Raw genomic sequence first — 57,671 nt, forward strand, 5'->3', positions numbered from 1 at the left:
GATTTAATATATCATCTATACCGTCAAATGGTTTATATCCCCTTGGAATATAATCTGTATTTAAAGCCTGAAACATTTTACATAAACATAAAGAGTATTGTCCGGAACCCATTATACCCATCGGGGGACCTTCCACCACAATATCCGCACCGACATTTACAGCCATCTCCGCTCTTGAACGTCGATGCAATATATAAGGTAAACCTCTACCACTTCTCTCAAACAATCCAGGTACAACTGCAACAAAGATTCCGTCAGGAACATGTTTTTTTGCAATTTTTAAACAATGGAAATGTCCATTATGTAATGGATTATATTCAGTAAAATCGGATATTAAAGGTTTTAAAGACTTTTTATTATAATCATCACCATTATCATCAGATAAACTAGTTTTTTTTGATTGTGATAATTTATAATCATTAAAAAAGGTCTTTCTATCCTTCCTAATAATTTTCTTTACAAAGTCATTTGAAGGCATAATAATATATTAATATACTATATTTATAAAATATTCTATTAAAAGATTACTATGAGTTTTTAAATAAATTCACAATATTCCGGAAAATGAATAATTTAAAAAAGATTAAGAATATGAAGACAATAATAAAAAATAAGAAAAATCAAAAAAGATAGGGGAATAATTTTTATGAATGATTTAGTCTTAGAAAATTGTAAACTCATTGGAAAAAAAGGAGAATACACAATTGGAATTGATAATGGAAAGATATCTAAGATTTCAAAACTTCCGCAAGATTCAGACAATACAATAGACATTAAGGGACAGATTGTATTGCCTGGACTTATAGACCCCCATGTACATTTTAGAGATCCCGGATTAACATATAAGGAAGATATGAAAAGCGGATCAATGGCTGCGGCAAATGGCGGTTTTACAACCGTAATAGATATGCCGAATACAAAACCTAAAACAAATACATTAAAAGCATATAAGGAAAAGGAAAAAATTATCAAGAATAAATCTATTATCAATACACTTATACATGCAGGGATAGGTGATTTTGATGAGATGAGGAAAATTGAAAAATTAGACCCGGTATCCTTTAAGATATTCATGGATTTAGAGGAGGACAGCGAACTTGAGGAAGATTTCCTAAATATATCAAAATTAGATACAGATCCCATTATAACATTACATTGTGAAAATAGAAAATCTGTAATTGAAAATACTGAAAAAGTCAAAGATAGGAAAACTAATTTACCGATAGACCATATTTATGCAAGGCCAAGTGAGGCAGAGGATATAGCAGTGAAACAAGCAATCAATCTAGCTAGAAAATACGATGTTAAAATTCATATCTGCCATTTAAGTAGTAGAAGATCTTTAAAGATGGTTAGAGATAATCTATCAAATATAGATATTAGCTATGAATTTACTCCACATCACCTACTACTTGAAGGAAATTCATTTAACAAATTTGGAAACATAGTTAAAACAAATCCCCCACTAAGATTATATGGGGAGAACATAACAATTAATGATTTAAGTAAAGATTCCATTATCGGAACCGATCATGCGCCACACAGCATTAAGGAAAAGGAGAATATGGTATGGGATTGTCCGTCAGGTATGCCGAATCTTGAAACCGTTTTAGGTTTAATGTTGACCGAGGTTAACCGTGGAAATATACCTCTAGATTATATTCCAAGGATTTTATCTGAGAATGCAGCTGAAAGATTTAATTTAAAAGGCAAAGGAAAAATTGAAGAGGGTTATGATGGAGATTTTACTATAATTGACTTAAATAAAGAGGGAAAATTTGATCTTGATAAGTTTTATACAAAAGCCAAATTTACACCATTTAACCAAATGCCATATAAAGGACAGGCAACTATGACAATATTAAATGGTGAGGTTGTAATGGAGGATAATATAATATTTGAATAAACTTTAAATATTATTTCTACTTTTTAAATTTATTTATACATATATAAAAAAAATCAATAGAATCTGTTTTAAAACATTGATTGACTCTTAAATCTAATTTTATCTGAAAAAATAACATATTGGATTACACCTATTAAAAATTAATAATATGATTTAAATTAATTCTTATAGTTTAACCTCATATTAGAAATAAAAAGAGCCAACATAATTTAAAAAGTAAATCCAAAGATCAATTGTTTTGAAAATAAACATACAAAAAATCAATCAAAATCAACTTCCAGTTGATTACTACTTTTATTTAAATAAGATTTAAAGAAATCCCATATTAAAATTCCTTATTCTAAAAAAATATGGGATTTATTTTATGACATATAGATTAACAAAGTTAAAAACTATATCCGAAAAATTTCCATTGATTAAATTTATTTGGCGTTAAATAAAATAAGAAAGAATAAATTCACTTTAAAATAAAGATAGGAAATTTCAAAAATATTAATAAAAAACTTTGATGAAAAAAAGGATACAATTATAAAACAAACCTAATTGTTAATAAAAATTATAAAAAAAGTATTATCTAACCAGTAAAAAAAATGAATAGATGGAAAGAATCCACCTAATTCAAATCTATTTCATGCATAAAGCGTCTTCAGGACATGCTTCCATACATTTACCACAAAGGGTACAGAATCCAGCAATAGGTAAATTACCTTCATCTTTAACATGTAACATATCATAAGGACAAGCTTCTACACAATCTCCACATTTATCACATTTAGATGGGTTAGCTTGGATCCTGTTTCTTAAAACTGTTTCTCCATCAATTTCAACTTCAAACTCATCAAAGATTAAAGCGTCATTAGGACAAGCAGCTGCACAAGCACCACATCTAGCACATACAGCAAATGAAGGTTCCTCATCACTTGCAACTTGTTCTGGTAATTTCATACCAGTTTTGGTAACTACACGAATTGCTTCGGTAGGACAAGCTATTGCACATGCACCAACGAAAGTACATTTTTCAACATCTCTTGAAACACCTAAAGCTTCTGCAGGTGTAGCTTCTCCATATTCAACATCTAAGGATATTGCATCAACAGGACATAATTGTTCACATAAAGTACATGCTGCACAAACTTCAGGAAGTTTGACAGATAAAGTTGCACCTTTAGCTTCAATAAAGTCCCCAGGACAAGCTTCTACACAAGTATTACATCCAATACATTTACTTACATCAAGAGTGAATTCTTTAATTTCTTTGGAACGTTTAACTGGATTTGCATTTTCTGAAATAAAGACTGCATTCCAAGGACAGGTTTGGGAACAAACTCCACATTTGAGACATTTAGTCTCATCAATAGTAATAGATTCACCAACAGCAGGTAAAGTAATTGCTTCTGCAGGACATTCATCGACACATGTTCCACATCCAACACAATCTTGGATATAGATAGGTCCATCAATGCTAATTTCTCTACTAGCTGGTTCAATAACTCCAGGGATTCCAATAATACCCATAGGACAGATATCTACACATTGTTTACACATTACACAGAAACCATCAATAGGCATTTTAGCAGAATCATTTAATTCAAGTGTTTTTGGAGGGCAAACATCTACACATTTTGGACTTCCACCACATTGATCACAACGTGCTGGATTATATGAAATTCTTACTTGAGTATGACCTTCTTTATCAACTTCTACTTCATCAATAGTAAGTGCACCATTTGGACAAACTTCAGCACATTTAGGTTCGCCACCACAGGTATCACAAAATATGATTTGTTTATCACCTACTTGAATTGCAGATGAAGGACAAGTACCTTCACAAGCCCCACATTTAATACAGTCCTCTTGGTTAACTATTATCATTTATAATTACCCCTTAGAGTTTTTTAACTGTATTTCCATCACTATCAATAATTTCTAAAGAGGAAAGTCTCATTTGACTGTCCATAGTATGGGTAGCACAAGATAAACAAGGATCGTATGCTCTGATAACCATTTCCATTAAGTTGAAGATAGAATCATCTACTTCTACACCAGGTTTGATGTATTTTTTAGCAACTTGGTCAATACCCATTTCCATAGCAGGGTTGTTTTGAATAGTTGCAACAACAATGTTTGCTTTGGTTACTAATCCATTATCATCGGTTTTGTAATGGTGGATTAAAGTACCACGAGGTGCTTCTACAATACCAGCACCTTCACCAGCAGTTCTTTCGAGTTCATCTGGGAATTTTTTACCGGATAAATCTTCACCTAAAGCTACTTCAGCACATTCAGCACAAGCTAAAATTTCTATTAATCTAGCCCAGTGGAATAATAAAGGTTGTTGAGCATATCCGAATTTTTCACGGAACTCGTTTAATCTTTCTTGAGCAAGAGGTGCTTCTTTAGGCATTGAATCACAAACATTAATCCTTGATAAAGGAGCAACTCTGTAAATACCTTCAGGATATCCTAATTCTTTAATGTAAGGGAATTTTAACCAGGAGTAAGGTTTTACATGTTCTGCAACAATGTCTTGGTATTCTAAATTGTTGTATTCATATTCAACTTTACGACTGTCTTTAGCAGTAATTCTTACATTACCATCGTATACATCCCATTTACCATCTTTAACTAAACCGCAGTGACGGGTAGCACCGAAATTACCTAAATCATTAACTAAGTCCATTTTTTCTTCAAAAATAGGGATAGCTAAATCTAAAGTTTTTTGAGCTAAGTCAACATTTTCTTTTGCTCTTTCGAGTAATTCTTTTTGTTTGTCTTCAGATAATTCAGTAGAAATACCACCAGGGGTAGATGAGGTAGGGTGAATTGGACGACCACCAATAGCTCTTACCATTTCAAGACCGTTTCTTCTCATATTAATAGCTTGTAAAGCTACTTCAGGTTGATCCTTAATAATTTGGAAAACATTTCTAGTTTTTCTATTTCCATTAGGGATTATTAAATCTGGAGCGGATAAGAAGTAGAAAGATAATGCGTGGGAGTGCATAAATGAACCCCAGTTCATGATTTCTCTCATTCTGTAAGCGGTTGGTAAGATATCGTCTCCAAATCCGTAAATTTGATCAACAGCTTTTGCAGCTGCAAAGTGGTGTTGTACATCACAAATACCACAGATTCTAGGAACTAAACGAGGTAATTCTTCTGCAGGTCTACCTTGTAAGAACTTTTCAAATCCTCTGAATTCCATAACATGTAATCTTGTTTCTTCAACATTTCCTGCGTCATCTAAAAGAACAGTAATTTTAGCGTGACCTTCAATACGAGTAACAGGTTCCATAGTTAGTTTTGCCATTCTATTCTCCTCCTTTTTGCATTTTCATTGGGATTAATGCAGCTGGTAAAGTGTATGTGTAAAAAGTACCAACTAAATCATCTAATTGATTAGCAACTTCTTCAGGATCAACAGTCTTATCCTCTTCAACACGGTAATCAGAAGCGATTGCACTAATCATTTTAGCACCAGCATCAATGATTTTAGCAGTAGGTCCATAACATCCTCTACATGGAATTGCAATAGAAGGACATTCAGCACCACATAAGGATACTGTAGCAGGTCCTAAACATACTAAACCTTGAGCAATTAAACATAAATCATCTTCAGGTTTACCAATTTCCATTTGTCTTTTAACAAAGTCCATAGCTAAACCTTCAGGTGGTTTTTCTCTAGGACAAACTTCACATAAGTTTGTGGTAGGTAATTCAATTGTTTCACCTTTAAGTAAAGCAAGAACAGCTTCAGCAACAACATCGGATCTTGGTGGGCAACCAGGAATAATTAAGTCTACATCAATTACTTCAGGTAATGGTCTTACTCTGTTTTCTAAATGAGGAACATCTTCAGAAGGAATAATTCCATCAGGGTTTGGAGTAGTGATAGAGTTAATATAAGCTTCTTCTTCTAACTCTTCAGTAGTCCATAAGTTACCAAGTCCAGGAATACCTCCGTATACTGCACAGGTTCCGTAAGCCATGACTGCTTTAGATTTTTCTCTTAAAAGTTCAGCCATTTCTCTGTTTTCATCGTTTCTAATTCCACCTTCAATAATACAGATATCTAATTCAGGAATTTCATCATATTTAGTATCCATTAAAACAGGACAGAATTCGAAATCAGCTAATTCTAAAACATCAATTAAAGATTCGTGGAAATCAGCAATGGATAAGTGACATCCAGAACATCCGCCTAACCACATGGTTCCAATTTTTACTTTTTCATCAGCCATAATTTATCCTCCATTATTAAGCATTAATTTGTTCTTTTAAAGGTGAAGGTCCTAAATCTTTAATTCTAGCAACCATCATTCTTACTGTATTTGCGAATTTTTCACCTTCAGAAGCGGAAATCCAATCGTGGTATAATCTTTCTCTTTCAATACCTAATTCTTCGATTAAATTATAAACGATTCTCATTCTTCTGTCTAATTTATAGTTACCTGCATCATAGTGGCAATCTCCCATGTGACAACCAGTTACAAGTACACCATCAGCACCTTCTCTGAATGCTTTTAATACGAATTGTGGATCAATTCTACCAGAACACATTACACGAATAACTCTTATATTAGGTGGGTATTGCATCCTAGCTGTACCAGCAGTATCTGCTCCACCATAGGAACACCAGTTACAACAAAACATTACAATTTTTATATCATCTGCCATAGAGTTTAACCTCCTCTATTAAAAAATTTACCAATCTTTTCAAAAACTTAAGTTTTTAAAAATATTGATTTCTCTCTTATAAAATCAACCTATTCAATTAAATATAGAAAACCTGAAAATGCAGAAACTAATTTTCAAGAAATATATTTTCATGAATAAATCTCCGTACCTCAATGAGCTAGCTCAGCATTACATTAATGTACTATTACAATATTACTTCTAACTTTAATATAAATGTTACACGGAAATTAAAATCGAAACATTTAAATAATATAAAAAGATTTTATGAATTTTTAAATTAGAATATGTTTAATAAAAAATGAGAAAAAATTGATAAAAATATAAAAAAAATTATAAGTAACTAAACAGAATTACATAAATTTATAAAAATGAATTTAATTCAACAAATATAGTTTGTCATACTACGAATAAATTAAAAATTATTTATTTTAATTGTTTTAATATATAAGATTTAATAAAAAAAATTATTTTAACATTGAAATAATAAATGGAACAATAAAAAAATTAAAAAATACTAAACAAAATTAAAATAAAACAAGTAATAACTATATAAAATATTGTATTACATAAAACAAGTATGAAAAATTAATTTTACACATAAAAAATATAAAAAAAATAAAAGAAGTGAAAGAAAATTACATTCCCTTTACACTCATGTCTATCATTTTTTTAGTATATTCTGCAAGAGCAGGAGGCAATCCTGTAATATCCATATTTAAAAATCCTCTTACAATCATAGATGCAGCCTCTTCCTCGGTAAATCCACGGGAAGTAAGATAGTAAATTTCATCCTCATCAATTTTACCTACTGCAGCCTCGTGAGACAATTCAAGACCTGATGAATTAGCCTCAAGAATAGGTACTGCATATATAGATGCATCATCTGACAATACAAGACCATTACATTCAAGGTGACCTTTTACTTCAGGTTTTTCACCTATTAAATGACCTCTTGCATAGATTTTAGACTGATCATTTGCAACAGTACGTGAAATTACTTCGGCAGAACTGTTTTGACCATATAGATATGCCCTTGAACCAACATCAATATATGAATTTTTTTGACCAGATAAAACACTTTGGAAAAGTGCCCTTGAATTATTACCCTCACAATAGGTTGTAGGGTAAGACTGTACAGAGTGAACCGGACTGGTCAAAATATAATTATTTATAAATGTTGTATTATCCGCCTGTTTAATTCCAGTTCTCGGACGAACTTCTACCTGTTCAGCCCAGTTATGAACCATGGTAAATGTTAGTTTTGCACCAGGTTTAAGGTAAATCTCACTTACACCTACATGAAGTGCTGATGATACATCATCACCAGTTGCACAACCAGTAATTAGATGCAATTCTGAATTCTCCTCAGCAATAATAACATTATGTGCTGTTTGCATAATATCCTTATCTGCAATAAACATACAAGCCTGTACAGGGAAGAATTCTTTGGTTCCTGGAAGTGACCTTACAAAATATCCATTGTATTCTCCTTCTTCTTTTTCCCTTAAAGCTGCCTCGGCAGTGTATTTATCCTGATCTGATTTAACAGCATTCCAAAGATAATCTTTAACCCAAGGATATTTATCAAGTGCAACACCTGTATTCATTACCTCCACATCACTAGATAATTGTGCTGTGAAGATGTTACTTTGATCCATCTGTACAAATGAACCTGCCCTATCTTCTTGGCTTGTATCAACACCTACAGACAATAAAGTATCCTGGTCTTTTTTAGCCAAATCATCCAAATCATCTATAACATCAAAAGCTGAAATATTATCATTTGTATAATTTTCAATAGTAATATCAGTACCTAGTGGTGCCTTTTTATTTTTAGCCTTTTCAGCATCTTCATAAACATTGCGCACAATTAACACATCCTGTAAATCCATTTTCTCTAACATCAGCTAAAATCTCTTCAGGGTTACCTGAGCAAGCTATCTCACCATTCATTAAAATATGAGCCTTATCTGCTTTTACAAAGTTTAAAATATAACCTAAGTGGGTAATAAGTAAACCTGATCTCTTACGTTCACTCAATTTCTTTTGTTTATCCAAGATTACATTTAATTCCTCTGCAATTAATTCGACATTCTCAATATCCACACCTGAATCAGGTTCATCAAACATTGTAAAGTCAGGCTGTTGAGCTAAAAGTTGTAAAATTTCAGATCTCTTAACTTCCCCACCAGAAAATCCTAGATTAACATCCCTGTTTAAGAAATTTTCATTGAACTTTAATTTATCTGCAAGTTCTTTCATTCTAGGATTTAACTCTTCATCCTCTTCTTGACCTGATTCATATTTCAATAAATCTTTTACAGTAATTCCTCGAATTGCAGGAGGATTTTGGAAACTTACTCCCATTCCTAAAGCAACTCTTTCAGAGGTAGGCATATTAGTTATGTCCTTACCTTTAAATTTTATAGTACCATTAGTAACTTTATATTTAGGAAATCCTAATATTGTCATGAATAAAGTACTTTTACCGGCTCCATTAGGGCCTAAAAGTACATGGGTTTCTCCTTCCCCAATTGAAAGGTTAACATTTTTTAAAACTTGTTTACCTTCAACTTCAACTGCCAAGTTGCTTATTTCAAGTAACATAATCTATCACCTTAAACTTTATAAGATTAATATTAGTATAAACAGAATTTATAAAAAAAATATAAATAGTGTTATATTACTAAAATATTTTATTTTCAATAATATAAAACTATGTATAACAATTGATATAAATTAAGGAGAATAGTTTAAACTAAAAAATAATGGATATATCAAAAATATGAATAAAAACAAGCAAAAAAATACCATTAAAAATAATTATTGGATAAAAATCCCTATTAAAAATATGTAAAATATCTAAAAATAATAGAATAAAAAAATTATAATCAAATATTAATTAAAAGATATTTAAAAAATTAGAGATATGAAAAAAAGCCATAAAAAAATAGATAATGAAAGTTGAAAATTTATTCAGTTACAATGATAAATTCTCCAACCTTTTCAACCTTTGAGAAAGGAACAAGTAATAAATCTCCTTTTCTTTTTGCTCCTTTGACATGAACATTACGTCCGTCTTCAACTTTGATTGCAATATCTACAATTTTACCGGTTTTATCATTAATAATAAGTTCATCAAGAACACCTAAAATACGAGCATTGTTTGTTGCTACCTGGTAATTCTTAACTTCACTCCATAATTTTTCTTCTCTTTTTTGAACACTTTTCTTACTTTCCATGATTCCACCATGATAAAATATTCTTAATCATTAAGATATATGTTATTTTATATTATTTAAAATGATTGTTATTTACAATAAAATTCCATCTTAACAAATTAAAATAAAAAAAAGAACAATAAAAACAAAAATAGTTAAGTATTATTTTTCAATAGAATCTAAGATATTATAAGCTATGGAAATATCATCGATAGAATTCAAATTAAAAGCAAGTTCGATATTTTCCATGACAATATTAGTCTCATCTTGAATAGAATTATTAGATTTTAGAATATTTAAACCAGAGGGAACCAAACCATTAAATTCATATTCATAGGATACATTGTATTTATCATAAACCTCAGTTGGTATCAATACAGATAATGCAGATTTGTCCTGATTTAAATATATCTTCAAAACCTCATCAATAACATCAGAGCTAACAAATGGTAAATCAGAATTTAACATCAATAAAGTATTATCTTTTGATATTTCCTGAAGAATATTTAAAACATATGATAAATCACTAAGATAGTCCTTACCAGGACTATCTAGAAAATATTTGTCATAAGTATCAAAAGAATCCCTAAGTTCAATAAAATCAGATTCTATTAAATAATCTTTAGTATTCTGTGTATGTGGACTAACAATGACCAAAACCTTGGCAATTAACTTTGATTGATACATATTATCCAATACATAGTCAATTAAAAATTTATTATTAAATTTATATAGAGGCTTTTCAGATTTAGATTTCAATCTGGTACCCTTTCCTCCAGCCATAATTAGTCCAATGATCATAAAAATCCAAAAATAAAAAATTATTTAGGTATTCTACCTTGAAGTTTCATTCTTTTACCTAAAATACATTTACCACCTTGATGACCACCAATAGGATTTTTCTGTGTACCCATTGAATTCATACAACGAGCCATAATCGCAGAACCTAATGCAAGACCATCTTCAACAAATACAGTATCAACAAACTTATCTTTGGAATATTCTAAAATTAGTTCAGGTTTACGTCCTGTAATACCTGCCCTACCAGTAATTCCTAAAACAGATCCCCCAGTTATAACATTTTCTTTAAATGCAATATCCAAAGTTCTATGAACAATCATAGCAGATACATAATCCATTGTTGAGATAAGTGTTGGAAGACCGTCATTTTCATAAATTTCATGACCAAAATCAGTTAAATCAGGTAGTTTATCACCGTTTTCTCCAACATCACAACCTATCAAACAAGTACCTGATTCCTCAGCAGCCTCAGGATTAATTGGAACGGTACCGAACCTGGTTATTCCGGTAGGAACCTTTCTAATATCAATAAACTTGCTGTGAACCTTTTCAGCATTAACCTTAGCTTTTTTCTTATCTCCCTTCATATCTAATTTAGGAGTATAAATATCTAATGCAGCACCATATTTTGGATCCACCTGACCTGAACCCTTTGCAAGTGAATCTGAAACTACACCTGCAAGACCTAAAAAGTTACCAACAGTATTAGCATAAGGCACATTATCATTTACAATACGGCCCGCCAAGGTTGAACCGAAGTCAAGTGAAACACAAGGATTTCTATAATCAACATCAGTCCATTTTGCACCTAACTTAATACCCGCAGTTACAAGCTCACCTTCCATCTCATTTGCAGTGGATTGAGGTCCTTTAGGAGGAACCACACTTACAACAGCACCATCAAACTGAATATTATCAAGTAAAGTATATTTTCTAAGTCTTTCAGGAAGTTGTTTAGAGCTCATTGCTGGAGCCATTTTTCTTGGAGGTATACCTGCATCAAGACAACCATCTGCCAATGCTTTAATTAATTCACCAGCCTCTTCAGCAGTTGAAAACCCTGCGGTAACACCTGTAGATCTTACAACAAAATCCAAATCATCTTCTTTATCAACCCCTGCTTTTTTAAGAGATTCCAAAACAGTGTCCCTAATCATCTCAGCTACTGCCTCTTTAGATAATTCTATTCCCCAAACAGTTTTACCAAAAACTTTTTCATTAGGTTTAGGTGGACGAATATCCCTAGTCATTTTAACTGTTTTATCCAGTAAATAAGATTTACTGTTATTTAAATTTGTGGCTGCTAAAATACATTTTGTTGTAGTATTACCAAGTTCCACTGATGCTGTAACATAATAAACATCTTGTTTAGTTTGGTACATGGCACCACTTTGAGGTCTGTTATTACTAGCTTTTAGTGAAGCTAAACTTACTGGTTGGCTGTGTGCAATTATTGGTTTTGGCCCCTTATTAAATAAATTCCCAAATAATGACATTTAACTATCCCCTACTTTAATATATCTAATTTATTTTTTTAAAAAATAATTAATAATATTTCTTAAATTTTAATAATATAAATTTTTTTAAATGATTTTACTAAAACATGGAAAAAATAATAAAGCAATGACTTGTCTTTCATAAAATATACAAAAATTCAATAAACTAACAAGAATATTAAAATATATTGAAATAAAAAAAGCTAGAAAATAGTATTCTAAAAAATATCAAAAAAATCTTAAAAATGAGTATAAGTATAAAGTATCGAAAATCAATTTTTAAAACAGAATATATAGAAAAAAGAAGATTAGATGAATGATCATCTAATCAGCAAAGTATCTATACTAATTTAGTATATGGGTGACCTTCAACAGGTTCAGTTCCAATTTCAGCAACTGCTTCAGCAATGAAACAATCTGCCATAGCAACAGCAGGGAATACTTTTTGACTGTTTTCAATAGGACCATATAAACAGAAGTCTCCACCAACCATTACTTGAATAATATCTGAACCAATATCACATACAGGCCATGCTTCTTTGTGTTCTTTTTTCCATCCTTTTAACCAATCCCAAGCGGAAGGTACATTGTGAATACCGGAACCTACAGGATAACCCCATTTGGATTTTTCTGCAAAGGTAGTTCTAGTAGCAGGACCTCCACCTTGACCTAAAGGAGTAACAGCTACATCCATGAAATATTTAGTAATTCCACAGTCTTCAGCCATTTCTAAAATACCTTGATCAATTACAGATCCACCATTTTCCCATATGTTTAATTTACCTTGAACACCAGGTTCCATAGGGTTGAATCCTAAAATAATAGAAGCTTCAATGTCTGAATCTTTTACAGCTTGAATTTCATCAGCTTCACAAGACATGTTTAAAGAGTTGTAAATTGCTCTGTCAGCAAGACCAGCTTCATCACAGTATTTAATACCTGCGATTTTAGCATCTGCACCGGTAGAATCTATAAGGAAAGGTTTATCGGAAATATCTCCTATAAACTCTAAGTAATTTACCATAGCTTCTGGTGTAGCACCGAAGTTTTGTATAATACAAGGGTTTCCGGTTACATCAGACATTTCTTCCATTTCTTTAACTAATCCTTCAGCAGCATCTTTATCAAAAATACCTGCTTTTTCATCTGAAATAATTTTGTGACCACCGTAGAAAATAGTACCACAAAGAACTGTTGGATATTCTCCAGGTTGTCCTCCACATTTGACTCCTGCAACATCTACGACGGTTTGTTCTTTATCAAATTTAAACATTAATAAAACCTCCAATCTCTAAATTAAACCTGATATTAATGAGGTCATTAAAGATGCAAGATTGAATTTAATAAATACAACCATAACTGCAAGACCTATCATCATACCATATAATATACCTAAATCTCTTCCTGTTTGTTGGCCTAAACGTTGAGAATATTCTCCTAAAGCAAATTCAACTTTTTCTTGAGCATCGTCTAATTTTACCATTGCTTTATTAAATTCTTCTGAATCGACCATTACAGAAGGTGTTGTTTCTTTATCAGCCATATTTTACACCTCTATAATCCACATAATTTTGCTATATAAGGAAGGAGAATTAATAATACAAAAGCAATAGTAACTCCTATACCAATACCTTTAGTTCTAGTAAAAGATAAAGCAGCATAAACTCTTCCTTCCCTTCCGATAAGTTTTGATGAATATTCAATATCATCAGCTGTATTTTTAAGTCCACGGACATTTGGTTTGTTTGAAATTTGTACCATAATAACTTACCTCCAGTTTAGAAGAATAAGAATAGACCCATAATTACAATCATAAATACAAGACCAATCATAATACCTTGTACTTTACCAGCATAATTACCAGTCATATTCTTTTGTATAGCACCAATCATTTTGATTTCGGTGTCTATATCTCTAATTCGTGCTTCGAGTAATGCAGTCTCTCCAGAAACTACTCTTACTGCCTCTCCTTCATCTTCTTCTGCTTCTCCACCTTCGGAAACATCGATAACCATAGCTTCTTCTTCAATAGCACCAGGATCTTTTTCGATACATTCTTTGACCTTAGCAGTTATAGCACCAACATCCTCGTTATCAATCATAGAGATAAGTTCAACTTGATTTTGGAATCTTTCTACAGCTTCTAAAGGAAGGTTATCTACAAAAGGAATTGCTCCAATTGCACCATTAACTTTTTTCTTCTCAGGATCACATCCATTTGCATGTAATGCTTCAAAACATTGACCAGTAATATGTCCTTGTACCTCAGCACCACAAACAATTAAGAATCTAATGTTAGGATTAGAAATTGTATTAGCAACTACTTTTTCTACACCAAGATTTTCTGTGTGACAGGTACCAGCAATAGCTGCACCAGCACCAACAATATCTCCAGCAAGTTCTGAAGCTAAGGTAGTAGCAGCAACAGGGCTTTCCGGATCTCCTACTTCATATTCACCACTAATTAATGGCCATCCGTCTGCAGGTGATTTTTTATCTGCCATCTATAAAACCCCCAATTTAGTTAATACAGGAATCATAGCAATAATAATAAATACTGCTATTAAAAATCCATAAACCATATTTGTTAAAGTACCTGCAATAACATAGTTTCCTTCCCTATTAGGATAGGAACCTTCAGGAGCAGTGGTAGGATCTAAAGAGTTAGATAATTCATCAGCAGCAGCGCAAACTTTGTCTATTTCTGCGTTAATATCGTCCATTGATAAAATAACTAAGTCTCCACCACCAGCACCTAAGACACCAGATATAGGATCTAAGTTAACATTCATTTCAGGTACTACTTGTATTAAAGGTAACATATCTGCCATATTTGTACCTCCTAATCTTCTGTTTTAGGCCATAATCCTGACCATTTGACAGATGCAGCTGCTTCGTATGAAGCTTGAACAAAGCTTCTGAAAGCAATAATCCATCCGATTAATCCGACAACAACAACAAGTAACCAAGCAGAGTGACCTAAAGGAATAGTACAGATACCAACAATAATCATTGATAAGAATGCTGTAGAAGCAGCACATTTAAGAGTTCTTACTTGATCTTCGTTAGGTCCTAAACAAGCGTTGTAAGGGTGTTGGATTGCCATAGTGTTTAAGATAAATAATAAAGCAATGAAACCAGTTGCAACTACATTATTTAAGATTGGGGTAAAATCAATAGAACCAGCAATAGCTGCAGAGAAAGCTACAACAGATAATGCAGCAGCACCAGCAAGTTCAGTAGTACATCTTTCTAATACAGGGATTTTCATACCGACAATTTTTTTAGCAACAACAGCAATGATTAAACCAATAATACAACCAAATACTAAAGCTAAAACAGGTCCAGCAATAACAAGGTTGAATTGAGCACCAACAGCAAGTCCTGTTAAAGCAGCAACACAACCTGCACCTAAAGACATATATCCAATGGAAGGTACACCGGTACCTAAACCATAACTTGCAACTCTACGAATAGCATCTGATCCCCATAAAATAGCACAAACTCCACCTAAGCATGCGAATAAAGGTCCAATGGTAGCATTAACAGTTGATAAATAAACTAAAATTAATCCACCAATAACACCTAATATTAATAAATTTGTTGAACTAACAGCTTGTCCTTCGTCAGCCATTTAAATACCTCCAACAATAAGTGCAATAAAAATAGCAATTACTAAAGATGCGATAATACTAGCTAAAGCTCCGTTACCAATTCTTTTAAATTTAGGATCGTGGAAACCTTCAATAGTACCTCCAATATTGTATGAAGCAACTACAGAGTTTACAAAGAATAAACCAATTGAACAAATAGCAGCAACACCAATAATAACTGGCATATTACCAGCGAATAAGATAGAATTTTTAGCCATTTCTTGAACAGCATAGAAAGCCATTCCTCCACCAATACCACCTAAAGCAGAACCGATGATACCACTAACAAAGGATACAGTAGGAACACCGTGACCTTCGGTACCAGGAGTTTTATAAGCAGCTTGTGGTAATCCAGTAATTGGATCTTTTTCAACTTTACCTGAACTTGGTACTACACCTACACCAAATACATAAATAAAGTTACCAAAGAGCATAGTAATACCCATCATCATCATAGAACCAATAGCACCTGCAAGAAGAATTAATCCAAGACCAGCACCTTCTAATGAAGCTGCAGTGATTAATCCAGTCATTCCTGCACCAGCTGCTAACATAGCAGTACCAGTACCTACACCAGTAGCGGTAGACATAGCTGCAGGAGCTCCACCTACAGGAATAAAGTGTACACCAGCACCCATACAGACACCAGCAATGATAATTAATAACATCATAATTAAATCCATTGTAAAACCTCCTTATTCCTCTTCATATGGACCAAATTTATTTCTAGCATAGGTTTCAACTTTGTAATTTAAGTAAATTAAAAGTAAAACAATAATAATACCAGCAATTTGTCCACCAATAGTTCCGAAAACAATAGTAATCCAGAAGCTTAAAAATACGATTAAACCGAAACATAATCCAGTAATAGGTCCACCAAATCTAGAACAGAAACCTACTACATCAATAGAGTTTTTAGCTCCGATAGCTTCTTTAGTTACAATATCCCCTTGAATAGCTACAGGAGTACCAGCACCGTAAGCGAATTTTTGGTATTCACTTTCGGATCCATAGTATACATCACCAGTAGATGATCCGATAGCACCAATAGTTATACCCCAAAGTACAGCTAAGATTGGTAATGGGAATATGTGTAAAGCACTTCCATTAATAGGAATAATCATTAAATAAGACATACCAACAATACAAAAAGTAGCAATAAATCCATGACCAGCAATTGGTCCTAAACATTCAGTCAATACATCCATAAACAATGGTTGTCCAAATTGAGATTGACCTACAATACGTCCCATATGAGAAGTTACTGTATAAATAGAATGAACGAAAGCACCAACAACTGCACCTAATGCAATTGCTACAATAGGCATTACGTTTAAGTATGACATAAATACAAATGCAACAGCACCAGCAACACCACACCATACACCGTATGCTACAGGTTCACCGGAAGTTGCCTTATTTATAATTCTATGTAAATGTCCCATTTGAGGAGCTAACTGAACTTGTGAGTTAGGGTTACTTTGTGAACCTACATCAGATTCTAAATCTTCTGCAGCTCCACCGATAGTTGCAGCAGCACCCATCAATGCGACAACACCTAAAGTTATAGGGTCCATAAATTTTTTCCTCCTTAGTTTTTATTAAATTAATAATTTAATAAACGTGAAATGTAGATTTTTTATTTAAATTGTCAAATCAAACAATTAAAATTTATTTCTGATAATAAATTTTACTTATAATATTAATCCAAATATTAATCTCTTCATTTATTTGATACATCAGTAAAACTAAAAAACCAATGTATTAATAATAATATTTTAACTTTTATATAAAAACTTTTCTAAATTCCTTCACAGAATAAAAAAAATTAAAAAGAAAAAAATAGGTGTTAATACACCTATTTAGCTGGAATGATTAAAGATCTTTCACCAGCAGGTGAGAATTCTCTTAAAGCACCTTTAGCAATTTCAGCACGTGGTTGAGTGAAGTCGAAGCATAAGTTCTTATCAGCAAATGCAATTTTAATTAATGGGTTAAATGAAAATGCATCTTTACGTGCAGCGTGAGGAGCTTGTGCAATACCTGCGTATTCACCTTGGTGACCTACGTTCATTGCATAGTTAGGATAGTTAGGACCTCTCATTTCAAGTGGTAAACCTTCATCGTTTCTTATAGAGAATACGTTAGCAGCACCACATTGATCTTGTAAATCGTAACCATAGAATCCTAATCTGGAGTGTTGTTCTTTGTGTAAGTATTGTGATAAGTACCATGCACTTAAACCAGTTTGAGAGTTACCAGTTGCAAATGCAGTACAACAACCGGAAGCAGCTGCAGTAACAGCAGCTCTTTGAGATCCACCGAATTGGGTTTCAAGTAAAGCTGGGTATTCATCATATTGTTCTAATGCATAGAAGGTTACTTCAGAACCTACATCAAGAACAGTATCCATGTTGTTAGGAGCTTCGGTTAATCCGCCATATTTATCCTCTACGTAATCTTTACCATAGTAAGTAAAGTCATCAAGAATGTTATCAGTATATGCTGCAGTAGCATATTGAGTGAATCCTACACCACCAGACATGTATGAACCTAACCAGATTTGATCGTATAATGCAGCACCAGCAGCTACAACATCTAATGTTACTTTTACTGGATCATCTACATTAACTCTGGAAGATTGTACAATATCAGCTATGTAACCGAATGGTACACCACCAGGTTCGTTAGCTGCTCTTGCTCTTCTTTGTGGTAATGGAGCACCCATTTGAATAACTTCTGCGTGTTTTGTAGCGAATGCGAAATCACCAGTTGCACCTTCACCAGCACATTGGTTGTATGCGGAAATCATTGACATACCAATTTGCATAGCAGACCATCTTGAGGTAGTACCTCCATCACAAACTCTTCCTACTAAAGAAGGAACTCTGACAACTTGCCAGATTTTATCACCAACTTCAGCTTTAAGTTGAGCAGCTTGGTCATCAGGGAATTCTTTGTTAATATCTAAAACATAACATTGATCGATTTCATCTGCTAACTCATCGTCACCAGTGAAAATTTTAACATAACTGTCTGATACTAAGTATGGGTTAGTTTCTACCATGTGTTCTTGTACAACTGCTGCACCAGGCATTGCGTGGTTTACAGTTTCTAAGTAATTGGTAATGGTTTCAGGAGTTACTTCCATACCTAATCTTCTTTGAAGTACGTTATGAGCAGTGTTTAATCCTACAAGTACAGTTCTCCTAATATCATCCCATAATTGTTGGATAGCTGCATTGTTAATAAAGTGTAAATCATCTCCTTCTACAAAGGTATCGGTAGTAGATAATTGGTAAGGCATTAAAGTTCTTTGACCTAATGGACTTCCAATATCTGGGTTGTACATAGGAATACCCCTTTCTTCAGCTATTTCTTTACCAGCTTCGTAAAATTGGGTTTTCCTTTCTGATTGTTTCCATCCACCTAAATTGTAGAAAGTAGTGGTTTTATCTTCTGGAGATTCTTTAAATTTTTTATTTAATGCTTCATAAAATTTCTTATCAGCCATAATAATAACCTCCCCTATTCAGGGTTATATCCTCCTTGAGTTCTTGTAAGGTGGATTTTATGTAATACTTCTACAGCGTCTTTGTCATCTCTGTATTTGTCACCATCTACTCTGTAAATAGTAGAGATAGATTTTAATTTGTCTTCATCTAAAGGTTCACCAATATCAATTGGTTCATCTAAAGGAATAGCAATTTGGTTTTTAACCATTTCGATATGTCCAGTTTCTTTGTTTTTAAGTTGTCTTCTTAACATATCAAACATGATACCGTCTTCATCTAATCTTAAAGAGTGACCGTGTACAGATTTACCTCTAATTCCAGTTCTTGCTGGGTCAAAGTATTCAGTTTCTAATAATTCTTTAGAAAGTTTTTCTAAATCTCTTTCCCTTGCTTCAATAACTTGTCTTCCTGATAAAGTACCAGTATCAATTCCTCTGTATCTGTTCATGTAAGATCTTGCTCTTACATAAGGTTGAGCTGGAGCAAAGTACATGGAATCAGCAAATTGAATATATCTTACTCTGTCTCCTGCTTTTGCACCGTCAATAGGTGTAACAAGTTCTCTTACAATGTCATCAGGCTCATCCATTTCATCTAAAGGAGGGTGAACATGTTTATATTCTTCACCTGGAGCTCTGTGACCTAATATTTTTACTACATCTTCGTCTGAAATTTCTCGTAATTTTTCTAACTTTTGTTCTGGGTCAGCAAAATGTCTTCTGTTTTCAGAAACTTGAGATGTTCCTGGATAATATTGTGCCATAATCATGCATCTCCTAATGCTAATTTAACTTTTCTAATAATTTCGTCTAATTGTTCTTGAGAAACTGTTTGTCCTCTAATAACACCACTAATTATATTAATAATGGTTCCTTTTGTTTTAGCTTCATCGGGCATAACCTTAGAAGTTTTAACCCCAATCTTTGCAAAATCCTCGAAATCAACAGGATATTCACAAATAATCACACAAGGTTTATTAACATTTCTTAATATTAATCTTGCTTTGTAAATAATATGGTTTCTAACACCACCTAAGTGAATAACTAATAACTTATATTGTTTTAATTGTTCAATCTCATCAGGAGTTAAACCAAATAAACTTGAAGCACCTGCACCTGGTGCATCTCCTGGAAGACCAGCACCACCATTCAATACCATAGTACTTGTAAGTAAATTAGCTTCACGTAAAGCAAATGTAATCTCGCATACAGGTTTAGTAATATGTCTTTTACCTGGAGACATAGCTACTGCTATTACATCACTTCCACATTTAGCGAAAGTACCTCTTTGAGCAATACCTCCTCCTTCACCAAGACCCATAGTTTCTCGGCAATCAACTACATGAGTTGTTCTTCCTATCATATTACCTATTCCATATCATCATTAATAAAATTAAGATCATCTGCCATTTGTCTTCTAGCATCAGTCATACCAATTAACTCATCTGGAAGATTATCATCAGGACCATATTTAATAGCATCGGACACGGTCCTTTGCTTTCTAATATATTCACTTCTACTTGTGTTAATATCATATCCAAAAGGAAGATATTCACTGCAAATCTTATCAATTTCATTGATTGCAGACTCGGAAGTTAACTCAACCAATATACGACCTGTTTTAACTTTAAGGGTTATAGGTTGACCTTTAACAACTATTTCTCTTCTCTCCTTATATTGAGGAAGAAGATCAGGATCATCTGGGGGGAGTCTAGGTCCATGAATAATTGTCCTATTTACATCCTCTAAACTTTCAATATCATTTAAGATTTTCTCGGTTGTATCAGGACCAAGCATTCTATGTGGAAAAATTTCAATATCCATTATATCAACCCCGTTATTAGACTTATTATTAAAAAATAATTAGTTTTTATAAATTTATATGTCTCCTTTTATGTCTGAAGCTGCTTCAGCAACATATTTGAGAGGTTCTCTGAATTCATCAATACTACTGTATACTTCTTTAATTAATCCAGAAGTTGCTTCTGGAGAGAATAATTGAGTACCAGCATCTAAAGACATACCTGCAGCTACACAAGGAATAGTGTAACCTTTACTGTGTCTAGTTACAACGTGGTTTCCGTTGAATAAACCAGGACCTCCTCCACCATAGATAGAGTGACTGAAGAAACTGAATCCTACAGCTACACCTTCACCTCTACCAAAGTCGAGACCAGGTAAACCAGTTGCAAATTCAATTGAATCGTTGAAGTATAAAAGTGTGGATGGAATACCTTGAGCAGCACGAGCAGCACCAACGTTTACCATAGTTGCAGCAACAGAACCTGCAGCTACATATGCGTTCCATTTTGCGAAATCGTCGGTTTGGTATAAATTAAATCCATGTAAATCTTTTTCAACAGAAATTACATTATCATCAACTGCTTTTTGAATAGTATCATTCATAATGTCACCAACGGAAGAATCAGTAGCATTATCTTGTACTAAACTTAAGACCATGTTATCAGCATTCATACCTTGGTAAGCTAAACCTAATAAGTGAGTTCTTTCGAATGCACCAATTGCATCTCCCATTTCAAACATAGCAGTTTGTTCTAAGATACTAGCTAAAGCAGTAGCTTGGAAACTGTTTTTAAGGGTAGTTGCAACCATATCGTTAGCTTTAATGTTCCTGAATGAGTAACCAGGACCTTCTAATTTTTGAGGTACATCTAACATAGTTTTAATATTAGATCCGTCATAACTTACGGTTTGAGGATACATACCTAAGATAGCAGCTTTAACCATGTTAGCATCATACATACTTACATCACATGTTTCAACAATAGCTTGGGTTAATGCAGTAGAAGTTGCTAAGGTTGCAACAGAGTATTCTGCAGCTACATCAATTCTTCTTGTAGGTACTTGTACTAAAAGTCTTTTACCTCCGGAAAGAGGTTCAACTACAGTATCATCATCTTCAGTTACTTGAATCATTTTTTTTACAGAAGCTGCAATCGCATCTACATTTGCTACAATATCAAGATCTAATTCTCTTCCTAATATTTTAGAAGCTTTTGTTCCAACAGCAGCATTACGTAATGAATTTTCAATACCTTCTAAGTTTACAGCAACGGTTCTTTTAATACCAGCAGTAATTTCTTTAATAGCTGGATTACGTACTGGACTTAGAGCTTCAATAGGTACATCACTATCAATTAATGTACCTCTATCGTCGTATAAATCGACTTTATCATCAAACTTCGCCAATTTTTTCCCTCCTAAATAAATAGAGTTACAAATATACCACTTAACATAAACTTTAATTTTTGTTTGATTATGTCAAGTTAGCTACAAAGCAAGTATTTTGCATAGAAGCATATGGTATACAAATTTTAATATCTTAAAGATATAATATAAATATTACCTTTTTTTACAATCAGTAAAATTTATAAGTAATAATAAATCCCTTTTAATTAGTAAAAAAAGAATAAAAAGTAATACTTTTTTAAAAGACAAAACAGGAAAATTAAGGCAAATAAAGAAAATAGACCGATTGTAAAATAAAAAAAATAACTCAATATTATTTTAGTTTAATCAAAATAATTTAAAATCCGTTTAAGATAAATTAAAAAAGAATTAAAAAGAACTTAAAATTCGATGAATTGACATTAAATTAATAAATTTAAAAAAGGTATTACTTCAAATATGAAAAGATAATAAAAAAATTTCGAAAAATTTGAAAACATTAATAAATAAAATAAATTAAAATAGGCTAACTTTAAAATAAACTTATATATTATATTAGAAAAATCTTTAAAATAAAATAACCTAAAATAAATATAAAATATCAATGCCTTATATTTTAAACAAAAAATAAACCTTTTAAAAACTGTTTTAAATTTTTCTAAAAAACAATTTTTCAGATAAATATTAAAAATATAAGGGGAATTGCAGAAAATAGTAAAAACTAATATTATAAAAAATAGATATATCTATTTAATATTAAATATCTACAATAATCAATATATTAAATAATATATAACAATAAAAAAATTATAAACCGAAGGATTAAAATGCAAATTTTAGCAGATGTTGGTGGTATTCCAGGAAAGGATTGTAGGGGTTTTTGTAAATACTGCTACTTTAAGAAAGTCAAGGATGTGAAACCTTTAGGATGCAAATATTGTCCACCTAATCAAATAGGATGTGAAAGATGTTCTATAGGAATCCAGGATGCAGAATCTGAATTTAAACCGTTTTATTTAGTTGCCAATGAGGTTCAAACTACCTTAATGTTAAACCCACCTAGAGACAACAATCTAAAAATAAACATTAGTGGTGGAGGAGACGTAAGCTGTTATCCCCAGATTAAAGATTTAGCAGCCACATTGCACCAATTCCAGATACCGATACATTTAGGATATACAAGTGGTAAAGGTATTGACGATGAGAAGTGGGTTACGGATTTAATTAATCTTGGAGTTGATGAAGTAACCTATACCCTATTTGCAGCAGATGCTAAGTTAAGACATCAATGGATGGGAGATCCGAATCCTGAGGTTTCCCTTAAGGCGGCTCAGATATTTTCAGAAAATACCGAATTACATGCTGCAATGGTAATCATTCCAGGGGTAAATGATGGAGATATTTTAAGAAACACCTGTGAAAAGTTGGAAGAATGGGGAGCAAAAGCAGGTATCCTTATGAGATTTGCAAATACAACAGAAGGTGGATTAATACTAGGTAATGGACCTATTGTTAAAGGTATTGAAAGCCAATCTGTTGAAAGCTTTGAGCAACTTGTAAGGGAAATCAACTCAGAATTTCCAAAACTTAGAATTACCGGAACACCAGTATGTGATCCCGAAACAGGTGCACCGTTCGCACTTGCAAATAAAGGTAATGAACCATACTTGGATTTTATTCCGGAAGTTACAGGTTATGCAACAATCATATCATCTGCTGTTGCAGGACCAAAAATAGCCAGGATATTTGAAAAGATTGGAGCAAGTGATCATGTAAATGTAATATCTACTAAGAAGGATATTGCATGTTTAATTACAAAATATGATCTTGAGGATATTGATTTAACCAATGTTCAGGATACGGTATTCATTCCAGGAAGGGCATATATTCATGAACTAGATGCAAATAGAATATTTAGTGCAGACGGCATTGAAAGACTTGTAACACGTGGACCAGATACTTTAAGTGTTGATGGTGAATTAAGTGGAACGTTGACTGAAGAGGATGTAATAGAACAAGAATTAATACAATTTAGAGAGCTTGTTGGAGAAATAAACTTCTATGGAAGAGATTTTAAAGGAAGACATGGAAATATTCAATAAAATAGAAAATTATCATGAACTTTCATTCAATCCCTATAATTAAAAGGCTTTTAAAAAAAGCTATTTTTAAAATTTTTATTATTTAACATTAAAACCACTATTTCTGAATCAGTACCTATTCTAATAGGAGGACCCATAGTACCTAAACCAGTGCTTACTGATAAATAAAATCCATCTGAAACATCATAATTACTAAAGGCATAAAGTCCTTTTAGTTTATGATAAACAGCCTTAACCCATAGATTTGCAGGATAAAACTGTCCTCCATGAGTATGACCAGACAATTGTAAATCCACACCCAATTTTTTAAAATATTCATAGAAGATAGGCAAATGGAATATTAAGATATTTGTTTCAGATTTATTTACAGGTAGATTAAAATGGCATTCTTCCCATTTACCTTCCATATCCTCATACTTGAAATCTAAACCTATAATATTTAAGCCCAAATCTTTCATATCCAAACTATCACCGTTTAAAACAATGACACCTAATCCTTCTAAATCATTTAATAAACCATTTATATCCTGATAATGGTCATGATTACCTGGAGTAAAAATAACCTTAGGTTTTATATCATTTAAAGGTTTCAAATCTTCAATATTAACTGGAGAGGAACCGTCTACAAGATCTCCTGAAATAATAACAATGATATGTTCTATACCCTCCTGTTTTAAATCAAGATAAACTTGATTGATTTTGTTTTTTAGATTTACCAGGATTGACTCTCTTCTAATGGAACCAAAGTGCACATCTGAGATATGTAAAATAGCTATTGATTCATTATCATCCCCTTTTAAAATAGGTAAATTATGATATTTTACTTTAATGTGATGGGCATTATAATAGCCATAGACTCCAAGAACAATCACCAATGAATATAATATTAGAACCAATTCCCGTGGAATTTTTATAAAGAGGCCTAAGACATATAATAGGATTAGCTCAAATAAAAACATCAATGAGGCCCATTTCCAAAGCTCTGAAATCTCCATAAACATTCTTGTAATTTTATAGGAGGCTTTTATCTCAACGGTAATGGATATGATATTTATTAAAGCCAGAAATAAACAGATGGACAAAAGAACCACGGGATTTAATTGACAGTTAATATACTTGAATAAAGCATCAATTAGAAAATAATTATAGATAAAAAGAAAGATTGTTCCAATTGGTCCGTTGATTAAGTATCTTCTTTTGAAATATTCCATAGTATCCCATTATAAAAAATTATATAAAAACTATTGACCAATAAGATATTTAAAAATTTTGAATTGAAAAAAGTAGTTACATAAAAAACAATAAGAATAAATTTTGGATATTCTAAAATTCAAAATTGAAAAAAGTAGCTAAAAAAAATAATAAAAAAAATTTAAAATAGATTAATTATCCACAATGGAACTTTCACTATATAATTTTACTAGGGTATAATTATACATGTGTGATCTATTGATATCCGCTATGTCTGATAAATATTGGTCGTTTACAACAACCTGACCTATTTTATCATGATATTTGTCATAATCTAGTTTCACCCTTAAACCGTCTAACTGTGTTGTAATAGGAGTTGGAGTGTGAACATCTTTGATTTCTGGTAATTGTCTTTCAATAGCGTTTTTAACCATTACAGGAGGTGCCAAAGGAGCATCTTCAGCCATGTATTTTTTCTTACGGTTTAAGATATCCTCTGTAGTTTGAACTAATCTCCTAAGTGCACGGATATTTTCACCACGTTTAAGTCTACGTGGAATTCTACCTAAACCTCCAACATATGCATCGGCACCAGGCAATTCCTCAATGTCTATATCAGGAGCACCAGTTACAATTACAGGAATGTCTATATCATCAAACAAAAATGATTTCTCAATAATACAATCTTTGAAACTTCCAAGGGCAAAGATAGCCAAATCATGTTCCTCAATCAAATATTTTTCCTCTTGTGAGATTCCGCTTGTACCCTTACCATGACCTCTTGCCAAACCTATCATGTTATCCTTTGCACCGAACCTTCTAAGATACTCGGATATATCACATGCCGCATGTGGTAAGTGGTGTCTTGCCAATGTTGGTGAAACAATAGCTATTTCAGAACCTGCCATAGGGGCAAAGGTTAGTTTACCTAATAATTCTTTAGATTTCTCTTTGATTTTATCAACATCATCAACTGGTACAGCCATATTCAAGACAAGATCCATTTGGATAACATTTTCCTGTATAATAAATCCACCTAAATCTTCAATAAGCTCCCTCATTTCATTACTTTTATGAATTCCACCAGAATAAGTTAAGGTTTCATACACTATAAACATCTCCTACTTTAAAAAAATACACATTAGTATAGTTATATTAAGATATTAAATTACTACTTAATAAATTTTATAATTAAGATTCCATATTCCTATAAAAGACCAATATTTAATAGGATGGAATATCTCAACTCGGCCCTTTCAATAGGATCTTCCGGAACATTATGATGGGATGGTATTTTAACTAGTTTATAATTACCACTTTCTTTTATATCTTCCATATAATCAGGATAAATTAAATAATCAAAGTCAGAATCATCAATATTGAAGTTCATATCTTCGACAATCTCCTTTAGGAAATTAGATAATACCTTAACATTAATATTATGATTTTCCTCCCTTAACTGTGAGAACTTACTTGTATTTGTAAACCATTCATAGATTAGATTATAATCCCTTATCTTATCGATTACCTCATCCTTACTTAGAGGTTTAGACGTTAAGTTTGAAACCTCAATGATGCTCTCTAAAATCTCATTAAAGGTATTTAATTTCAGAGGTAATGAATCAATGTCTGTCCCACTCTCTGATAAAAGGATTGCAAAATCGCCATCCTTACTTGAAGGATGTTTATTCACCACATAATCACTGATTCCTCCAAGTTCAACTACCTTCCTACACATTGGCGTTGTTACTATCTTCATATTATCCTCCCATAAAATTGAAATCATGTCTATATATTGATTCAAAGATACATTAAGATTATCACCATATAAATTGATAAATAAATCCATTTCTATAATCCAAATAGTTAATTGAAAAAAATTATCTAAATTAGATTTTTAAAATAGATTCATTCAATTTAGAAATTAAATCTTGTAAAAAAATATAAAAAAATCAAATATTTTTAATATAATTTAGATAAAATAATAAAACTTATCAAAACTTGGTAATTGTACCATTTTCATATATACCAACATCATCAAAAATATCCCTTTTTAATGAAAAATCAATATCTTTTTTAGAACCTACATTGATTAATCTTTTAGCTGAAAAACCATCAAATATAGCCTGATTTACCATCTCATCATTATAAGAGGCTAATTTTGCTGATACCGCATATTCTGAAAATTCACAGTTTAAATCCTGCTTCTCATTATAATAATCAAGCCATCTTATTATAAAACCAGCTGCAAGATAATCCTCAATTGTGAAATTACCCTTCCAACCTGCCATTACAATATCTATATGGTTGTCAGCCACTTCAATACATTTTTCAGCACATGCCTTTCCATTAACAAATCCCCCAATTAAAACATGGGGACTTTCCATATTCTGAAGAATTCTTGTACCGTTACTAGTGGTCAATATAAAATTTTCCTTATCTGTTTCATATTCCAAAACATCCTCTGGAGAATTACCCAAATCAAATCCGTCTATTTTTGAACCTTCCCTTTCACCTGCTAAAACTCCATCATATTTAATGCTTTTAGAGATTGCATCTTCCTTTGAAAATGCGGGGATGATCTTTTTAAAAGAAGATAAGGCAACAGTGATAGTAGTACTTGCTCTTAATGCGTCAATCATAACAGAAGTGTCATTTGAAATGGTTTTCTCAAAACTTAAACTTACCTTCATTTTATCACAAAAAAAATCCATTAATAATATTTTTATTTATTGTTTATATAATGATTTTAATTAAAAATCAGAATAATGAAAAAAGTCTAAATAGCTATTTAAGTAACAAACATATAAATTATTAAAGGTTAAAAAATCAATTTATAAATAGTAGTATAATAAATATTAAATATTAAAATTTATTAAAAAATTATACAAATAAAACTATTTTATCATATTATTTTGTTTATTTTAACAAGCTACTAAGAAGTGTTATTTTGAAAAGAGAGAATTTAACTATTATAGGTACTGCACATGTATCTGCCGATAGTGTTGAAGAAGTAAAGAACACCATATATGAAGTTCAGCCAGAGGTTGTGGGAATTGAACTTGATTATGGAAGATATCAACGTCTTCGAAATGAGATGAAAGGTATTGAAACCGACGATACCATTTCCATGAGAAAGATTATTAAGGAAAATAAGGTTGGTATATTTTTTGCATCAAGTATCTTAGGTTATATTCAAAATAAGATCGGTCAGGACGTGGACGTTAAACCTGGTTCTGAAATGATAGGTGCTATAGAGGCTGCAGAGGATTTAAACATCAGGATTGCACTTTTAGATAGAGATATTAACACCACCCTGCAAAGGGCATTGAATAAAATGAGTAGCTGGGAAAAGGCCAGATTTGTATTTGAAACACTTAAAGCCGTTTTAATTGGTGAAGACGAGGAAGAGGAATTTGACATCGAAGAGTTAAAACAGGAAGATACAATTGAAGAGGTAATGAAATTCTTTAAAGAGGAGTCACCTGCAGTCTATGAGGTTTTAGTTAATGAAAGGGACGCATATCTTGCAAGAAGCATTTCACTCATTCCTGAAGACAATGTGATTGCAGTAGTAGGTGCTGGACATAAACATGGTATAAACCATTACCTAGATCATCCTGAGGAGATTCCGACATATGAGGAGTTAACCGACATAAATAAGGGCAAGGGAATACCATGGGGAAAAATCATACTTGCATCCATCCCAATAATATTTATTGCGATATTTTTTCTGGCTTTTATTCATGGTGTAAATATTACCAATGAACTTTTCGAATATTTCTTTGTGTATATCATTATGGGATTTTTAGGCAGTATTTTATCAGGTTCTAAGATACCCTCAGCTATTGTAGGGGGATTAGTTGCTCCATTTACAGTAATGCATCCATTACTTGCTGCAGGTATGTTTTCAGCACTTGTGGAATTACATTATAGGCCTGTTAGAAAAAGAGACATTAATAATTTAGGTGAAGTTGAATCCCTAAGGGATTTATGGGGCAATAACATATTTAGAATATTGCTTGTTTTCATTGGAACAGACATAGGTGTAAGCATAGCAACCTTCTTTATATTACCTACAAATGTATTTATCCCACTTGCAATGAAAGTATTCGGATTATAAAAATAGTTAATATAATTAGATAAAATATGAAGCATTCATTCCAGATATAAATAAATAGTTTCACTTAGATAAATAAGAAAGACCATATTAGAAAGTATGAAATAAAAAATTCATAAGTTTTTATAATAAGAATGCAATAATATATTATATATACATAATTATTTTTAAAATAAAAAGTCTTTGATAAAAAAGGTGAATTTAAAAAATGTATCTTATTTTCCGTTGTGACTGTGGAAGAGTATTATATGCTAAAAAAGGACAAGCTACTAGAAAATGCGTGTGTGGAAAAGTTCTAAAAGTTAAAGAAAGAAGAATATTTAAGAAGGTAGCAACAAGAGAAGAGGCATCAAAAGCAGTTCAAGACATGCAAGAAGAAATTCACGGATTTAAAGGTTTTCAAACAGCAAATGATTTGAAAAGATAATTTATTTTTAGGAAATAATCATTACTATTTTATAAAGGAATTGAAATGATAACAGAAATCATCGAAATTATTATTATAATAATATTAATCATCATCAATGGTATTTTAACAATGGCGGAATTAGCTATTATTTCGTCAAGAAAATATAAGCTTTTAAAATATGAGCAAGAAGGACATAAAAGCGCTAGAACAGCTATTAATTTATTAGAAGATTCTACAAACTTTTTATCAACGGTCCAAATTGGAATTACTGCAAGTAACATTATTTTAGGTGTAGTAGGTGGTGCAACCTTAGCCGGTCCATTATCAGCTTACCTTGGACCATATATTCCATATTCCTATACAATAAGTTACATTATAATTGTACTTATTACAACATACTTTACCCTTATTGTAGGTGAAATTGCACCTAAACAGATAGCTATCAACAAACCTGAAAGGATAGCTATCAAAGTTGCAAGTTCAATGGAAACGTTATCCTGTATATCTGCACCAATAGTAAAACTATTAAGTGACTCAACAAACCTATTACTTAGAATACTTGGTGAAAAAAGTAATGAGAAACATGAAATCACCGAGGAAGAAGTTAATTTACTTATTGAAGAGGGTATTGAAGAGGGAAATATTGAAGAAGAGGAGAAAGCCATTATTCAAAGGGTCTTCCGTCTTGATGCTCAAAAAGTAGATATGATTATGACACCAAGAAATGAGATTGTATGGTTGGATCTTGAAGACAGCGATAAAGAGAACAAAGCGAAAATCATTGAGAGTAAACGTTCAATATTTCCGGTAGCCTCAGGAGAACTTGATGACTTTATTGGAGTAGTACAAGCTAAAGATTTATTGGGTTCATTATTTAACGGTAGAAAACTAGACCTAAAAAAAGAACTTAAAAATCCTTTAGTAGTTCCAGATAATCTTTTATCCATGGAATTATTAACTAAATTCAAACAAAATCAACATTACGTCCATATGGCCCTTGTTGTAGACGAGTTCGGTACAGTTCTTGGTTTAATTACCTTAAATGATTTACTTGAAGGGATTGTTGGAGATATACCAGGTATTGATGAGATGGATGATCCGAAAGCTATTGAACTTAAAGACCATTCATGGTTAATGGACGGTAGAATTACAATTGATAGATTTAAAGAAATCTTTGATATTACAGACCAGGAGTTACCTAATGAAGAGGAGGATAATTTCTCAACTATTGCAGGTTTCATATTAGGATATCTTGAAAAAATCCCTACAGACGGAGAAACATTTACATGGGATAAATTCTGTTTCGAAATATTAAGGATGGATGGAAACCAAATTGATAAAATCCTTATAAATATTGTAGAACCAGAGGAAAAAGAGGATACAGAGGAAAACGATAAAGAAGATAATGACGAGGAATAATCTTCTTTATTTACTATTTTTTTAACTTAAACATTTTATATTAAATTCAATAATTTTAAAAGCTCTAATAATTTAAGGGAAACTAATTTTCAATATTAATAAATAATATAAGATAGAATCCAAGACAAAATAAAATTAAAAAAAGAATAAGATTTAAAAGTTGCCTTTCTGATTTAATATTTCTAGAACCTTCATAAATTTAAAAAAAGATTTAAACTATTTTTTTGATTTAATATTTTTAGAACCCTTATATTTGTTCTTTTCAATTTTTTCTTTTCTTAAAGCTCTTTCATCTTTGGTATTAAAGTAATCATATAAAGCATATATAAAAATAGCTACAATTACAATATCTAAAATAATGTCATAATTATGAATATTATAGTTAAAATTCACTATGGATATTACAAGTAAAACCATTAGAACAATTAATAAGGAAACATATTTTAATTTATCTTTATCCATAAACACACCTAAATCTCGATTATATGAGGTTTCACTTCAGGATCATGAGAAGCCAATATCTCAACACAATTGTCAGCTTTAGATAATTTTTGAATCCATTTTAAACATCTTAAGGTTCGAACCTTATCATTTATAATCCCAGGTAATTCAAGATTTTCCCAAGATGCATGGGCATAAGCTGCATCACCAGTAATTAATACAAACTTACCGTTATTTTTTATTAAAACACCAGTTGAACCTGCAGTATGTCCTGGAAGATAAATTAAATTGATTTTACCATCACGGAAAACATCATAAGATTTAAAGTAAGGTCCCATCTCACCATTCCAATCAAACCTATCAAAGATTGTATCTTTCCAAAGTTCCTTTATATAACGTCCTCCTCCTTTATTAGCTGCTTTTAATTCATCCCTTGAAACAAGAATGAATTCAGCCCTGTCCTGAACATCCCTTATTCCATCAACATGATCAACATGCATATGGGTTAAGATTAAAAACTGTAATTTATCAATTCCCAATTTGTCTAGTTGTTCTACAATATTCTCACCAGATGGGAGTATAGGTTTACTTGCAATATAACCCTTTAAAGGCAAATGAGATTTATAATCCTCCCTAGATGCTACAGACCATCCAGTATCAACTAAAACGTTACCCTTAGGATGTTCTATCAAATAAGAAAAAACAGGAACTTTAACTTTATGCTTATTTGATCTAAATAAACCAGTATATGCAATTGGATTATAGGACTTATCTTTAAAAGCTAAAGCCTCATCTACTTCCACATAACCTGTATTCAAAACATGAATCTTAATTTTATCTTCCATTATAATCCCTAAAACTACAAATTTTAAATTAGTATTTGTTAATTAATAAATAAATATTAATCTATTTGATTATTAGATTAAATTTAATAAAATTAAAAAAGAGAAAAAATCGCCAGAATAAAATAAAATAAAAATATGAAATATTTTTTAAATAATGAATTAGGTTTTATAATAAAGATTCTTAATTCAATAAATAACTCATTTTATAAAAAATTCAATTTGTTATAAAAAAAAATAATAAACTAATAAAATACCATTAAATATTTTTAAAAAAAAAAAAAAAAAATATAAAACCCCTTTTAATCAGTAGATTAATATTTACATCTTTAAAGAAACCAATTTTTTAATTAATAAATTAAAATCACCTGTTTAAAAAAAAGTTAAATAGTAAATCAATAATTTACAAAGATTAAAAACTAATTAGATTCATTTAATAAATCTAAAATTTCACAGGCCTTACAGACATCTGATGATGTTGGCTCGCCACAATGTTGGCATTCATATAATCTTGGACTTTCCTCTGTAACATTTAGTGTTTTAATAAAAGAGGACAAAATATTCTCCTTAATTCCAGAATTTTCATCTTCTGCTTTATTCAAGAATCCTTTAATCTTTGAACGTAAAGATAAAGAGGAATAAGGGCATTCTGCAAGATGAACATCAATATCATTAATTATCGCCCACATACCCACCTCTTTCTCAGGTGTATTCCATAATGGTTTTATACGGGGAATAAGTTTAGGATGTATTTGTTTAAGTTCCGGACCAAATTTAGAGAATTTGAGAGTATCTCCCCTTGCAAAACTCATTAAGAAGGATTGAATTTCATCATCAAGATTATGTCCAGTGGCTATTTTATCTGCACCTACTTCGTATGCTGTTTTATTCAATATATAACGTCTAAAAACACCACAAGGAATACATGCACTTTTAAAATTAGAGTAAATATCATCTAAATTATAGTCAAATGTTTCTTTAAATGATTTCTGAATAAGGCGAACATTACAAAGTTCTGCATTACTTATCGCCGCATCAATTCCAGATTGTCTATAACCTTCAATACCCTCATCAACTGAAATAGCTACAAGATCAAAATCAATATTGGAATCTTCCTTAAAACGACTTAATGCATGTAATGTTAAGACACTATCCTTTCCACCGGATAATGCAACTGCAATTTTTTCTCCGTCCCTAATCAAATTATAATCATTAATTAAATTGTTAATACGGGTAAATATTTCTTGATTAAACATATCCTTATCTACTTTTACCATATTATAAAAGTTAATTTTTAAAATTTATAAAATTAATTATTTTATAAACCAATTACTCCAGGAAGATAAGATTCGATATTTTCAACTTATAGAATCGATTGTTTTAAAATAGCCATACTAAAAAAAAGAGAGTAATGAAAAATAGTTTAGATAAAAAAGAGTCAAAAAAATTTCTAAAAGAAAGATAAAAAAGAAGATTTGATTTTAGCAGAATTTCTCTGAACCTTCTTTTACAACTGAAATGATTGTATCCAATTCATCTTTAGTTAAACTAGGATGTACCGGTAAAGAAATTACTTCATCAACTATTTTATCGGTTACAGGACAGGATTGATTGTATCCTAAATCCTTGTATAATTTCTGGTTGTATAATGGGATAGGATAATATACTCCACAGCCAATACCTTTTTCATTTAAGAAATCCAACCATTTGTCCCTATCGCCATCTACCTTAATGGTGTATTGATGGAATACATGTTTATTGCCTTCTTTTACAACAGGAGGAACAACACCTTTAACATCTTTAAGACCATCGGTTAAATAACTTGCATTTTCATTTCTTTTATCATTAAATGAATCTATTTTTTTAAGTTGAGCAAGACCTATTGCTGCAGCAATATCGGTGGATCTGAAGTTGTAACCTAGATAATCATGATGGTATTTTACAGAAGAACCATGTGCCCTATATATTCTAGCCATATTAGCAATTTCCTCATTATCAGTAGTAATCATACCACCTTCACCAGTGGTCATGTTTTTAGTTGGATAAAAACTGAAACAAGCTACATCCCCAAGAGTTCCTACTTTCCTACCTTTATATTCAGCACCATGTGCCTGTGCAGCATCTTCAATTACAAGTAAATTGTGTTTATGAGCGATGTCTAAAATAGGATCCATATCCGCGGATTGACCATATAACTGTACAACTAAAATAGCTTTTGTCTTATCTGTAATGGCATCCTCAATCTTTGAAGGATCCATAGTAAATGTATCTTCATCAATATCCACAAATACAGGTCTAGCTCCAGTATATAATACAGAATTAGAGGTTGCAGCAAAAGTAAAACCTACAGTAATTACCTCGTCACCTTCACCAATACCACATGCAAGTAAAGCAGTATGTAATGCAGTAGTTCCGGAACTAGTTGAAATACCATATTTAGTACCAATCCATTGTGCAAATTTCTCTTCAAATTCTGATACTTTTGGACCTTGTGCAATCATTCCTGATTTTAAAACTTCTACTACATTATCAATTTCTTCTTGTTCAATAATCGGTTTAGCAATATTAATCTTAGCCATAAAATCACCAAGTAAGGATTAAATTAGTCTATAAATTTAATTAATAAAATATCCTAATATAATTTATAAATAAGATAATATATAAATCAAATTGTTTATCCAATTTTTATAATAAAATATGGTTGAATATTTTAAATCTAAATTAACCATAGATAGTAATCAAAAAGAAATATTTATTATTTATAACCTTAAAATTTTCTATATAACAATGTTTTAAAGAGTTTTTAACCAAGTTTTAATATAAACACATTTTAAAGGGAAATACCATGAGTGAAAAAATTACATATGATAAGGAGAACCTAAAAACCGTTAAGGAAGGATTAACCGAAGTCAAATTTCCGGAATTTGACAAAGTATCCTCTGATGCTCCAGTTTTCTATAATCCAAAAATGGAATTAAACAGAGACATTTCCATTCTTGCCATTCAAACATTCCAGAAAGAATTATCACAGAGGATAAACGTCGCAGATGTATTTGGAGGAAGTGGAATCAGGGGAATTCGATATAAAAAAGAAATAGACAATATTGGAAATGTTGCTGTAAATGATATTAATCCTCTTGCAAATGAATTTACCAAAATCAATGCACTACATAACAATATTGATATTAAAGAGGACAATTTCGAAATATTCTCACATGAGGCGAATAACTTTTTAAGGATGACCAGAGGGGAATTTGATGTTGTTGACATTGACCCATTTGGAACCCCTAGTTTTTTCGTTGATTCTGTAGCTGCATCAATTAAAAGAAACAGTCTATTATGTCTTACTGCAACAGACACCTCTGCATTATGTGGAACATACAAAGCACCATGTATACGTAAATATAATGCAAAACCATACAAAAGCGAATATTGCCATGAAAACGGTATTAGAATACTTGCAGGTTTTACAGCTTTAACCTTTGCCAAATACAAGAAATACATTGACATCAAGCTATCCCATAGTACCGAACATTATATGAGAATATACATGGAAATTAAAAAAGGCTCCAAAGCAACAGATGAATCCCTGGAAAATATAGGTTACATTTCACATTGTAAAAACTGTTTAAACAGGGAATTTTCCTATGGATTAGGATCAAGTACCATAGACAGATGCCCTGTTTGTGGAGAGAAAATGGTTCATGCAGGACCAATGTGGCTTGGAAAAATTGAGGATAAGGATTTTATAAAGGGAATGTTAGGATTACTTGATGTAAAAGAGTTGAATACCAAGGATGAAATAAAGTCATTACTTGAAAAATGTTTAAATGAGGCTGAGTGTAATCCTAGCTCTTATGACATACATGAAATATCAAGATGTCTTAAGATTAGTGCACCTAAGATTGATAGAGTAATGGAAGACTTAAATAAGAAGAATTATTATGCAAAAAGAACTCATTTCTCACCAACTAGTATTAAAACAGATGCACCTATCGAGGAGATAAGAGATTCCGTTAAGAAATTAAGTATTGGAAAGTAAGTCCTTTTAAAAAATCCCCTTCAAAAAATAAGCATTTTAAAACAAAATATTTTAGGGAAATAATCCTACAAATAACATCACAAATACATTTTAGAAATAATGTATTAAAAATAAAACCATAAAACAAAAGTCAAAAAAGAACCAATAACCTAAAAATGAAAAAACATGGAAAATAACCTTTAATATATTGAAAATGGTTGAAATAATTAAAAACGATTAAAATCATAGAATAAATCGGATTAATCCTAAAACACAGAAATATTAAACAAAAAATATACTTATAAAAATGAACCAATTCCAATGAAAAAAAGATAAAACATTAATATAAAGAGTTTTTAAAATTTGGATAAAAAACAATATTTGTTTAATGAAATAATAATTTTAGGGATAATTATATGATATTTAAATTACTAAATAAAATTGAATCAATGATTTAAATATCTTAATTAGAAGGTTTTTAAAAAAAAATATAGAAACATAAGATTCAAATCAAATAAGCTGAAACTTGTTTAATTTATTAAAAAATAGATTAAAACAATAAAATAAAAGAAAATAAATCAATCTTAAAAGGATTTATCTTAAAAAAATAAAATTATTTTAAATAATGTTTAACTTAAAATAAATAATTTAATAAAATTATAAAGAATTTACAAAAAGTTTAGAAAAAGAAAGAAAAATTTATAAACTTAATGAATCTAAATAAAATTAATGAACTATATTTAAAAATTTATTTTTTTTAAATAGAGGGTTGGAAATGAATAAAAAAGAAACAGAAATAGTCAAATTAGATGAAACAGATAAAAAAATTTTAAAAATCATTAACGAAGATGTAAGAGTATCTTACAGACAAATCTCAAGGGATTTAAATATTTCAGTAGGTACTGTACATAATCGTATTGAAAAAATGGTTAAAAGTGGAGTAATTGAAAAATTCTCACCAGTAATTAACCACAGAAAGTTAGGTTTTGTACTTACCAGCATAATTGGTGTTAAGGTTAAAGGTGGAAAACTTGAGAACTTTGAGGAAAAGATTTCATTTAACAAAAACGTTGTAGGTATCTATGATGTTACAGGTGAATATGATACTTTCCTTATTGCAAAATTCAGAGACACCGATGAGTTAGATGCATTTATTAAAAATATGTTAAAAGAACCAGGAGTAGAAAGAACCTATACACAGACAGTGTTAAATGTTGTTAAAGAAGATATGGGTTCTGCAAACATTCTCTAGATTAACATAAATTTTTTATATTAATTTATTAATTAAAACTGAAACATTTTATGAGATTAAGTAAAAAATATACCTTAATCTTACTTATTGATTTTAAAAAACTACTTTTTTTAAACAATTTATAAATTTTTACTTATTTTAATAAGGATAAACTTATATATAATTTAAAATAAAAAAAATATAGATTTATTTAAAAATAGAAAAAGAAGGTAAATTATGGCAGACTGTTTTCCAGATACACAAGATCATGAACCAAATGTTCCTATATCTTTATCAAGAGTAGGAGTTAAAGGAGTTAAAAAATTATTAACATTACACAGAGAAGGTAAAAGACCAATCGTATTAATACCAACTTTCGATGCATATGTAGATTTACCTAGTGATCAAAAAGGTATCCACATGTCTAGAACTCCAGAGGCAATTAGTGAAGTTATGGAAGAAGCTACCAACAGTGTAGCTGTTGAGGTTGAGTCTATTTGTGCTGAAATCGTAAGTAAAATGATGACCAAACACGAATATGCTAAAAGGGTGGAAGTCAATATGACAAGTGATTATATGTTTAATAGAAAATCACCTGTCACTCATAAAAACTCCCAGGAAATGGGTAAACTAATTGCTAAAGCAGTTGGAATAAGAGAAGGAGAGGAAGTAAAAATACGTAAAAGTATTGGTGCAGAAGTAGTTGGAATGACCGTATGTCCTTGTGCACAGGAATCTGTTAAAGAAGCAGATAAAAGAAAATTGCTTGAATTCTTAGATGAGGAAACTACCGAGAAAGTATTAAACACTGTAACATTCGCATCACACAATCAAAGAGGTGTTGGAACAATACTTATAGAAGTTCCTGAAAATCAGAAAGTCAATGCAGACAAGATCATTGAAATTATAGAGCAATCAATGAGTTCACCTGTTTGCGGACTATTGAAACGTCCAGATGAAAATGCTACTGTAATGAATGCTCATAAGAAACCAGTATTTGTAGAAGACTGTGTAAGGAATATGGTTGAAAAGATCATTGACGAATTTGCATACTTACCAGATGATACTGTTATAACCATAAGTCAGTTAAATAAGGAAAGTATTCACAGACATGACGCATTTGCAGAAAAAACATCTACAATGGCAGAATTAAAAGAAGAAATGAAAGTTTAGATTCTGAATTTGAATCTAATCTATTTAATTTATATTATTAATTCCAATTAATTTTTTATTTGAAAAAGATTTTAAGGGATAGAATGTCACATTTACATAAAATTGCAGGAAGAGTAATGGGAGAATTTAATTCATTTAAAGGCTCCAGACCAGCATTAGATAATGGTGAATTATTAGTTGTTAGATCTGTTTGTCAAGGAAACATTGATATTCATAATGAGGTTGATGAAAAGCTTGATAATTTAGTAAAGGAATTAAACGGTAGGGAAGTCAATGTAGTCTCTGATGAGGCAGGAAAAATCATTAATAAAATGGATGAACAGGTAAGAACAACTGTAAAAATAAATGAAACCGCAGATTCTAATGGTGTTATAAGGATGGCCCATGATTTGGAGCAAATGGGATTAACTGTAAAATACAGACTTTTTAGAATGGAACATGCAGATGTATTCGTTGTATTGTGGAAGGACAAAAACAATAATGGCCCATGTTTTATTGAAACAACCATATCAGACGAGTATGTTTAAATAATATCCTTTAAATTTAATTTTAAATCCTTATTATCTTTTATTTTTCATTTAAGTAATTTTTCACTACTTTTTTTATCAATTCCAAAACCATTACTTAAAAATTTAACTAAATTTTCATTACTTTTTTTATTAATTCTAGTATTATTACCCAAAAGCTAACCAATTTTGATACTGTTTTTATTAATTAATTAAAAGTTAACTAATTTTAACGGAACTTAAATTAAACATCCTAAGATAGTTTGATTAAACCTTTTAAAAATTACAAAGTTAACAAAATAAAAATAATAAAATATATTTTTAATTATTGACTAATTTTATAATAATAAATAATATTAATGATTTTTATGGAAATTATAGATAGTTTAAGTAATGGAAAAATTACAATAGCTGATTTATCAAAAGAAGACCTCCTAGATTTAATTACTTGTGAAGGTCAAGATGTAAATGATCTAATGAAATTAGCTAACTCAAAAAAAGAAGAGACAGAAGTTACCTACTCCAAAAATGTTTTTATACCAGTTACAGAAATCTGTAAAAATGACTGCGGATACTGTAATTTTAAGAAAACACCAGATGATCCAGATGCAATCATACTTAAAAAACCAGAGGAAATATTGAAAACCTTAAAAGAAAGTGAAAGATATGATTGTAAAGAGGCATTATTTACATTCGGTGAAGATGCAGATGAGGAAGAAGCAGTGAAAATAGCACTGGATAAACTTGGTTATTCAAATATTATTGACTATACTTATGATTTTTCAAAGTCAACACTTGAAAATACACAGTTACTGCCACATACAAACTGTGGAAACATGACCTATAGGCAGATGAAAAAACTTAAAGAGGTCAATGTTTCTATGGGACTAATGTTAGAAAATTCCTCCAAAAGATTAATGAAAACAATAGCCCATAAAAAAAGTCCTGGAAAACTACCTAAACGTAGAATAGAAACTATTACAAATGCAGGTAAATTAAAGATACCATATACAACAGGGATTTTAATTGGTATTGGAGAGACCAAAGAGGAGGTAGTTGATTCATTACTTACAATTAAAAAAATTCAAGAAAAATATGGACATATCCAGGAGATTATTATTCAAAACTTTACAAGGGCTCCGGGGATGGAAATGGAAGACTATCCAGAACCTACATTATTGGACATGATTAGAACAGTATGTCTTGGAAAACTATTATTTGATGATGTATCTATCCAGGTTCCTCCAAACCTTAATTATGAAACTGCACAGGTATTTTTATTAAGTGGCGCTGATGACTGGGGTGGAGTATCACCTCTTACTGATGACTATGTAAATCCGACATCACCATGGCCAACATTAGAACATTTAAATAGATTAACTGTAGATTGCGGAAACACACTTAAGGAAAGGTTAGCAGTTTATAAGAAATATATAAACGAGGATTACCTTGATGGCTTAACATTAAATCATGCAATAGAACTACAAAATAGGATAGACAATTCTTAAAGGTTATTTAGACAGACCCATTACTCGATTTGAGCATCTACAACAATATGCATAACACCAGGAGAATATTTTTTAACCTTTGTAAAATTCAATACATTAACTTCCCGGTCTCCTGCTGCCTCTTTGATCCTGTCAACAGGTCTTGTATACATTAGTTTTTCTGGAACAGTTTCATGATAATGAATAATTCCACCGGGATTTAAGGAGCCTATAGCCGTTGGTAAGAATTCATGTGTTATTTTAACATATCCCATCAATATCCTATCCGCTTTATATTTAGGAGCTTCAAAACGACAGTCACCTAAAATAGGCACCATCTTTTCATATCCCGCTTTTTGATTAATCTTGTTCAATTCAATATTTGTCTTTAAAAACTCATAGGAATTAGGATTTAACTCTATCGAATATACTTTTCGAGGATTAGCATGAACACCTATGGGGATTGAAAAGTATCCGATACCTGCAAACATATCCATTACAACCTCATCATCTTTAACTAATTTTGCAATTCTCATTCTCTCGTTAGTATTTCCTTTAGCCCACATAACCTTAGATAGATCCAATTTAAAATAACAGCCATTTTCCTTATGGATTGTTTCAGTACTATCCCCCAACAATATTTCTGTTTTTGGCTCTCTTAAACTTCCTTCTATATGATCAATTTTAACAATTGATTTAACGTGGAATTTATCCCTTAAACTTTCTAAGTGACTCTTAGATAAATCATCATAGTCTTTATCTAAGATTAAAATCTTACCAATAATCTTCCATTTCATAATAATTACCAATCTAAAAAGAAATATTTATATATCTAAATATATGAATTTTTAACTGAAAATAAAAATTGTAATTTAACAGATATGTCTTTAATTAAAGTCCAATCTTAATATTATTTATTTAAGAAAAATATTAAAAAACTACCTAATAAAGTCAATAAAATATATTAGATAATTATATTAAGTTTTAATTAAAACTAATATTAAAGTTTAATATTAAAAAGGTATAATAAAAATTAATTGCAGAATTATTATATTAAATATTAAAATCCAATATTAGGAAATTATAATGAAGAATTCAATTGCATATATTAATGTTAAAATAAATTATTAGATTAAGATTTAATAGGTTTATTCAATTAATTATAAATAGTATAATAAAAAATACAAATCAACAATATTAATTAAAGAACTTATTAAAAAATAAAAACGAAACTATTATATATGTTAAAAACATAGTGTAATTAGTTAAGTTATACTTAAATAATCTGATTTTATTTTAATTAATATATTTTTCATTTAGATAGAAATTTGATATTTTTACTAAATTAATATATAAATGATTTATTTTAAAGATAAGTTTTATATTAATTTAATAAATTTTTAAAAAGTGCTTTAATGGGAAATATTTGAATATTAAGAATTAATTTTAATTAGATATTATATTTATTAAATACAATTCATTACATGTGATTAAACGAGGTGTTTACATGGAAGATGATAAAGTTGTAAAAGGTACCACTACTGTTGGTATTACTTGTAAAGATGGTATTGTTTTTGCTTCTGAAAGAAGAGCTACCATGGGAAGCTTAGTAGCACACAAAGTAGCAGAAAAAATATTCAAAATTGATGATAACATAGCAGCAACCATTGCTGGAAGTGTTGGTGATGCACAAAACCTAATGAAAGTTATGAGTGCTGAAGTCTCCTTATACAATTTAAGAAATGGAGAGGATATGAGCATTGATGCAGCTGCTAACTTAACTGGAAATATTTTACGTTCCCAACCTAGAGGAGTACAAATCTTACTTGGTGGAGTAGACGAGGATGGAGCTTCAATTTACTCACTTGATGCTGCAGGTGGAGTAATTAAAGATAAATGTATTTCCACTGGATCAGGTTCTATCTTTGCATATGGTGTATTAGAAGATAGATACACCGAAGATTTAACTGTTGAGGAGGGAATTGAACTTGCATTAAGAGCAATTTCTGCTGCAACCGAACGTGATGTTTATTCTGGAAATGGATTCTTAGTTGCTACAGTTAAAGATGACGAAGGATTCAAAATGTTAGATAAAGAAATAATAGAATCAAAATTAGCTAAAATCAATAACTAATTTTTATTTTTTTATTTTAACTTGTTTTTAAAAATAATTTAGAATATATTTTTTATATTCATCTCTTAATTTTTTAACTAAATTATAAAGACTTAACTTATTAAATGTCTTTAAATTTTTTTAAATTTACAATTTTAAAGAAAAATTAAATTTTACGTATATTTTATGGCTACTTGCTATAAGATTAACAATAGTAAAATGATTATTAAATTATAAAATAAACTGAATTTTAAGGTTAATGATAAACAATTAACTAGAATAAAAGAAGAAAAACTAATTTTTACATAGTAAGTTAATAAAAATCTATTTTTTTAAAGAAGTGATTATATGGCTTCAAAAATACTAGAAGAAACAAAGAAAACAATAATGGACAGGTTACCTGAGAGAGTTCAAGTAGCTAAAGTTGAGTTTGAAGGTCCAGAACTTGTTATTTACACAAAAAATCCGGAAATAATAACTGAAAATGGAGATTTAATCCGTAATTTAGCAAAAGACATTAGAAAAAGGATCATCATTCGATCTGATAAAAGCGTTTTACTAGATCCTGAGGAAACCATTAACAAAGTTCATGAAATTGTACCTGAAGATGCACAGATTTCAGACATTTCATTTGATGATGTGACCTGTGAGGTTATCATTGAAGCAATGAAACCAGGTTTAGTCATTGGAAAATACGGTGTGACCTCAAGAGAGATTGTAAAACAGACAGGATGGGCACCAAAAATATTAAGGACTCCTCCAATTTCCTCAGAAATCATTGGAAGAATCAGAAATACCATGAAAAATAGCAGCAAAGAAAGGAAGAAATTCTTGGTAAATCTTGGTGAAAGAATCCATCAACCTCCAAAATATGAAAATGACTGGGCAAGATTAACCTCAATGGGTGGATTTAAAGAGGTAGGAAGATCCTGTATGTTACTCCAAACTCCAAATAGTAGAGTTTTATTAGATTGTGGAGTAAATGTAGCTGCTAACGAGGATAAAAATGCATACCCATATTTAAATGTACCTGAATTTTCAATTCAAGATTTAGATGCAGTAGTTATATCACATGCCCACTTGGACCATGTTGGATTCCTACCATATCTATACCATTACGGATATGAAGGTCCTGTTTATTGTACCACCCCTACAAGGGATTTAATGACTTTACTTCAAATGGACCACATTGATATTGCCCACAGGGAAGACCATCCATTGCCATTTAATGTAAAACATGTTCAAAAATGTATCAAACATACCATTACATTAGATTATGGAGAGGTAACAGATATTTCCCCAGATATAAGATTAACCTTACATAATGCAGGCCATATCTTAGGTTCTGCAATGTGCCATATGCATATTGGAGATGGTCAACACAACCTTGTATATACTGGAGATTTCAAATATGAAAGAAGTAGATTGTTAGAACCTGCAACTACCAGATTCCCAAGGGCTGAAACCATAGTCATGGAAAGTACATATGGTGGCCGTGACGATATTCACCCATCAAGAAACGAGGCAGAAAAACAGATGATGAAATATATCTACCTTACCTTAAAACGTGGAGGAAAGGTTTTAGTTCCGGTATTTGCTGTTGGAAGGGCACAAGAGTTAATGATTGTACTTGAAGAATACATGCGCCACGGATTAATAGATGAGGTACCGATATATATTGATGGTATGATTTGGGAAGCAACTGCAATACACACTGCAAGACCAGAATATTTAAGTAAAGACTTAAGAGACCAAATCTTCCATATGGGAAGAAATCCATTTGTTTCTGATTCATTTATTAAAGTAAACAACCCAGATCAAAGAAAAGACATTGTTGAAGGAGATCCATGTATCATTCTTTCAACCTCAGGTATGTTAACTGGAGGAAACTCAGTCGAATACTTTAAATGCCTATGTGAGGATGAGAAGAATACTTTAATCTTTGTAGGTTACCAGGCTGAAGGTTCACTAGGTAAAAGAATCCAAAAAGGATACAAAGAAATACCTCTTGAAGTTAATAATAAAACCAAGGTATTTAATGTAAAAATGGAAATCGAAACAATTAGCGGATTCAGTGGTCACTCCAACAGACGTCAATTAATGGAATATGTTAAAAGGTTAAGTCCAAGACCTGAAAAGATCATAGTCTGTCATGGAGATCCATATAAGACAGTGGACCTAGCAAGTAGTATCCATAGAAGCTACAAAATGGAAACCAAAACCCCATTAAACCTTGAATGTACCAGAATTCAATAAAGTTTTTCTCTTTAAAAAAATAGATAAACACGGTAAGTATTTTAAACTATTTAAAATACTTATACCTTATTTTTAAACAGAATTGAAAAAGATTATTTAATAATATTAAAAACTTATTTTACAAATAGATTTTACAAGATAACAATTAAATACAAGAATATATTTAAATTAACTATTATTTTTAAAAAATCTAAAAAATATATGAAATCTAATTAATATCTAATTTTTGAAATTTTTTTAATAAAAATATTATTTTAATTAATAAATCTATAATAAAAATTTAAAAAAACTTTAAAATAAAATATAAAACTTAAAATATAATAAAAATTAAATATGTAGTTGTAGAAATTATTTAAAAAAAATTTTATAATCTATATATTTTATAGTTTAAAGATAATTACGGTATCCAAAAGCCTTGAAAAAAATAAAAGCACTATAAAAGATTCAATCTATTTTATTGTTTTATATTTTCAAAAGAAGAATAAAAGTAATAAATTTTAATATTAAGAATTACATATAATATTATATAAGATTATAAAAATTTTTTAAAATAATAGGTGAATATATGGTTACATATTCAGAATCTGGTGTAGATATAGATCTTGAAGCAGTTACTGTTTCTAAATTAGCTTCAAAATTAAAAGATACATTAGAAAATAGAGAAGTTTTAACTGAAAGTGGTCATTTTGCTGCTTTAATTCCTCTTGAAGATAAAGCTATAGCAATGAGTACTGATGGAGTAGGTAGTAAAATTTTAATTGCAAAAATGATGAATAAATTTGATACTGTAGGAATAGACTGTATTGCAATGGTTGTTAATGATATACTTTGCGTAGGTGCAGAACCAATAGCTTTAGTTGATTATCTTGCAGTTGAAGAACCTGATCCTGAAAGGGCAGAAGAAATTGCTGAAGGTTTAGTTAAAGGTGCAAATGAATCCAACATTGCAATTATTGGTGGTGAAACCGCATCCTTACCTGGAATTATAAAAGACTTTGATTTAGCAGGAACTGGTATTGGATATGTAGATAAAGATAGAATAATTACCGGTAGTGAGATTGAAGAGGGAGACATATTAATAGGTCTTCGAAGTACTGGTATACATAGTAATGGTTACAGTTTAGCTAGAAAAGCTCTTTTTGAAAATGCAGGCTTGAAAATTGATGATCCCCTACCTTATGATTCCAATACAACCGTTGGAGAGGAATTATTAAAACCAACTAAATTATATGTTAAACCAATTGTTGACTTATTAAAATCCGATTTCAATATTAAAGGATTAGCACACATTACAGGAGGAGGATTTACTAATTTAAATAGACTTAAAGATGGTGTTGGATATAACATTAATAATTTACCAGAGCCACAGGACATATTTAAATTAATATACCAACAAGACGTTCCTATTGAAGAGATGTATAGAGTATTCAATATGGGAATAGGTTTTGTTGTAATTGCTTCTGCTGAGGATGCAGATGCTATCTTAGAAAGGTTAAACGAAAGCGTTGAAGCCTATAAGATAGGCAATGTTATTTCTGAAGAGAAAATTATCATAAAAACCTTTGAAGATACTGAAATTGAATATTAATATTTCTTAATTTTACAATTTTTTAAATAAAATTTAATTTAAAATTTAAAACCAATATACAAATTTTTAATTATGAAGGTGTTTTAATGCAAATTACAGAAGAAAATGAGAAAGCTCTTGTAAAAGAGATTTTATTAAAGTTAGGAGTTAATGATGCTGATGCTAATTTAGTTACTGAAGTAGTGCTTGATGCAGATTTAAAAGGCTTCACATCACATGGAATTGGAAGATTCCCACAATATATTAAAACAATTGATGCTAATAACATAAAACTTACCGGAGATATTGAAATCGAAAGAGAAACTGAATCCATGGCAATTGTAAATGGACACAGTTTATTTGGGCAAGTAGTAGCATATAAATCTATGGAACTTGCAATTGACAAAGCTAAAAATACAGGTATTGGAATAGTAGGTACACACAATTCAAACCACTTCGGTGTAACAGGTTTCTACTCTGATTTAGCTAGAAAAAGAAATTGTATTGGATTAACCTTTGCAAACACTGAACCTGCAATTGCACCATTAAATGGTAAAAAACCATTAATCGGAACCAACCCTATTGCAATTAGTATTCCAAACCAAGAAACATATATTGCAACTGATATGGCAACATCCGCTACAGCAAGAGGTAAAATTCTAGAATCCAAGAGAAAAGGTTTAAAATTACCTGAAGGCGTAGCATTGGATAAAGATGGTAATCCAACCACTGACCCTGAGGAAGCATTAGAAGGTTCTATTTTGGCATTTGGTACCCACAAAGGTTACGCACTTGCATTTATGCTTGAGATATTATGTGGACCATTAGTAGGTGCTGAAGTTGGAACTGGTGTTACCGGTACAGCTGATTGGAGAAAAGATTGTACCAAAGGAGATTTATTCGTTGCAATAGATCCTGAAAAATTCGTTGGTTACGATGTATTTGAACAGGGAACTAACAAATTTATCAAAGAAGTTAGAGATGCAGATAATGGATTTGTTCCTGGAGATATCGAAAGTAAGAGAGTAGAAGACCATAAAGAAAATGGAATGCCTATTGATGATGCATTATACCAACAATTAAAAGATATCTGTGATGGATTAGATATTGATATAAGTAAATACATTACAGAATAGAATTTTAATTTCCTAATTTTTAAACTTAAATTAAAATAATTTATTATTTTAATTTTAAACTATTTTTATATACTTTTTATATCCAAATAAATACTGTTTTTAGAGCATATTAATTGCTTTTTATTAATAAATAGATTACCCTTATTTTAAAATAAAATAATTTACTATTTAATTAAATAAAAAAAAATACTGATTTTTAGAGCATATTAGTTTATTTTATAAATATTTGGATAAAATAAAATATTTTTGTTAAATAAATGCAATATGATATTTGTTTTATATTTTAAATATTTCAAATCTAAAAACTCGATTTTTACAAAGTCTTTAAATATTAAAGATTATTTTTTATTTTTTAATAATTAAAATGTATATCAAAGACAGAATAATTATTACAAAGCATTTGTATATAACAGATTATTAAAAACATGATTTAAAATTTTAAATGAAATTTAAAAATAGATTGAATTATTCCATTTAAATTAAAAATAAAGAAATAAGAAAATAAGACTATTTCAGATTTTGATTAAAAATATAATTCGAAAACTTAAAACTGATTCTAGAAAATTAAAAATCAATTAGATAAAAATAGAATACTAAATTAAATCCAATAATAAAAAAATGAACTTCAATATAATAAGATTAATTAAGATTTAAAATTAAAAAAGATTTTTATTTAGATATTTAATATTAAATAAAATTTAAGAAAAAAATATCATAATTAGTAAAATTAAAAAAAACTATATTAAATCAGAAGTAAAAATAAGAGGTGAAAAATGAAGTTATTCTGATTTAATCATAGTGAGAATCATTTTAAATGGAGAATTAACTGCTTGTAAAGCATGTGGAACATTTCCAGGCATTATAATCATTTGGCCTTTAGAAACAGTATGAGCTTGTCCTGCTAAGGTAATTTCTGCTTCCCCATCAATAACTTGAACAAATGCATCAAAAGGAGCACTATGTTCAGATAATCCTTGCCCTTTATCAAAAGCAAATATAGTTACGGTACCAATATCTTTTTTAATAATTTCCCTACTTACAACAGAACCTTCCTGGTATTCTGCTAAGGATTCTGTATCAATTACTTTTCCTTTTATATCATCAGTCATATTCTCGCCTTCAAAAATGATTAATTAAAAAATTTTAAAAATATTAGGATTTATTCTCCTAATATTCTTTTTATATCTTCTTTAGGATCGCCTATAGGAGTTAAGTTGAAGTTGTCTACTAATACTTTAACGATATCCTCATTTGCCCAAGCAGGTAAAATAGGTCCAATTAACATATCTTTTTTACCTAAGTAGAATAAAGCCCATAATACTGCTGCAGCTTTTTGTTCCATCCAACTTAATACGATAGTTAATGGTAAATCATTTAATTCACATTCGAATAAATCACATAATGCTAATGCAACATCAACTGCTGCAACTGCATCATTACATTGACCCATATCTAATAATCTTGGAATACCTTCAATATCCCCTAAGTCTAAATCATTGAATTTATATTTACCACAAGCTAAGGTTAATACAACAGTATCATCAGGTAAGTTCTTTACAAATTCTCTGTAGTAACTGTTTTTAGGATTTGGAGAGTCACAACCACCTACTAAGAAGAATCTTCTGATTTTTCCAGATTCGACTAACTCCTTAATTTTTGGAGCTAAACTTAAGATAGTGCTTACACCGAAACCAGTGGTAACTGTAGTAAGTTCTTCTGCTTCAAGACCACCTAATTCTTGTGCTTGTTTAATTAATGGTTCAAAGTTGTAATCAAGAATTTGAGGTACACAAGGTAATTTTGCAACACCACTGGTGTATATTCTGTCTTTGTAATCGTCTTTTGGTAATAAAACACAGTTTGAAGTAGCTAAGATAACTGCATTATATTTAGAGAATACCTCTTTTTGATCAAACCAAGGTCCTCCGATTTGACCCTTTAATGAGGAGTATTTTCTAAGTTCAGGATAACCATGTGCAGGTAACATTTCAGAGTGAGTGTAAACATTTACATCTGTTCCTTCACATTGTTTTAATAATTCTTCTAAAGCTTTTAAATCGTGTCCAGTTACAATAATAGCTGGTCCTTCTTGAGCCCCTACTTTAACTTCTACAGGTGTAGGTTCACCATAAGCTTCAATATGTGCATTTTTAAGTAATCTCATTACTTTTACACTAGCTTCACCTGCATCAAGTCCTAATTGAATTAAATCCTCAGTATCGAAGTTAACATTAGTCAAGGTTGTGTATAACCCTTTGGTTAAAAATTCATCTACTTCTGGATCTTTAGCCCCTAAATGATTTGCTTGATAATTATATGCACTAATACCTTTCATTGTAAATAACAAATTATCTTGTAATCTTGCAACTGTAGGTTCTTTTCCACAGATACCCTTCATAAAACATCCATTTCCAGCTACAGTCTGAGAACATTGGTAACAGAACATATCCAATCTTTCTTTTGGTAAATCTTTCATCATATAAATAACCTCCTATAGTTAATTATAAATTGAGTTTATATATTTATAAAGATTATGTAACTTAACAAGGGTTAAAAGTATTAAATTAAATATTATGAAAAATAAATTAATATACTAAGATTTTTGATAATGATTTAAGTAAAATTAAATTTTAGCATATTCATTTCATTTACAATAAAAATAATATTTATATCCTATTTGATTTTAAACATTATTTCCATAGAATAACAATAATATTAAGAATACTTTAAATTTGAATCTTAAATAGCTAAAAATTAAAGGTGACATAATGGCAAATATTACAGATGAAAAGATTATAGAATCTTTAAGATTATTTGGATTAACACGATATGAGGCATTGGCATATTATAATTTAAACTCCATGGTTGAAGCAAAAGCCATCGAGATAAGTGAAAAATCAGAGATTCCTAGAACTAAAATTTATAGTGTGTTAAGAAGATTGGATGAAAAGGGATTTATCGAAACAGAGAAGGGACATCCTAATACTTATAGATCAATATCACCTTCCTTAATATTTAAAGAAGAGAAAAACAAGTTAATTAACCAGTTAAACGCAGCAGAGATGGAATTGACCTATAACCATGAGAATCAAATAGCTAAAACACAGGCACCAATGTGGCTAATTAGGGGAGAAGAAAAAATTATCAATAAAGAGATTGAGATAATTAAAAAGGCTCAAAAAACAATCAATATGAGAATAGGTTTTCTATATAAAAATGAACTAGAACCATTAAAAAATGCTTTAAATAACGAGGTAAGAAACAATATAGAAGTAAATATCCTAGTTTCAAATGATCTTTATGAAAACAATAAGAAAGTAGATATCGAAAAGATATTCAATAATGAAAAGATACGCATTTATAAGGCAGATATTCCTAGTGTAAAGATGATGATACGTGATGGGAAGGAAATGTTACATATTTACAGTAAATTCAAAGAAAAATACATTCCAGTGAAAAACACGTCAATTGGCATGTGGAACCAGTATGAGGATATTTGTGAAAACTATGATAAGCGATTCTACAAATCCATGGAAAAATCTAAAAATAGGAAATCAAAAATGAAAAATAATAAAAATAGTAAGAAGTTAAATAATCTAAATTAATCTCAAATAAGTCAAAAACTTAAGGAAAAAATAAATAAGATTTAGAAAGTCTGCTAAAAATATAAAGTCCATTATAATGAATCACCATCATCTGAGGAGTCCCCCCTATATTCAGCGTAAAATCCATCAGTATCCGCATATATTGCATAGAAACCATATTTTTTAGCATTTTCAATAGTGTATAGAATATATTCCCTACCCCAAGCAGTAATGGCTTGGGCACATTCAAAGGAATACCATCTAAATTTGGAATATCCATAAACACCATACATTGTATTAATCAATCTTTTAATAGCCAATTGCTGAATATTTAACATTTTCTTCTCGGTCGGATCATTAGATTCTTTCATGATCTTTTTAATTCTAAGTCTTTCACTTAGAATGTTTCCAATTACCGATGGTATGAATCCTTTAGGTTCTTTTAGGAATTTATGATTATGTTCTGGACAGACATAATATCTTTCCTCATCACTTAAAGAGGAATCAGTATTATCCAAAGGATTAGAACCTTTAACTAAGACATCGGGACAAATATTCTTTGATATGATAATACTAGGATATAGGCTTCTAAAATCGAACTGTACAAGGTTTTCATGTAGACCAGGTACAGGTTCCTTTACAAATCCCCCCTCATTTTGATCATGAATCCTTGAGGCATCTCCTGCAGAAGGTTTGTTTGGTATAATCTCATTGATTTTATAAGCCTCTTTAACAAGATACCATTCTGCTTGTTGACCAGTGGTCATACGGGTTATATCAAAAAACGGTTGACCGACAATACGCGTAAGCTCTAGGTTTAATGGTAAAGTCTGCTCTGCAATCATTAAGGTTGATACAACATCATCTAAGGAATAGTCAAATAGCTCATCCAAATACCTATTGTCACTATCCCAGTATTTCCAGATAATCTCACCTGGAACATCCTTCTTCTCTTCACCAAATAGCTCCAGATATACACGCTCTAAGGTGTATCTGTCAAGACTCATGTATCTTCTCATAACCAAATATAAATCAACATGAACAAGACCCTTAAATGACGCGGCATCTGTAAATCCCCTTTTTATAAATTTTAAAGATGAACCATCCATACCTAAATCAAGTTCAATTCCATACATTCCTGCCCTATCCTTAAGATATGGAAAATCAAAATTATCAGAGTTATAACCTACTATAATATCTACCTGGTTTTCCTTAACAATTCTTACAAATTCCTCAATCATTTGTTTTTCCGAATCTAATCTCATGACAAAGGATTCGTCAGTATCTTCTACCTTATCTTTAGTGGATAAAACCTTTCTAATTCCAAAATTACTTGTAACACCAATCATGATTATCTCATCTATATCGGAATTCGGAAGGCCTCTAGGATTGTAAACCTCTAAATCAAAACTAAGTATATTGAAGTCAGTAAATGACTGGTCAAGGTTTTTTGGAGGATGATTTAATTTTACAATCTCAAGATTTTCATAATTGCTTGTAACGCTTTTATGGGAATCTAATAAGTCACCTTCAATTTCAATGACACTCATTGGTATAACATCATTATCCATTAAGTAACGTCTGTAGAATGGAATATCATGTTCACGAATATCAACTACAGAATCTAATCCTTTAATCTCATCCCTGTATTTAGGTACTTCCTGAGGATGTGAAAACGTGATTTTTATGAATTTTTTAGGAATCTGGAAGTCCTTCTTATCTACAATCTCAATATCCTCAGTCTCATATACTTCAAGATCTTTCAAGCATTGGTCCATATCTTTAGGTTCTATATAGAAATATGGTTGGAAAATATAGTCTAATGCAATAATTCTCTTAGGATTTTCACCTTCAACTTCCCTTCCAAGTAAACGTATAACAGGCTTTTCATCTTCTGTAATATAATCAATATCCAAAAGCACCATGTTTCTTTTAACCATATTAACACCCAGATTTTTAATATCTCTAAAACTTAATTTAATAGTTTAAAATACATATAATTATTGCTCAATTTCTAAAAAATTGTCATTATTCTCATTTTGATTTTCAAATTCTTTCTCTTCCTTATATGCCTTGATTACAGCAGATGCAACACCTAATATCAATGGTCCTAAGATAAAACCTACAATACCCATTACTAAAGGTCCTGCAATAAAACCTAAAAGTAGGATTAACGGATGTATATCTGCATATTTTCCTGCAATGGCAGGTCTTATATACATATCGCTTAAAGACAGTCCGCAACCAAATATTACAACTAATATTAATCTTATATAGTTTCCGGCAAAGAAATCTTTAACGGCCAATATACAATATACTGGCCATGGTCCAATAACTGGAATCAATTGACAGATACCGGTTATAATTCCTAAAAATCCGCTGTATGAATACCCAAGTAAACTGTAACCTACAAATGCGATGATACCAATGATTATACTTGTAAGCACATGCCCGTAAAAGATACTTTTTAAGACATCCTTTATCTGGTTAAACATCCTATCAAAGAATGATGTTTTTCTATCGGGAATAAATGAAAATATATAATCCCAACATTTATCACCGTCACGTGCAAAGTAAAAGGTTGTGAAGATTAAAACCAATATTTGAACGGAGATATTAGGTATATCACGAATAAGGCTTATAAGATAACTAGACAACCACTTAAAAATACTGTTAAAACCATTATAAATACCATTTGCAATAGAATGACTCATACCCTTATATTGATAAGGTAATATTGAAGCTATCCAGGTATTAAGCTGATTCATGTCCAAAGTAGACAGATTTCCAGTACTACCTAAAAGTGATGATATGAGACTTATTGACATTGTAACAATATAAACCAATAACAATATTATGGGGATGATTATCAAAAGCATTCCCAAAATGTTTGATAATGAGGCGGAGGGTATTTTATTATTTAATCTTCTTGCAACTGGTCTTACACCTAGAGACAATATAATTCCAAGAATCACCATATTCAACACAGGTGTTAAAACCATTATAGAAAGTATTGCGAAAACGATTATAATGATTAAGGGAGTTGTAAGTTTATCTGAAATATTAATTGACATAATATCTTTTTATAATTAAATGAATTGTAAAATTTTCTTTAGCTCTGAGGAATAATATTAAACCAGACAATCTATAGTTCTTTAATTCAGTATAATTAAATTAAATTAATTTTTCTTTAATATTAACTAAAACCAAATTAACAGAGATAAATCCCGAATTAAATTAAATTCTTTCACCAGAGGGAGCTCTTCTATACTTTCCAAACTCGGTAATAAGTTTTAAACTATCGTTATCAAATACAGGACCTTCCTTACATACTCTCCAACCAGTTGAATCAACACAACATTGACCACATATACCTATAGCACATTTCATATATCTTTCAAGGGAATATTCTGCATCTATATTGTTTTCCTCCAAGATATCATAGATAGGTTTCATCATGACCTCAGGTCCACATACTACTGCAGAATCATAGGTATTGTTCTTAAGCAAATCCATGGTTCTATCAGTTGCAAATCCTTTAAATCCTGAGGATCCGTCATCTGTAACATTATATACATCTGCACCTGAATTTTTAAGTCTATCCTCAAACAATAGCTCATCTTTATTTACGGCTGCACATACCACATCCACATCATTATTTTTTATAGCTTCATCGGTAAAAGCCGCAATGGGAGCCATTCCAACTCCACCACCAATAGCCAATATCTTCTTACCGGAAGGTATGTCAAATCCATGACCATAAGGACCTCTAAGACCTAATAGATCATCAGCATTTAATTTATGAATATCATCTGTAAAAGGACCAATATTTTTAACTGAAATTCCAATTTCCTCCTCTTCACGATTTATATAGGATATAGACATTGGTTTTTCATCCTTAAAATTCCACACCATGATAAATTGACCTGGATAAGGAGTTGTATCTTCATCCATATCCCAATCGAAAATAAATGTTTTGATAGTTGGTGTCTCTTCAACAACAGATTTTATTTTTAAAACTTTTGGAACATTCATCTTTACACCCCTTAATCTTTATGAGCAAATCCCACCATTTCATCAATGGATTTAAAATCATTTTCAATCATAAAATCATTTAAGCCCTGTGAAATATCATCAAATACTCCAATACCCTCATCCATTATGGAGGTACCTATCTGCACAGCACTTGCACCTGCATATAAATATTCAACTACATCCTCATAGTTGGATATTCCTCCAACACCAATAATAGGAACATCTACTGCATCAAAAACATCATAAACACAGCGAATACCTATCGGTTTAATTGCAGGTCCACTCATTCCACCAAACTTATTTGCCAAAATAGGATATCCTGTTTTCAAATCGATTTTCATTCCAGGACCTAATGAATTAATTAAACTTAAACAATCCACTCCACCGTCTACGGCAGCCTGTGCAATCTCTGTAATACTAGTTACATTTGGAGTCAATTTTGCAATAATAGGTAAATCCACTGCATCCTTAACAGCACCAACAATCTTTTCAGTTAAAATAGGATCCTGACCAATTGATGCACCATAACCTTCCATTGCATGGGGACAAGAAATATTTAATTCAATCATATCCACCAAATCCTCGATTTCCTGTGCTACATATGTAAACTCCTCAGGATTTGCACCGTAAATTGATGCTATTAGAGCCTGGCCTTCACCTGTTTTTACAGCATCCAACTCTTTAGAAAAAGCATCAACACCAGGAGAGGATAGACCTATTGCATTTATAATACCTCCAGTAACCTCCACTGTTGTTGGATTATGATAACCTGGATTTGGATCTTTTGAGAAGGATTTGCTCACTACCGCAGCAGCGCCTGAGTCTAAAATCCTGTTTAAACTACTTCCATTGCTACCCATAATACCTGCAGCCAACATTAAAGGATTTTTAAGTTTAATACCACATATCTCCGTTTCTAACATAAAAATACTCCATTTAATTATTAAATAACAATACTTCCAAATTATTGAAATTACTAAAATTTTATATCCGGACATGTAAAAATAATTCAATTAAATTTAAATTAGAATATAAAATATAATAATCTAATTATTAATGATTTATGATTTATCTAAGATTTATAATTATGTAATAGAAATCCGGGTAAAAAAAATAGATAAAGGAAAATATAAATTTAAAAAATCCATTATAGAATTTATAATCATTGAAGAAATTCAATTAAAAATACGGATAAAAGAAATCAGAAATAAAAAAAAAGACAAATCATAATCAAAATCCAATATCTTAAAATTAACAAATTAAAATCCATTAAAAAATAATTCAAAACTAAATGATTTTAAAAATAAGATTAAGACCATTAAAAACTAATTATTTAAAAAGATTATAAAATTTATAAAATATAATTAGACAATGGATTATATATGAACAGATAATTAATATTATTTAAAAATATAAAATAAATAAATATAAAATAGAAAATAAACTTTTAAATAATTCAAAAGAAAACTTTAATATTATATAAAAACATAATATGAAATATGGAAATATATATAACAAATTGTATTGCTGGATTTTTAAGTTTTGATTCCAATCTAAAAT

General features: G+C 30.5%; 54 protein-coding genes (2 of these 54 cut by a window edge). 16 read left to right on the top strand and 38 right to left on the bottom strand.

Translation table 11 applies throughout. The features are described from left to right. Positions 1–478 carry the 5' portion of a nucleotidyltransferase family protein gene (locus ON24_RS04305; RefSeq protein WP_040682074.1) on the bottom strand. The gene continues 662 nt to the left of window position 1, outside the view, so 478 of the gene's 1,140 nt are visible here — the first part of the coding sequence; its start codon is at positions 476–478; the stop codon falls past the left edge of the window. A gap of 168 nt (positions 479–646) precedes the next feature. Between ON24_RS04305 and pyrC the strand changes: the two genes are divergently transcribed. Further along, positions 647–1,906 carry a dihydroorotase gene (gene pyrC, locus ON24_RS04310; protein ID WP_040682075.1) on the top strand — a complete coding sequence of 420 codons (1,260 nt, stop codon included), beginning with the start codon at positions 647–649 and terminating at the stop codon, positions 1,904–1,906. A gap of 624 nt (positions 1,907–2,530) precedes the next feature. Here the strand turns inward: pyrC and ON24_RS04315 are convergent. The 22 genes from ON24_RS04315 to mcrB form a co-directional block, all read right to left on the bottom strand. Further along, positions 2,531–3,778: a 4Fe-4S binding protein gene (locus ON24_RS04315; protein WP_040682076.1), complete on the bottom strand. Its 1,248-nt coding sequence runs from the start codon at positions 3,776–3,778 to the stop codon at positions 2,531–2,533. Positions 3,779–3,791: 13 nt separating this feature from the next. Beyond that, positions 3,792–5,216 (bottom strand): Ni/Fe hydrogenase subunit alpha, encoded by a 1,425-nt coding sequence (locus ON24_RS04320; RefSeq protein ID WP_016359076.1) that lies wholly within the window; start codon positions 5,214–5,216, stop codon positions 3,792–3,794. Between the two features lies 1 nt (position 5,217). Next, positions 5,218–6,147 carry a F420-non-reducing hydrogenase subunit MvhG gene (mvhG, locus tag ON24_RS04325; RefSeq protein WP_016359077.1) on the bottom strand — a complete coding sequence of 310 codons (930 nt, stop codon included), beginning with the start codon at positions 6,145–6,147 and terminating at the stop codon, positions 5,218–5,220. A 16-nt stretch (positions 6,148–6,163) separates the two neighbouring features. Next, positions 6,164–6,583: a hydrogenase iron-sulfur subunit gene (locus tag ON24_RS04330; protein WP_016359078.1), complete on the bottom strand. Its 420-nt coding sequence runs from the start codon at positions 6,581–6,583 to the stop codon at positions 6,164–6,166. 656 nt (positions 6,584–7,239) lie between these two features. Next, complete coding sequence (locus tag ON24_RS04335; protein ID WP_394295807.1) at positions 7,240–8,508, bottom strand: SufB/SufD family protein; 1,269 nt, start codon at positions 8,506–8,508, stop codon at positions 7,240–7,242. Then, entirely contained in the window at positions 8,456–9,211 is a 756-nt protein-coding gene (gene sufC, locus ON24_RS04340; protein WP_040682077.1) for a Fe-S cluster assembly ATPase SufC, read from the bottom strand. The genes ON24_RS04335 and sufC overlap by 53 nt, the downstream gene beginning before the upstream one ends. Positions 9,212–9,576: 365 nt before the next feature. Next, complete coding sequence (locus tag ON24_RS04345; protein WP_016359081.1) at positions 9,577–9,846, bottom strand: PRC-barrel domain-containing protein; 270 nt, start codon at positions 9,844–9,846, stop codon at positions 9,577–9,579. A gap of 141 nt (positions 9,847–9,987) precedes the next feature. Then, positions 9,988–10,608: an NTP transferase domain-containing protein gene (locus tag ON24_RS04350; RefSeq protein WP_236254922.1), complete on the bottom strand. Its 621-nt coding sequence runs from the start codon at positions 10,606–10,608 to the stop codon at positions 9,988–9,990. Positions 10,609–10,646: 38 nt separating this feature from the next. Then, positions 10,647–12,122: a methanogenesis marker 14 protein gene (locus ON24_RS04355; RefSeq protein WP_040682079.1), complete on the bottom strand. Its 1,476-nt coding sequence runs from the start codon at positions 12,120–12,122 to the stop codon at positions 10,647–10,649. Positions 12,123–12,462: 340 nt separating this feature from the next. Next, positions 12,463–13,395, bottom strand: a complete 933-nt coding sequence (gene mtrH / locus ON24_RS04360) for a tetrahydromethanopterin S-methyltransferase subunit H (protein WP_040682080.1) — start codon at positions 13,393–13,395, stop codon at positions 12,463–12,465. Positions 13,396–13,413: 18 nt separating this feature from the next. Next, positions 13,414–13,665, bottom strand: a complete 252-nt coding sequence (mtrG, locus tag ON24_RS04365; RefSeq protein WP_016359085.1) for a tetrahydromethanopterin S-methyltransferase subunit MtrG — start codon at positions 13,663–13,665, stop codon at positions 13,414–13,416. Positions 13,666–13,676: 11 nt separating this feature from the next. Next, positions 13,677–13,883: a tetrahydromethanopterin S-methyltransferase subunit F gene (locus tag ON24_RS04370; protein ID WP_040682081.1), complete on the bottom strand. Its 207-nt coding sequence runs from the start codon at positions 13,881–13,883 to the stop codon at positions 13,677–13,679. Between the two features lie 17 nt (positions 13,884–13,900). Continuing rightward, the gene (gene mtrA / locus ON24_RS04375; protein WP_016359087.1) at positions 13,901–14,626 is read right to left on the bottom strand and encodes a tetrahydromethanopterin S-methyltransferase subunit A; all 726 of its coding nucleotides are present in this window, start codon (positions 14,624–14,626) and stop codon (positions 13,901–13,903) included. Then, entirely contained in the window at positions 14,627–14,953 is a 327-nt protein-coding gene (locus tag ON24_RS04380; protein ID WP_016359088.1) for a tetrahydromethanopterin S-methyltransferase subunit B, read from the bottom strand. A gap of 11 nt (positions 14,954–14,964) precedes the next feature. Continuing rightward, positions 14,965–15,756 (bottom strand): tetrahydromethanopterin S-methyltransferase subunit MtrC, encoded by a 792-nt coding sequence (mtrC, locus tag ON24_RS04385; RefSeq protein WP_016359089.1) that lies wholly within the window; start codon positions 15,754–15,756, stop codon positions 14,965–14,967. Then, positions 15,757–16,458: a tetrahydromethanopterin S-methyltransferase subunit D gene (gene mtrD / locus ON24_RS04390; protein WP_040682082.1), complete on the bottom strand. Its 702-nt coding sequence runs from the start codon at positions 16,456–16,458 to the stop codon at positions 15,757–15,759. A gap of 12 nt (positions 16,459–16,470) precedes the next feature. After that, a complete protein-coding gene (gene mtrE / locus ON24_RS04395) occupies positions 16,471–17,352 on the bottom strand; it encodes a tetrahydromethanopterin S-methyltransferase subunit E (protein WP_040682083.1) in 882 nt (293 codons plus the stop codon). Between the two features lie 281 nt (positions 17,353–17,633). Continuing rightward, positions 17,634–19,289, bottom strand: coding sequence for a coenzyme-B sulfoethylthiotransferase subunit alpha (gene mcrA, locus ON24_RS04400; protein ID WP_040682084.1), 1,656 nt, complete (start codon positions 19,287–19,289; stop codon positions 17,634–17,636). A 14-nt stretch (positions 19,290–19,303) separates the two neighbouring features. Then, complete coding sequence (gene mcrG, locus ON24_RS04405) at positions 19,304–20,053, bottom strand: coenzyme-B sulfoethylthiotransferase subunit gamma (RefSeq protein WP_040682229.1); 750 nt, start codon at positions 20,051–20,053, stop codon at positions 19,304–19,306. Positions 20,054–20,055: 2 nt separating this feature from the next. Further along, positions 20,056–20,652, bottom strand: a complete 597-nt coding sequence (mcrC, locus tag ON24_RS04410; protein WP_040682085.1) for a methyl-coenzyme M reductase I operon protein C — start codon at positions 20,650–20,652, stop codon at positions 20,056–20,058. Between the two features lie 5 nt (positions 20,653–20,657). Next, the gene (gene mcrD, locus ON24_RS04415; RefSeq protein WP_040682086.1) at positions 20,658–21,113 is read right to left on the bottom strand and encodes a methyl-coenzyme M reductase operon protein D; all 456 of its coding nucleotides are present in this window, start codon (positions 21,111–21,113) and stop codon (positions 20,658–20,660) included. Positions 21,114–21,167: 54 nt separating this feature from the next. Then, complete coding sequence (gene mcrB, locus ON24_RS04420; RefSeq protein WP_040682087.1) at positions 21,168–22,499, bottom strand: coenzyme-B sulfoethylthiotransferase subunit beta; 1,332 nt, start codon at positions 22,497–22,499, stop codon at positions 21,168–21,170. Between the two features lie 806 nt (positions 22,500–23,305). Between mcrB and mmp10 the strand changes: the two genes are divergently transcribed. Beyond that, positions 23,306–24,580: a methyl coenzyme M reductase-arginine methyltransferase Mmp10 gene (gene mmp10, locus ON24_RS04425; protein WP_040682088.1), complete on the top strand. Its 1,275-nt coding sequence runs from the start codon at positions 23,306–23,308 to the stop codon at positions 24,578–24,580. 50 nt (positions 24,581–24,630) lie between these two features. Here the strand turns inward: mmp10 and ON24_RS04430 are convergent, their stop codons facing one another. From ON24_RS04430 to comB, 4 genes are all read right to left on the bottom strand, one after another. Further along, positions 24,631–25,791, bottom strand: coding sequence for a metallophosphoesterase (locus ON24_RS04430; RefSeq protein WP_040682089.1), 1,161 nt, complete (start codon positions 25,789–25,791; stop codon positions 24,631–24,633). A gap of 171 nt (positions 25,792–25,962) precedes the next feature. Continuing rightward, a complete protein-coding gene (locus ON24_RS04435; protein ID WP_016359099.1) occupies positions 25,963–26,880 on the bottom strand; it encodes a methanogenesis marker 7 protein in 918 nt (305 codons plus the stop codon). Between the two features lie 98 nt (positions 26,881–26,978). After that, positions 26,979–27,530 (bottom strand): hypothetical protein, encoded by a 552-nt coding sequence (locus ON24_RS04440; protein ID WP_040682230.1) that lies wholly within the window; start codon positions 27,528–27,530, stop codon positions 26,979–26,981. A gap of 235 nt (positions 27,531–27,765) precedes the next feature. Then, positions 27,766–28,464 (bottom strand): 2-phosphosulfolactate phosphatase, encoded by a 699-nt coding sequence (comB, locus tag ON24_RS04445; RefSeq protein WP_040682090.1) that lies wholly within the window; start codon positions 28,462–28,464, stop codon positions 27,766–27,768. A 257-nt stretch (positions 28,465–28,721) separates the two neighbouring features. Here comB and ON24_RS04450 point away from each other — a divergent pair, with 257 nt between their 5' ends. The 3 genes from ON24_RS04450 to ON24_RS04460 all read left to right on the top strand — a co-directional run bounded on the left by ON24_RS04450 (position 28,722) and on the right by ON24_RS04460 (position 31,719). After that, positions 28,722–29,894: a TraB/GumN family protein gene (locus ON24_RS04450; RefSeq protein ID WP_016359102.1), complete on the top strand. Its 1,173-nt coding sequence runs from the start codon at positions 28,722–28,724 to the stop codon at positions 29,892–29,894. A 205-nt stretch (positions 29,895–30,099) separates the two neighbouring features. Next, positions 30,100–30,318 carry a DUF1922 domain-containing protein gene (locus ON24_RS04455; protein WP_016359103.1) on the top strand — a complete coding sequence of 73 codons (219 nt, stop codon included), beginning with the start codon at positions 30,100–30,102 and terminating at the stop codon, positions 30,316–30,318. 45 nt (positions 30,319–30,363) lie between these two features. Continuing rightward, positions 30,364–31,719 carry a hemolysin family protein gene (locus ON24_RS04460; protein WP_040682091.1) on the top strand — a complete coding sequence of 452 codons (1,356 nt, stop codon included), beginning with the start codon at positions 30,364–30,366 and terminating at the stop codon, positions 31,717–31,719. A gap of 216 nt (positions 31,720–31,935) precedes the next feature. Here the strand turns inward: ON24_RS04460 and ON24_RS04465 are convergent, their stop codons facing one another. The 4 genes from ON24_RS04465 to ON24_RS04480 all read right to left on the bottom strand — a co-directional run bounded on the left by ON24_RS04465 (position 31,936) and on the right by ON24_RS04480 (position 35,581). Continuing rightward, the gene (locus ON24_RS04465; protein ID WP_040682092.1) at positions 31,936–32,181 is read right to left on the bottom strand and encodes a hypothetical protein; all 246 of its coding nucleotides are present in this window, start codon (positions 32,179–32,181) and stop codon (positions 31,936–31,938) included. 8 nt (positions 32,182–32,189) lie between these two features. Next, entirely contained in the window at positions 32,190–33,005 is an 816-nt protein-coding gene (locus tag ON24_RS04470) for an N-acyl homoserine lactonase family protein (RefSeq protein WP_040682093.1), read from the bottom strand. A gap of 416 nt (positions 33,006–33,421) precedes the next feature. Then, a complete protein-coding gene (locus ON24_RS04475; RefSeq protein WP_016359107.1) occupies positions 33,422–34,279 on the bottom strand; it encodes a TIGR00269 family protein in 858 nt (285 codons plus the stop codon). A gap of 204 nt (positions 34,280–34,483) precedes the next feature. Further along, complete coding sequence (locus tag ON24_RS04480) at positions 34,484–35,581, bottom strand: DegT/DnrJ/EryC1/StrS family aminotransferase (protein WP_040682094.1); 1,098 nt, start codon at positions 35,579–35,581, stop codon at positions 34,484–34,486. Positions 35,582–35,847: 266 nt separating this feature from the next. Between ON24_RS04480 and ON24_RS04485 the strand changes: the two genes are divergently transcribed. The 5 genes from ON24_RS04485 to cofG all read left to right on the top strand — a co-directional run bounded on the left by ON24_RS04485 (position 35,848) and on the right by cofG (position 41,441). Beyond that, positions 35,848–37,044, top strand: a complete 1,197-nt coding sequence (locus tag ON24_RS04485) for a tRNA (guanine(10)-N(2))-dimethyltransferase (protein ID WP_040682095.1) — start codon at positions 35,848–35,850, stop codon at positions 37,042–37,044. A 754-nt stretch (positions 37,045–37,798) separates the two neighbouring features. Then, the gene (locus ON24_RS04490; RefSeq protein ID WP_016359110.1) at positions 37,799–38,275 is read left to right on the top strand and encodes an Lrp/AsnC family transcriptional regulator; all 477 of its coding nucleotides are present in this window, start codon (positions 37,799–37,801) and stop codon (positions 38,273–38,275) included. A gap of 216 nt (positions 38,276–38,491) precedes the next feature. Then, a complete protein-coding gene (gene mptA, locus ON24_RS04495) occupies positions 38,492–39,427 on the top strand; it encodes a GTP cyclohydrolase MptA (RefSeq protein ID WP_016359111.1) in 936 nt (311 codons plus the stop codon). An 83-nt stretch (positions 39,428–39,510) separates the two neighbouring features. Then, a complete protein-coding gene (locus ON24_RS04500) occupies positions 39,511–39,954 on the top strand; it encodes a DUF2120 domain-containing protein (protein WP_016359112.1) in 444 nt (147 codons plus the stop codon). A gap of 347 nt (positions 39,955–40,301) precedes the next feature. Beyond that, entirely contained in the window at positions 40,302–41,441 is a 1,140-nt protein-coding gene (gene cofG / locus ON24_RS04505) for a 7,8-didemethyl-8-hydroxy-5-deazariboflavin synthase subunit CofG (protein WP_050553550.1), read from the top strand. Between the two features lie 20 nt (positions 41,442–41,461). Here cofG and ON24_RS04510 read toward each other — a convergent pair whose 3' ends face one another. After that, on the bottom strand, positions 41,462–42,217 hold the full coding sequence (locus tag ON24_RS04510) for a class I SAM-dependent methyltransferase (RefSeq protein WP_040682096.1): 756 nt from the start codon (positions 42,215–42,217) through the stop codon (positions 41,462–41,464). A 710-nt stretch (positions 42,218–42,927) separates the two neighbouring features. On the opposite strand from ON24_RS04510, the gene psmB reads away from it, so the two are divergent. From psmB to comC, 4 genes are all read left to right on the top strand, one after another. Continuing rightward, positions 42,928–43,554 (top strand): archaeal proteasome endopeptidase complex subunit beta, encoded by a 627-nt coding sequence (psmB, locus tag ON24_RS04515; protein WP_016359115.1) that lies wholly within the window; start codon positions 42,928–42,930, stop codon positions 43,552–43,554. Between the two features lie 327 nt (positions 43,555–43,881). Beyond that, positions 43,882–45,789, top strand: a complete 1,908-nt coding sequence (locus ON24_RS04520; protein ID WP_040682097.1) for a beta-CASP ribonuclease aCPSF1 — start codon at positions 43,882–43,884, stop codon at positions 45,787–45,789. Positions 45,790–46,354: 565 nt separating this feature from the next. Then, on the top strand, positions 46,355–47,377 hold the full coding sequence (gene purM, locus ON24_RS04525) for a phosphoribosylformylglycinamidine cyclo-ligase (RefSeq protein ID WP_040682098.1): 1,023 nt from the start codon (positions 46,355–46,357) through the stop codon (positions 47,375–47,377). An 86-nt stretch (positions 47,378–47,463) separates the two neighbouring features. After that, complete coding sequence (gene comC, locus ON24_RS04530; RefSeq protein WP_016359118.1) at positions 47,464–48,492, top strand: L-sulfolactate dehydrogenase; 1,029 nt, start codon at positions 47,464–47,466, stop codon at positions 48,490–48,492. 779 nt (positions 48,493–49,271) lie between these two features. On the opposite strand, the gene ON24_RS04535 is transcribed toward comC, so the two are convergent. Both ON24_RS04535 and hcp read right to left on the bottom strand, forming a co-directional pair. Next, the gene (locus tag ON24_RS04535) at positions 49,272–49,601 is read right to left on the bottom strand and encodes a cupin domain-containing protein (protein WP_040682099.1); all 330 of its coding nucleotides are present in this window, start codon (positions 49,599–49,601) and stop codon (positions 49,272–49,274) included. 50 nt (positions 49,602–49,651) lie between these two features. After that, a complete protein-coding gene (gene hcp / locus ON24_RS04540; protein ID WP_040682100.1) occupies positions 49,652–50,971 on the bottom strand; it encodes a hydroxylamine reductase in 1,320 nt (439 codons plus the stop codon). Between the two features lie 289 nt (positions 50,972–51,260). Here hcp and ON24_RS04545 point away from each other — a divergent pair, with 289 nt between their 5' ends. Next, positions 51,261–52,097, top strand: a complete 837-nt coding sequence (locus ON24_RS04545) for a TrmB family transcriptional regulator (RefSeq protein WP_050553551.1) — start codon at positions 51,261–51,263, stop codon at positions 52,095–52,097. 71 nt (positions 52,098–52,168) lie between these two features. Here ON24_RS04545 and ON24_RS04550 read toward each other — a convergent pair whose 3' ends face one another. The 4 genes from ON24_RS04550 to ON24_RS04565 all read right to left on the bottom strand — a co-directional run bounded on the left by ON24_RS04550 (position 52,169) and on the right by ON24_RS04565 (position 57,034). Next, positions 52,169–54,016 carry a DNA-directed DNA polymerase gene (locus tag ON24_RS04550; protein ID WP_040682101.1) on the bottom strand — a complete coding sequence of 616 codons (1,848 nt, stop codon included), beginning with the start codon at positions 54,014–54,016 and terminating at the stop codon, positions 52,169–52,171. 60 nt (positions 54,017–54,076) lie between these two features. Continuing rightward, positions 54,077–55,150, bottom strand: a complete 1,074-nt coding sequence (locus ON24_RS04555) for an AI-2E family transporter (RefSeq protein ID WP_040682102.1) — start codon at positions 55,148–55,150, stop codon at positions 54,077–54,079. A gap of 163 nt (positions 55,151–55,313) precedes the next feature. Then, positions 55,314–56,111, bottom strand: a complete 798-nt coding sequence (locus tag ON24_RS04560) for a dihydroorotate dehydrogenase electron transfer subunit (protein WP_040682103.1) — start codon at positions 56,109–56,111, stop codon at positions 55,314–55,316. Between the two features lie 11 nt (positions 56,112–56,122). Then, a complete protein-coding gene (locus ON24_RS04565; protein WP_040682104.1) occupies positions 56,123–57,034 on the bottom strand; it encodes a dihydroorotate dehydrogenase in 912 nt (303 codons plus the stop codon). Positions 57,035–57,610: 576 nt separating this feature from the next. Here ON24_RS04565 and ON24_RS04570 point away from each other — a divergent pair. Further along, a protein-coding gene (locus ON24_RS04570) for an NOP5/NOP56 family protein (RefSeq protein WP_040682105.1) crosses the window boundary here: on the top strand, positions 57,611–57,671 show its beginning. 1,157 nt of this gene lie beyond the right edge of the window; only the first 61 of its 1,218 coding nucleotides appear in the window; its start codon is at positions 57,611–57,613; its stop codon lies beyond the right edge, outside the window.

The sequence above is a fragment of the Methanobrevibacter boviskoreani JH1 genome, assembly GCF_000320505.1.
Taxonomy (GTDB): Archaea; Methanobacteriota; Methanobacteria; order Methanobacteriales; family Methanobacteriaceae; genus Methanarmilla; species Methanarmilla boviskoreani.

Bases quoted from the DNA above. Each gene is read 5' to 3' on its own strand.
- pyrC (WP_040682075.1), top strand. From the start codon at position 647: ATGAATGATTTAGTCTTAGAAAATTGTAAACTCATTGGAAAAAAAGGA.
- ON24_RS04315 (WP_040682076.1), bottom strand. From the start codon at position 3,778: ATGATAATAGTTAACCAAGAGGACTGTATTAAATGTGGGGCTTGTGAA.
- ON24_RS04320 (WP_016359076.1), bottom strand. From the start codon at position 5,216: ATGGCAAAACTAACTATGGAACCTGTTACTCGTATTGAAGGTCACGCT.
- mvhG (WP_016359077.1), bottom strand. From the start codon at position 6,147: ATGGCTGATGAAAAAGTAAAAATTGGAACCATGTGGTTAGGCGGATGT.
- ON24_RS04330 (WP_016359078.1), bottom strand. From the start codon at position 6,583: ATGGCAGATGATATAAAAATTGTAATGTTTTGTTGTAACTGGTGTTCC.
- ON24_RS04335 (WP_394295807.1), bottom strand. From the start codon at position 8,508: ATGTTAGAGAAAATGGATTTACAGGATGTGTTAATTGTGCGCAATGTT.
- sufC (WP_040682077.1), bottom strand. From the start codon at position 9,211: ATGTTACTTGAAATAAGCAACTTGGCAGTTGAAGTTGAAGGTAAACAA.
- ON24_RS04345 (WP_016359081.1), bottom strand. From the start codon at position 9,846: ATGGAAAGTAAGAAAAGTGTTCAAAAAAGAGAAGAAAAATTATGGAGT.
- ON24_RS04350 (WP_236254922.1), bottom strand. From the start codon at position 10,608: ATGGCTGGAGGAAAGGGTACCAGATTGAAATCTAAATCTGAAAAGCCT.
- ON24_RS04355 (WP_040682079.1), bottom strand. From the start codon at position 12,122: ATGTCATTATTTGGGAATTTATTTAATAAGGGGCCAAAACCAATAATT.
- mtrH (WP_040682080.1), bottom strand. From the start codon at position 13,395: ATGTTTAAATTTGATAAAGAACAAACCGTCGTAGATGTTGCAGGAGTC.
- mtrG (WP_016359085.1), bottom strand. From the start codon at position 13,665: ATGGCTGATAAAGAAACAACACCTTCTGTAATGGTCGATTCAGAAGAA.
- ON24_RS04370 (WP_040682081.1), bottom strand. From the start codon at position 13,883: ATGGTACAAATTTCAAACAAACCAAATGTCCGTGGACTTAAAAATACA.
- mtrA (WP_016359087.1), bottom strand. From the start codon at position 14,626: ATGGCAGATAAAAAATCACCTGCAGACGGATGGCCATTAATTAGTGGT.
- ON24_RS04380 (WP_016359088.1), bottom strand. From the start codon at position 14,953: ATGGCAGATATGTTACCTTTAATACAAGTAGTACCTGAAATGAATGTT.
- mtrC (WP_016359089.1), bottom strand. From the start codon at position 15,756: ATGGCTGACGAAGGACAAGCTGTTAGTTCAACAAATTTATTAATATTA.
- mtrD (WP_040682082.1), bottom strand. From the start codon at position 16,458: ATGGATTTAATTATGATGTTATTAATTATCATTGCTGGTGTCTGTATG.
- mtrE (WP_040682083.1), bottom strand. From the start codon at position 17,352: ATGGACCCTATAACTTTAGGTGTTGTCGCATTGATGGGTGCTGCTGCA.
- mcrA (WP_040682084.1), bottom strand. From the start codon at position 19,289: ATGGCTGATAAGAAATTTTATGAAGCATTAAATAAAAAATTTAAAGAA.
- mcrG (WP_040682229.1), bottom strand. From the start codon at position 20,053: ATGGCACAATATTATCCAGGAACATCTCAAGTTTCTGAAAACAGAAGA.
- mcrC (WP_040682085.1), bottom strand. From the start codon at position 20,652: ATGATAGGAAGAACAACTCATGTAGTTGATTGCCGAGAAACTATGGGT.
- mcrD (WP_040682086.1), bottom strand. From the start codon at position 21,113: ATGGATATTGAAATTTTTCCACATAGAATGCTTGGTCCTGATACAACC.
- mmp10 (WP_040682088.1), top strand. From the start codon at position 23,306: ATGCAAATTTTAGCAGATGTTGGTGGTATTCCAGGAAAGGATTGTAGG.
- ON24_RS04430 (WP_040682089.1), bottom strand. From the start codon at position 25,791: ATGGAATATTTCAAAAGAAGATACTTAATCAACGGACCAATTGGAACA.
- ON24_RS04440 (WP_040682230.1), bottom strand. From the start codon at position 27,530: ATGAAGATAGTAACAACGCCAATGTGTAGGAAGGTAGTTGAACTTGGA.
- comB (WP_040682090.1), bottom strand. From the start codon at position 28,464: ATGAAGGTAAGTTTAAGTTTTGAGAAAACCATTTCAAATGACACTTCT.
- ON24_RS04455 (WP_016359103.1), top strand. From the start codon at position 30,100: ATGTATCTTATTTTCCGTTGTGACTGTGGAAGAGTATTATATGCTAAA.
- ON24_RS04460 (WP_040682091.1), top strand. From the start codon at position 30,364: ATGATAACAGAAATCATCGAAATTATTATTATAATAATATTAATCATC.
- ON24_RS04465 (WP_040682092.1), bottom strand. From the start codon at position 32,181: ATGGATAAAGATAAATTAAAATATGTTTCCTTATTAATTGTTCTAATG.
- ON24_RS04470 (WP_040682093.1), bottom strand. From the start codon at position 33,005: ATGGAAGATAAAATTAAGATTCATGTTTTGAATACAGGTTATGTGGAA.
- ON24_RS04475 (WP_016359107.1), bottom strand. From the start codon at position 34,279: ATGGTAAAAGTAGATAAGGATATGTTTAATCAAGAAATATTTACCCGT.
- ON24_RS04480 (WP_040682094.1), bottom strand. From the start codon at position 35,581: ATGGCTAAGATTAATATTGCTAAACCGATTATTGAACAAGAAGAAATT.
- ON24_RS04485 (WP_040682095.1), top strand. From the start codon at position 35,848: ATGAGTGAAAAAATTACATATGATAAGGAGAACCTAAAAACCGTTAAG.
- ON24_RS04490 (WP_016359110.1), top strand. From the start codon at position 37,799: ATGAATAAAAAAGAAACAGAAATAGTCAAATTAGATGAAACAGATAAA.
- mptA (WP_016359111.1), top strand. From the start codon at position 38,492: ATGGCAGACTGTTTTCCAGATACACAAGATCATGAACCAAATGTTCCT.
- ON24_RS04500 (WP_016359112.1), top strand. From the start codon at position 39,511: ATGTCACATTTACATAAAATTGCAGGAAGAGTAATGGGAGAATTTAAT.
- cofG (WP_050553550.1), top strand. From the start codon at position 40,302: ATGGAAATTATAGATAGTTTAAGTAATGGAAAAATTACAATAGCTGAT.
- ON24_RS04510 (WP_040682096.1), bottom strand. From the start codon at position 42,217: ATGAAATGGAAGATTATTGGTAAGATTTTAATCTTAGATAAAGACTAT.
- psmB (WP_016359115.1), top strand. From the start codon at position 42,928: ATGGAAGATGATAAAGTTGTAAAAGGTACCACTACTGTTGGTATTACT.
- ON24_RS04520 (WP_040682097.1), top strand. From the start codon at position 43,882: ATGGCTTCAAAAATACTAGAAGAAACAAAGAAAACAATAATGGACAGG.
- purM (WP_040682098.1), top strand. From the start codon at position 46,355: ATGGTTACATATTCAGAATCTGGTGTAGATATAGATCTTGAAGCAGTT.
- comC (WP_016359118.1), top strand. From the start codon at position 47,464: ATGCAAATTACAGAAGAAAATGAGAAAGCTCTTGTAAAAGAGATTTTA.
- ON24_RS04535 (WP_040682099.1), bottom strand. From the start codon at position 49,601: ATGACTGATGATATAAAAGGAAAAGTAATTGATACAGAATCCTTAGCA.
- hcp (WP_040682100.1), bottom strand. From the start codon at position 50,971: ATGATGAAAGATTTACCAAAAGAAAGATTGGATATGTTCTGTTACCAA.
- ON24_RS04545 (WP_050553551.1), top strand. From the start codon at position 51,261: ATGGCAAATATTACAGATGAAAAGATTATAGAATCTTTAAGATTATTT.
- ON24_RS04550 (WP_040682101.1), bottom strand. From the start codon at position 54,016: ATGGTTAAAAGAAACATGGTGCTTTTGGATATTGATTATATTACAGAA.
- ON24_RS04555 (WP_040682102.1), bottom strand. From the start codon at position 55,150: ATGTCAATTAATATTTCAGATAAACTTACAACTCCCTTAATCATTATA.
- ON24_RS04560 (WP_040682103.1), bottom strand. From the start codon at position 56,111: ATGAATGTTCCAAAAGTTTTAAAAATAAAATCTGTTGTTGAAGAGACA.
- ON24_RS04565 (WP_040682104.1), bottom strand. From the start codon at position 57,034: ATGTTAGAAACGGAGATATGTGGTATTAAACTTAAAAATCCTTTAATG.